The sequence below is a fragment of the Mesorhizobium sp. B2-3-7 genome (genome assembly GCF_006442695.1).
In the GTDB taxonomy this organism is placed as follows: Bacteria; Pseudomonadota; Alphaproteobacteria; order Rhizobiales; family Rhizobiaceae; genus Mesorhizobium.
Genome location: NZ_VFVV01000008.1, coordinates 1 through 54,421, shown reverse-complemented (window position 1 = coordinate 54,421; position 54,421 = coordinate 1). Strand labels below are relative to the sequence as shown.

The 54,421-nt window shown below is 63.7% G+C and carries 59 protein-coding genes (1 of these 59 cut by a window edge); 34 read left to right on the top strand and 25 right to left on the bottom strand.

Annotated features, from left to right (window positions below):
• From FJ940_RS16935 to phnE (FJ940_RS16900), 8 genes are all read left to right on the top strand, one after another.
• Window positions 1–610, top strand: partial view of an alpha-D-ribose 1-methylphosphonate 5-phosphate C-P-lyase PhnJ gene (locus FJ940_RS16935; protein ID WP_246671040.1) — the 3' portion only. Its footprint begins 356 nt before the window's first position; the window shows 610 of its 966 coding nt (coding positions 357–966); its start codon lies beyond the left edge, outside the window; it ends in the stop codon at window positions 608–610.
• Window positions 607–1,383, top strand: a complete 777-nt coding sequence (gene phnK / locus FJ940_RS16930) for a phosphonate C-P lyase system protein PhnK (protein ID WP_056577906.1) — start codon at window positions 607–609, stop codon at window positions 1,381–1,383. Before FJ940_RS16935 ends, phnK begins: the two co-directional genes overlap by 4 nt.
• A gap of 64 nt (window positions 1,384–1,447) precedes the next feature.
• Window positions 1,448–2,155: a phosphonate C-P lyase system protein PhnL gene (phnL, locus tag FJ940_RS16925; RefSeq protein ID WP_140657248.1), complete on the top strand. Its 708-nt coding sequence runs from the start codon at window positions 1,448–1,450 to the stop codon at window positions 2,153–2,155.
• A complete protein-coding gene (locus FJ940_RS16920; protein ID WP_140657246.1) occupies window positions 2,152–2,769 on the top strand; it encodes a DapH/DapD/GlmU-related protein in 618 nt (205 codons plus the stop codon). The genes phnL and FJ940_RS16920 overlap by 4 nt, the downstream gene beginning before the upstream one ends.
• Window positions 2,770–3,030: 261 nt before the next feature.
• The gene (phnC, locus tag FJ940_RS16915; protein WP_140500368.1) at window positions 3,031–3,879 is read left to right on the top strand and encodes a phosphonate ABC transporter ATP-binding protein; all 849 of its coding nucleotides are present in this window, start codon (window positions 3,031–3,033) and stop codon (window positions 3,877–3,879) included.
• A gap of 91 nt (window positions 3,880–3,970) precedes the next feature.
• Entirely contained in the window at window positions 3,971–4,879 is a 909-nt protein-coding gene (gene phnD, locus FJ940_RS16910; protein ID WP_140657244.1) for a phosphonate ABC transporter substrate-binding protein, read from the top strand.
• A 58-nt stretch (window positions 4,880–4,937) separates the two neighbouring features.
• Window positions 4,938–5,894, top strand: coding sequence for a phosphonate ABC transporter, permease protein PhnE (phnE, locus tag FJ940_RS16905; RefSeq protein ID WP_140500371.1), 957 nt, complete (start codon window positions 4,938–4,940; stop codon window positions 5,892–5,894).
• Between the two features lie 2 nt (window positions 5,895–5,896).
• Window positions 5,897–7,255: a phosphonate ABC transporter, permease protein PhnE gene (gene phnE / locus FJ940_RS16900; RefSeq protein ID WP_140657242.1), complete on the top strand. Its 1,359-nt coding sequence runs from the start codon at window positions 5,897–5,899 to the stop codon at window positions 7,253–7,255.
• A gap of 351 nt (window positions 7,256–7,606) precedes the next feature.
• On the opposite strand, the gene FJ940_RS16895 is transcribed toward phnE (FJ940_RS16900), so the two are convergent.
• From FJ940_RS16895 to FJ940_RS16885, 3 genes are read right to left on the bottom strand one after another with little or no spacing between them, the layout of a single operon-like run.
• Complete coding sequence (locus FJ940_RS16895; RefSeq protein WP_140657240.1) at window positions 7,607–8,458, bottom strand: sugar phosphate isomerase/epimerase; 852 nt, start codon at window positions 8,456–8,458, stop codon at window positions 7,607–7,609.
• Between the two features lie 40 nt (window positions 8,459–8,498).
• Window positions 8,499–9,686, bottom strand: a complete 1,188-nt coding sequence (locus FJ940_RS16890; protein ID WP_140560225.1) for a Gfo/Idh/MocA family oxidoreductase — start codon at window positions 9,684–9,686, stop codon at window positions 8,499–8,501.
• Between the two features lie 55 nt (window positions 9,687–9,741).
• The gene (locus tag FJ940_RS16885; protein ID WP_140657238.1) at window positions 9,742–10,797 is read right to left on the bottom strand and encodes a sugar phosphate isomerase/epimerase; all 1,056 of its coding nucleotides are present in this window, start codon (window positions 10,795–10,797) and stop codon (window positions 9,742–9,744) included.
• A 399-nt stretch (window positions 10,798–11,196) separates the two neighbouring features.
• Here FJ940_RS16885 and FJ940_RS16880 point away from each other — a divergent pair, with 399 nt between their 5' ends.
• The 5 genes from FJ940_RS16880 to FJ940_RS16860 are packed head-to-tail and all read left to right on the top strand — an operon-like array spanning window position 11,197 to window position 15,446.
• The gene (locus tag FJ940_RS16880; protein ID WP_140513800.1) at window positions 11,197–12,084 is read left to right on the top strand and encodes a sugar phosphate isomerase/epimerase; all 888 of its coding nucleotides are present in this window, start codon (window positions 11,197–11,199) and stop codon (window positions 12,082–12,084) included.
• Window positions 12,085–12,140: 56 nt separating this feature from the next.
• Window positions 12,141–13,310 carry a mandelate racemase/muconate lactonizing enzyme family protein gene (locus FJ940_RS16875; protein WP_140500381.1) on the top strand — a complete coding sequence of 390 codons (1,170 nt, stop codon included), beginning with the start codon at window positions 12,141–12,143 and terminating at the stop codon, window positions 13,308–13,310.
• A 2-nt stretch (window positions 13,311–13,312) separates the two neighbouring features.
• A complete protein-coding gene (locus FJ940_RS16870) occupies window positions 13,313–14,029 on the top strand; it encodes a FadR/GntR family transcriptional regulator (RefSeq protein WP_140513801.1) in 717 nt (238 codons plus the stop codon).
• Window positions 14,030–14,034: 5 nt separating this feature from the next.
• On the top strand, window positions 14,035–15,015 hold the full coding sequence (locus FJ940_RS16865) for a hydroxyacid dehydrogenase (RefSeq protein WP_140657236.1): 981 nt from the start codon (window positions 14,035–14,037) through the stop codon (window positions 15,013–15,015).
• A gap of 41 nt (window positions 15,016–15,056) precedes the next feature.
• A complete protein-coding gene (locus FJ940_RS16860) occupies window positions 15,057–15,446 on the top strand; it encodes a hypothetical protein (RefSeq protein ID WP_140500387.1) in 390 nt (129 codons plus the stop codon).
• An 18-nt stretch (window positions 15,447–15,464) separates the two neighbouring features.
• Here FJ940_RS16860 and FJ940_RS16855 read toward each other — a convergent pair whose 3' ends face one another.
• The gene (locus FJ940_RS16855; RefSeq protein ID WP_140657234.1) at window positions 15,465–16,760 is read right to left on the bottom strand and encodes an amidase; all 1,296 of its coding nucleotides are present in this window, start codon (window positions 16,758–16,760) and stop codon (window positions 15,465–15,467) included.
• A 120-nt stretch (window positions 16,761–16,880) separates the two neighbouring features.
• Here FJ940_RS16855 and FJ940_RS16850 point away from each other — a divergent pair, with 120 nt between their 5' ends.
• Window positions 16,881–17,228 (top strand): GFA family protein, encoded by a 348-nt coding sequence (locus FJ940_RS16850; RefSeq protein ID WP_140547393.1) that lies wholly within the window; start codon window positions 16,881–16,883, stop codon window positions 17,226–17,228.
• A gap of 120 nt (window positions 17,229–17,348) precedes the next feature.
• Here the strand turns inward: FJ940_RS16850 and FJ940_RS16845 are convergent, their stop codons facing one another.
• Window positions 17,349–18,563, bottom strand: a complete 1,215-nt coding sequence (locus FJ940_RS16845; protein WP_140657232.1) for an MFS transporter — start codon at window positions 18,561–18,563, stop codon at window positions 17,349–17,351.
• 91 nt (window positions 18,564–18,654) lie between these two features.
• Between FJ940_RS16845 and FJ940_RS16840 the strand changes: the two genes are divergently transcribed.
• The 3 genes from FJ940_RS16840 (at window position 18,655) to FJ940_RS16830 (ending at window position 21,297) form a co-directional block, all read left to right on the top strand.
• A complete protein-coding gene (locus FJ940_RS16840) occupies window positions 18,655–19,641 on the top strand; it encodes an AraC family transcriptional regulator (RefSeq protein ID WP_140657230.1) in 987 nt (328 codons plus the stop codon).
• Between the two features lie 106 nt (window positions 19,642–19,747).
• Window positions 19,748–20,719, top strand: coding sequence for an AraC family transcriptional regulator (locus FJ940_RS16835; protein WP_140657227.1), 972 nt, complete (start codon window positions 19,748–19,750; stop codon window positions 20,717–20,719).
• Between the two features lie 146 nt (window positions 20,720–20,865).
• Window positions 20,866–21,297 carry a DUF4437 domain-containing protein gene (locus FJ940_RS16830; RefSeq protein ID WP_140558334.1) on the top strand — a complete coding sequence of 144 codons (432 nt, stop codon included), beginning with the start codon at window positions 20,866–20,868 and terminating at the stop codon, window positions 21,295–21,297.
• Between the two features lie 328 nt (window positions 21,298–21,625).
• On the opposite strand, the gene FJ940_RS16825 is transcribed toward FJ940_RS16830, so the two are convergent.
• From FJ940_RS16825 to FJ940_RS16795, 7 genes are all read right to left on the bottom strand, one after another.
• On the bottom strand, window positions 21,626–22,711 hold the full coding sequence (locus FJ940_RS16825) for an ABC transporter ATP-binding protein (protein WP_140513807.1): 1,086 nt from the start codon (window positions 22,709–22,711) through the stop codon (window positions 21,626–21,628).
• A complete protein-coding gene (locus FJ940_RS16820; protein WP_140500402.1) occupies window positions 22,711–23,814 on the bottom strand; it encodes an ABC transporter ATP-binding protein in 1,104 nt (367 codons plus the stop codon). The genes FJ940_RS16825 and FJ940_RS16820 overlap by 1 nt, the downstream gene beginning before the upstream one ends.
• Window positions 23,811–24,044: a hypothetical protein gene (locus FJ940_RS16815; RefSeq protein WP_140513808.1), complete on the bottom strand. Its 234-nt coding sequence runs from the start codon at window positions 24,042–24,044 to the stop codon at window positions 23,811–23,813. Before FJ940_RS16815 ends, FJ940_RS16820 begins: the two co-directional genes overlap by 4 nt.
• Entirely contained in the window at window positions 24,041–25,000 is a 960-nt protein-coding gene (locus FJ940_RS16810; protein ID WP_140500406.1) for a carbohydrate ABC transporter permease, read from the bottom strand. The genes FJ940_RS16815 and FJ940_RS16810 overlap by 4 nt, the downstream gene beginning before the upstream one ends.
• 1 nt (window position 25,001) lies before the next feature.
• A complete protein-coding gene (locus tag FJ940_RS16805) occupies window positions 25,002–25,907 on the bottom strand; it encodes a sugar ABC transporter permease (RefSeq protein WP_140500408.1) in 906 nt (301 codons plus the stop codon).
• Between the two features lie 69 nt (window positions 25,908–25,976).
• Window positions 25,977–27,293, bottom strand: coding sequence for an ABC transporter substrate-binding protein (locus tag FJ940_RS16800; RefSeq protein WP_140500410.1), 1,317 nt, complete (start codon window positions 27,291–27,293; stop codon window positions 25,977–25,979).
• A 357-nt stretch (window positions 27,294–27,650) separates the two neighbouring features.
• On the bottom strand, window positions 27,651–28,334 hold the full coding sequence (locus FJ940_RS16795) for a TetR/AcrR family transcriptional regulator (protein WP_140657226.1): 684 nt from the start codon (window positions 28,332–28,334) through the stop codon (window positions 27,651–27,653).
• A gap of 121 nt (window positions 28,335–28,455) precedes the next feature.
• Here FJ940_RS16795 and FJ940_RS16790 point away from each other — a divergent pair, with 121 nt between their 5' ends.
• Genes FJ940_RS16790 through FJ940_RS16775 form a run of 4 tightly spaced genes read left to right on the top strand, consistent with a single transcriptional unit; the run spans window position 28,456 to window position 31,494 of the window.
• Window positions 28,456–29,652: a Tm-1-like ATP-binding domain-containing protein gene (locus tag FJ940_RS16790; RefSeq protein ID WP_140657224.1), complete on the top strand. Its 1,197-nt coding sequence runs from the start codon at window positions 28,456–28,458 to the stop codon at window positions 29,650–29,652.
• 10 nt (window positions 29,653–29,662) lie between these two features.
• Complete coding sequence (locus FJ940_RS16785; RefSeq protein ID WP_140500416.1) at window positions 29,663–30,532, top strand: phosphoenolpyruvate hydrolase family protein; 870 nt, start codon at window positions 29,663–29,665, stop codon at window positions 30,530–30,532.
• A gap of 2 nt (window positions 30,533–30,534) precedes the next feature.
• Complete coding sequence (locus FJ940_RS16780) at window positions 30,535–30,969, top strand: cupin domain-containing protein (protein WP_140500417.1); 435 nt, start codon at window positions 30,535–30,537, stop codon at window positions 30,967–30,969.
• A gap of 51 nt (window positions 30,970–31,020) precedes the next feature.
• Complete coding sequence (locus FJ940_RS16775; RefSeq protein ID WP_140500419.1) at window positions 31,021–31,494, top strand: hypothetical protein; 474 nt, start codon at window positions 31,021–31,023, stop codon at window positions 31,492–31,494.
• A gap of 123 nt (window positions 31,495–31,617) precedes the next feature.
• Here FJ940_RS16775 and FJ940_RS16770 read toward each other — a convergent pair whose 3' ends face one another.
• Window positions 31,618–32,805, bottom strand: coding sequence for a Xaa-Pro peptidase family protein (locus tag FJ940_RS16770; RefSeq protein WP_140624439.1), 1,188 nt, complete (start codon window positions 32,803–32,805; stop codon window positions 31,618–31,620).
• A 368-nt stretch (window positions 32,806–33,173) separates the two neighbouring features.
• Here FJ940_RS16770 and FJ940_RS16765 point away from each other — a divergent pair, with 368 nt between their 5' ends.
• The 6 genes from FJ940_RS16765 to FJ940_RS16735 all read left to right on the top strand — a co-directional run bounded on the left by FJ940_RS16765 (window position 33,174) and on the right by FJ940_RS16735 (window position 38,959).
• The gene (locus tag FJ940_RS16765) at window positions 33,174–34,784 is read left to right on the top strand and encodes an ABC transporter substrate-binding protein (protein WP_140657222.1); all 1,611 of its coding nucleotides are present in this window, start codon (window positions 33,174–33,176) and stop codon (window positions 34,782–34,784) included.
• Window positions 34,785–35,042: 258 nt separating this feature from the next.
• Complete coding sequence (locus tag FJ940_RS16755; RefSeq protein WP_140657218.1) at window positions 35,043–36,029, top strand: ABC transporter permease; 987 nt, start codon at window positions 35,043–35,045, stop codon at window positions 36,027–36,029.
• On the top strand, window positions 36,026–36,856 hold the full coding sequence (locus tag FJ940_RS16750; RefSeq protein ID WP_140565977.1) for an ABC transporter permease: 831 nt from the start codon (window positions 36,026–36,028) through the stop codon (window positions 36,854–36,856). Before FJ940_RS16755 ends, FJ940_RS16750 begins: the two co-directional genes overlap by 4 nt.
• Window positions 36,853–37,692, top strand: a complete 840-nt coding sequence (locus tag FJ940_RS16745; protein ID WP_181165361.1) for an ABC transporter ATP-binding protein — start codon at window positions 36,853–36,855, stop codon at window positions 37,690–37,692. Before FJ940_RS16750 ends, FJ940_RS16745 begins: the two co-directional genes overlap by 4 nt.
• A complete protein-coding gene (locus FJ940_RS16740; protein ID WP_140657216.1) occupies window positions 37,689–38,480 on the top strand; it encodes an ATP-binding cassette domain-containing protein in 792 nt (263 codons plus the stop codon). The genes FJ940_RS16745 and FJ940_RS16740 overlap by 4 nt, the downstream gene beginning before the upstream one ends.
• Window positions 38,477–38,959, top strand: a complete 483-nt coding sequence (locus FJ940_RS16735; RefSeq protein WP_246671041.1) for a hypothetical protein — start codon at window positions 38,477–38,479, stop codon at window positions 38,957–38,959. The genes FJ940_RS16740 and FJ940_RS16735 overlap by 4 nt, the downstream gene beginning before the upstream one ends.
• Before the next feature lie 32 nt (window positions 38,960–38,991).
• On the opposite strand, the gene FJ940_RS16730 is transcribed toward FJ940_RS16735, so the two are convergent.
• From FJ940_RS16730 to FJ940_RS16715, 4 genes are all read right to left on the bottom strand, one after another.
• Window positions 38,992–39,738, bottom strand: coding sequence for an ATP-binding cassette domain-containing protein (locus tag FJ940_RS16730; protein WP_140500435.1), 747 nt, complete (start codon window positions 39,736–39,738; stop codon window positions 38,992–38,994).
• Entirely contained in the window at window positions 39,731–40,792 is a 1,062-nt protein-coding gene (locus tag FJ940_RS16725) for a ribose ABC transporter (protein WP_140500436.1), read from the bottom strand. The genes FJ940_RS16730 and FJ940_RS16725 overlap by 8 nt, the downstream gene beginning before the upstream one ends.
• A 99-nt stretch (window positions 40,793–40,891) precedes the next feature.
• Complete coding sequence (locus tag FJ940_RS16720) at window positions 40,892–41,869, bottom strand: ABC transporter substrate-binding protein (RefSeq protein ID WP_140657214.1); 978 nt, start codon at window positions 41,867–41,869, stop codon at window positions 40,892–40,894.
• Window positions 41,870–42,296: 427 nt separating this feature from the next.
• Complete coding sequence (locus tag FJ940_RS16715; RefSeq protein WP_140657212.1) at window positions 42,297–43,202, bottom strand: sugar-binding domain-containing protein; 906 nt, start codon at window positions 43,200–43,202, stop codon at window positions 42,297–42,299.
• A gap of 285 nt (window positions 43,203–43,487) precedes the next feature.
• Between FJ940_RS16715 and FJ940_RS16710 the strand changes: the two genes are divergently transcribed.
• Window positions 43,488–44,396, top strand: coding sequence for a tagatose-bisphosphate aldolase (locus FJ940_RS16710; RefSeq protein ID WP_140657210.1), 909 nt, complete (start codon window positions 43,488–43,490; stop codon window positions 44,394–44,396).
• Window positions 44,397–44,431: 35 nt separating this feature from the next.
• Window positions 44,432–45,886, top strand: coding sequence for an ROK family protein (locus FJ940_RS16705; protein ID WP_140657208.1), 1,455 nt, complete (start codon window positions 44,432–44,434; stop codon window positions 45,884–45,886).
• A gap of 77 nt (window positions 45,887–45,963) precedes the next feature.
• On the opposite strand, the gene FJ940_RS16700 is transcribed toward FJ940_RS16705, so the two are convergent.
• Window positions 45,964–46,575, bottom strand: coding sequence for an NAD(P)-dependent oxidoreductase (locus FJ940_RS16700; protein ID WP_140657206.1), 612 nt, complete (start codon window positions 46,573–46,575; stop codon window positions 45,964–45,966).
• 34 nt (window positions 46,576–46,609) lie between these two features.
• Entirely contained in the window at window positions 46,610–47,248 is a 639-nt protein-coding gene (locus FJ940_RS16695) for a DsbA family protein (RefSeq protein ID WP_140657204.1), read from the bottom strand.
• Window positions 47,249–47,382: 134 nt separating this feature from the next.
• Here FJ940_RS16695 and FJ940_RS16690 point away from each other — a divergent pair, with 134 nt between their 5' ends.
• A complete protein-coding gene (locus FJ940_RS16690; RefSeq protein ID WP_140657202.1) occupies window positions 47,383–48,285 on the top strand; it encodes a LysR family transcriptional regulator in 903 nt (300 codons plus the stop codon).
• An 88-nt stretch (window positions 48,286–48,373) separates the two neighbouring features.
• Here the strand turns inward: FJ940_RS16690 and FJ940_RS16685 are convergent, their stop codons facing one another.
• The 4 genes from FJ940_RS16685 to FJ940_RS16670 all read right to left on the bottom strand — a co-directional run bounded on the left by FJ940_RS16685 (window position 48,374) and on the right by FJ940_RS16670 (window position 51,396).
• Window positions 48,374–48,670, bottom strand: coding sequence for a DUF982 domain-containing protein (locus FJ940_RS16685; protein WP_140657200.1), 297 nt, complete (start codon window positions 48,668–48,670; stop codon window positions 48,374–48,376).
• A 338-nt stretch (window positions 48,671–49,008) separates the two neighbouring features.
• Window positions 49,009–49,320 carry a hypothetical protein gene (locus FJ940_RS16680; protein ID WP_224518917.1) on the bottom strand — a complete coding sequence of 104 codons (312 nt, stop codon included), beginning with the start codon at window positions 49,318–49,320 and terminating at the stop codon, window positions 49,009–49,011.
• 72 nt (window positions 49,321–49,392) lie between these two features.
• Window positions 49,393–51,024, bottom strand: a complete 1,632-nt coding sequence (gene groL, locus FJ940_RS16675; protein WP_140513825.1) for a chaperonin GroEL — start codon at window positions 51,022–51,024, stop codon at window positions 49,393–49,395.
• Between the two features lie 57 nt (window positions 51,025–51,081).
• Window positions 51,082–51,396 (bottom strand): co-chaperone GroES, encoded by a 315-nt coding sequence (locus tag FJ940_RS16670; RefSeq protein ID WP_140513826.1) that lies wholly within the window; start codon window positions 51,394–51,396, stop codon window positions 51,082–51,084.
• Between the two features lie 336 nt (window positions 51,397–51,732).
• Here FJ940_RS16670 and FJ940_RS16665 point away from each other — a divergent pair, with 336 nt between their 5' ends.
• Window positions 51,733–52,074 carry a hypothetical protein gene (locus FJ940_RS16665; protein WP_246671042.1) on the top strand — a complete coding sequence of 114 codons (342 nt, stop codon included), beginning with the start codon at window positions 51,733–51,735 and terminating at the stop codon, window positions 52,072–52,074.
• A gap of 24 nt (window positions 52,075–52,098) precedes the next feature.
• Window positions 52,099–52,377 carry an usg protein gene (locus FJ940_RS16660; RefSeq protein ID WP_140549407.1) on the top strand — a complete coding sequence of 93 codons (279 nt, stop codon included), beginning with the start codon at window positions 52,099–52,101 and terminating at the stop codon, window positions 52,375–52,377.
• Window positions 52,378–52,500: 123 nt separating this feature from the next.
• Here the strand turns inward: FJ940_RS16660 and FJ940_RS16655 are convergent, their stop codons facing one another.
• Window positions 52,501–52,923: a DUF982 domain-containing protein gene (locus FJ940_RS16655; protein ID WP_224619266.1), complete on the bottom strand. Its 423-nt coding sequence runs from the start codon at window positions 52,921–52,923 to the stop codon at window positions 52,501–52,503.
• Complete coding sequence (locus tag FJ940_RS28500) at window positions 52,910–53,059, bottom strand: hypothetical protein (protein ID WP_181165362.1); 150 nt, start codon at window positions 53,057–53,059, stop codon at window positions 52,910–52,912. Before FJ940_RS28500 ends, FJ940_RS16655 begins: the two co-directional genes overlap by 14 nt.
• Window positions 53,060–53,085: 26 nt before the next feature.
• On the opposite strand from FJ940_RS28500, the gene FJ940_RS16650 reads away from it, so the two are divergent.
• A complete protein-coding gene (locus tag FJ940_RS16650; protein WP_140657198.1) occupies window positions 53,086–53,568 on the top strand; it encodes an Hsp20 family protein in 483 nt (160 codons plus the stop codon).
• 78 nt (window positions 53,569–53,646) lie between these two features.
• Window positions 53,647–54,153, top strand: coding sequence for an Hsp20/alpha crystallin family protein (locus tag FJ940_RS16645; RefSeq protein WP_140565959.1), 507 nt, complete (start codon window positions 53,647–53,649; stop codon window positions 54,151–54,153).
• The last annotated feature ends 268 nt before the right edge of the window (window positions 54,154–54,421 follow it).

Sequence of the window (54,421 nt, the reverse complement as noted above, 5' to 3'; positions counted from 1 at the left end):
CGCCGCAGGCCAGGTGCTGGTCTACCAGGTACCGATCCCCGAGCCCCTGCGCTTTCTCGAGCCACGCGAGACCGAAACGCGCAAAATGCATGCGCTGGAGGAATACGGCCTCATGCATGTGAAGCTCTATGAGGACATCGCCAAGCACGGCCGCATCGCCACCACCTATGCCTATCCGGTGAAGGTCGAGGGCCGCTATGTGATGGACCCGTCTCCGACGCCGAAATTCGACAATCCCAAGATGCACCGCTCGCCGGCTTTGCAGCTGTTCGGCGCCGGCCGCGAGAAGCGCATCTACGCGCTGCCGCCCTTCACTGATGTGGTCAGCCTCGACTTCGAGGATCATCCGTTCGAGGTGCAGACCTTCGACCAGCCCTGCGCGTTGTGCGGCGCCGAGAACGTCTATCTCGATGAGGTCATCCTCGACGATCACGGCGGCCACATGTTCGTCTGCTCGGACACCGATCATTGCGAGAAGCGGCGCAGCACGCCTCCCTCCCCCTTGTGGGGAGGTCGCGCCGAAGGTGGCGGTAGCGACCCATCGGCAGCCTCCACCCCGGCGCTGCGCGCCGACCCTCTCCACAAGGGGGAGGGTAAGGAGATACAATGACCGACGAACCCTTGCTGCGCGTTTCGGCGCTCTCCAAATTCTACGGCTCGCGCGTCGGCTGCGACAACGTCACCTTCGATCTGTGGCCGGGCGAAGTCCTGGCTGTCGTGGGCGAATCCGGCTCCGGCAAGACGACATTGCTCAACTGCCTGTCGACGCGGCTGCTGCCCTCCTCCGGCACCGCCAGCTACCGCATGCGTGACGGCCAGTTCCGCGAACTCTACCGCATGAGCGAGGCCGAACGCCGCTTCCTGATGCGCACCGACTGGGGCTTTGTCCACCAGAATCCGGCCGACGGCTTGCGCATGACGGTGTCGGCCGGCGCCAATGTCGGCGAGCGGCTGATGGCGGTGGGCGACCGCCACTACGGCAAGATCCGCGCCACCGCCGTTGACTGGCTGTCGCGCGTCGAGATCGAGGAAGACCGCATCGACGACGAGCCGCGCGCCTTTTCCGGCGGCATGCGCCAGCGCCTGCAGATTGCCCGCAACCTCGTCACCGGCCCGCGGCTGGTGTTCATGGATGAACCGACAGGCGGCCTCGACGTCTCGGTGCAGGCGCGCCTGCTCGATCTCTTGCGCGGCCTCGTCACCGATCTCGGCCTCGCCGCCATCGTCGTCACCCACGACCTCGCGGTGGCGCGGCTTTTGTCCCAGCGCATGATGGTGATGAAAGACGGCCGCGTCGTCGAAAGCGGCCTCACCGACCGTGTGCTCGACGACCCGCGCGCGCCGTACACGCAATTGCTTGTTTCCTCGATTCTGCAGGTTTGACGATGGCGCCAAGTCACCCCCCTCTGTCCTGCCCGCAAACGAATAACGATTGGAGTACCTTCTGATGCCGACGCCTCTCGTTGTCTCCGATCTCGCCAAGAGCTTCACCATGCATCTGCGCGACGGCATCAAACTGCCTGTCGTCGCCGGTGTCTCCTTCTCGATCGGCGCCGGTGAATGCACCGTGCTCGGCGGCCCGTCCGGGGCCGGCAAGAGCTCGATCCTGAAGATGCTCTACGGCAATTACGCCGTCGACGAAGGCCAGATCATCGTCACGCACGAAGACGGGCTCATCGATCTCGCCAGCGCCAGCCCACGCACCGTGCTTGCCGTGCGCCGCCAGACCATCGGCTATGTCAGCCAGTTCCTGCGCACCGTGCCGCGCGTACCGGCGCTCGACGTCGTCGCCGAGCCGCTGGTGGAGCGCGGCGAGGATCGCGAAACAGCAAGAAGCAAGGCGCGCGCCTTGCTGGCGCGGCTCAACCTGCCGGAAAAACTCTGGGCATTGCCGCCGGCGACCTTCTCCGGCGGCGAGCAGCAGCGCGTCAACATCGCGCGCGGCTTCATCACCGGGCACCCGATCCTGCTGCTCGACGAGCCGACCGCTTCGCTCGACGCCAGGAACTGCGATGTGGTGATCGAACTCATCGCCGCCAAGAAGGCGGCAGGCGTCGCCCTGCTCGGCATCTTCCACGACCATGATGTGCGCGAAGCGGTGGCCGACCGCATCATCGACGTCACCGCCTTCGCCCCGGGAAAGCTCGCCGCATGACTAAAAAACTGTCGGAAACGCCGCTGGTCCATCCGACGGCGGATGTGGAGAATTCGACGCTTGGCCGGTGGACCGAAATCGCCGACCGCTGTCGGGTTTCGGAAAGCGAACTCGGCGACTATTCCTACATGATGCAGGACTGCGCCGTCTGGTGTGGGACGATCGGCAAATTCTCCAACATCGCGGCAAGCGTGCGCATCAACGCCACCAACCACCCGACCTGGCGACCGACGCTGCATCACTTCACCTACCGCGCATCGGACTATTGGGACGATGCCGAACACGAGAGCGAATTTTTCGCTGAGCGCCGCGCCAGGCGCGTCACAATCGGCCACGACACATGGCTTGGCCATGGCTCGACAGTCCTGCCCGGCATCACCGTCGGCGATGGCGCCGCCGTCGGCGCCGGAGCGGTGGTATCGAAGGATGTCGCTCCCTACACCATCGTCGCCGGCGTGCCGGCAAAGCCGGTCCGCGAGCGCTTCGACCGCCGCACCGCCGAGCGCTACCAGGCGCTTGCCTGGTGGGATTGGGACCATGCGAGGCTGCGCGCCGCACTCGACGATTTCCGTCAGCTCGAGGCCGAAGCTTTCCTGGAAAAATACGGTGGATGACGGTGGTGAATGGAATAGGGCTGCTCACTATTCGCATCCCTTACACAGAGTTCGGGCAGGGGGCTGTCTTCTCGAGCCGCCTGCCTTCCGCAGCTTCAGGGACATGGAAGCACTTCGAGGAACTGATTGGTCCTGGCCTGATCGCGCACGACACGGCTGTGGGTGGTAACAAAACTGACATCAATCCGACACCGCAGGTTCATGGCGCTGCGCTAGCGAGGGTCAACAGGACCTTCAACCGCGACTGGACGGGAACGCACCATGTCAGCCACGCTCGAAATCCGCGGCGTCACCCGACGATTTGGCAAGAACACCGCCGTTAACGATGTCAGCATCTCGATCCCGCAGGGTCAGATGGTCGGCGTCATCGGCCGTTCCGGCGCCGGCAAGTCGACCCTTCTGCGTATGATCAACCGCCTCATCGATCCCAGCCATGGATCGATTTTCTTCGACGGAGCCGAGGTCTCGCAATTGCGCGGTTCGCCGCTCAGGCGCTGGCAGCGCGACTGCGCCATGATCTTCCAGCAATTCAACCTTGTGCCGCGCCTCGACGTGCTGACCAATGTGCTGCTCGGCCGGCTGAACCATCGTCCGACCCTGTCGAACCTTTTCGGCATGTTCTCGCGAACCGAATGTGCGCAGGCGGTCGCGGCCCTCGAGCGGCTCGACATCGCCCGTACCGCGCTGCAGCCCGCCGGCACCTTGTCGGGCGGCCAGCAGCAGCGTGTCGCCATTGCCCGCGCCATGATGCAGCAGCCCCGGGTGATCCTGGCCGACGAACCGATCGCTTCGCTCGACCCGCTCAACGCCAAGGTGGTGATGGATTCGCTGCAGGACATCAATTTGCGCGAAGGCATCACCGTGGTCACCAACCTGCACACGCTGGACACCGCCCGTACCTATTGCAACCGCATCATCGGCATGGCCGCGGGCAAGGTCGTGTTCGACGGGCCGCCGGAGGAGCTTAACCGCGAGGCCGTCCGTCTCGTCTATGGCGCCGACAGCAATGGCGGCGAAATCTCCGAGGCCATCACCTCGACCAGCGTTGCCTTCAAGCAAAAAATCGCCGCATCCGCCGGACCGCTCGAACCCGCGTTCCCGGGTTACTGAGAGCGACCTGGATCGCCAGCCCGCGTCAGGGCACCCGTCAAAATCACCAACGCCGCCGGCGCGGGGCCGGAACCTACAGGAGAGAAATCAGATGTTCAGGAAAATGGTTTTTGGCGCCGTTTCGGTGCTTGCAATGGCCACCGGCGCGGCGCATGCCGCCGATATGAAGGAATTCCGCGTCGGCATCCTCGGCGGCGAGAACGAAACCGACCGGCTGCGCAACTACCAGTGCCTGGCCGATCACCTGAAGGCCGAATTCGGCTTCGAGAAGGTCTCGCTGTTCCCGGCCGCCGACTATGACGGCGTCATCCAGGGACTTCTCGGCGGCACGCTCGACTTCGCCGAACTCGGCGCTTCCGGCTACGCCAGCGTCGTCCTCAAGGATCCCAAGGCGGTAACCCCGATTCTCACAACCCAGCAGACCGACGGCGCGACCGGCTACTATTCGATCGGCCTGGCGCTGAAGTCCTCCGGCATCACCGACATCAAGTTGGCCAAGGGCAAGAAGCTCGGTTACGCCGATCCGGATTCGACCTCCGGCTACCTGATCCCGCTGACGCAGATTCCGAAGGACACGGGCGCGTCGAACGAGACCTTCTTCGCCTCGACCCAGTTCAATGGCGGCCATGAGAACAATGTGCTCGCCGTGCGTGACGGCAAGGTCGACGTGGCGGTGGACGATTCCTCCGGCATCGGCGACTTCAAGGACGGCTACACCTCCGGCACCTTCCACAAGGAAGTCGCCAAGGGCGCCGTCGACCCCAACGACTTCGTCGAGGTCTGGCGCTCGGGCCTGATCCCGAACGGTCCGCTGGTCGTGCGCACGGCGCTCGGCGACGAGATGACGGCCAAGCTGGCGGCCTTCTTCACCGACCTGCCCAAGAAGGACAAGGCTTGCTTCGAAGGCGTCGAAGGCGGTGATTTTACTGGCTACGTTCCGGTGAAGGCGGATTTCTATAACGTCATCGTCGAAGCCCGTAAGGCAGCCATCGGCGGCTAAAGGCAGAAATCAGGAAGGGCGGCGCCGAGAAAACGCCGCCCTTCTTGCATCTCCGACCATGACCCTTTCCCTGACAGCTCCTTCCGGCGCCACGCACCAGATGGCCGACGCCTGGCGTCGCCAGACCTCCTTGCGCCGGCTCTACACCGCCATCGGCGTCGGCCTGTTGTTGGTCGCACTCGGCGGCACCATGTGGTTTGCCGACGAGGCCAATGCCGGGCACTTCTTCGACCGGCTGCCGCATATTCTGGATTTCCTGAGCTGGCTCGTTCCCAAGGACTGGAACGATGTCTGGCGGGCGCTGTTCGACATCGCCTCCCCGCATGACACCGGCACGCAGGAATTCAACTTTCCGCTCGGCCGCGCCTATGTCTGGGGCGGTTTCTACATCCCGGAATATTTCGAGCTGATGCTGACCACGCTTAACGTGGCGCTGGTCTCGACATCAATTGGTTTCGTCTTCGCCGTGCCGTTCTCCTTCATCGCGGCGCGCAACCTGACGCCGCATCCGCTGCTGCGGCTTGTCGTCAAGCGCTTCATGGAACTGCTGCGGGCCTTTCCCGAGATCGTCATCGCCGGCCTGTTCGCGGCCATCGTTTCGATCGGTCCGATCGCCGCCATCATCGCCATCGGTCTGCATTCGATCGGCGCGTTGGGCAAGCTGTTCTACGAGATCAACGAGAACGTCGACATGCGCACCGAGGAAGGCCTGCGGGCCGTCGGCGCCAACTGGTTCGAGCGGGTACGCTTTGCCGGCCTGCCGCAGGTGCTGCCCAATTTCATGTCCTATACGCTGCTCAGGATCGAGATCAACGTGCGCATCTCCACCATCATGGGCGCGGTCGGCGGCGGCGGCATCGGCGAGGAGCTGAAGCTGTCGATCTCGCGCGGCTTCGGCGCCAAGACGATAGCCTTGGTGCTGCTCCTGTTCACGACCATCTTCATCGTCGACCAGTTCTCCGCCTGGCTGCGCCGCAAGCTGGTCGGCGAACAGGCCTTTGTGATGAGCGCCTGATCATGACCGCCGCCGAAATTCAGTCGATCGAGGAACGCTTCCCGCAAGTGTTCCGCCGGCCGTTCCACAAGCGTTTCGGGCCGCTGCTGCTGCTTGGCGGCATCTTGCTCTACCTGCTCTACGCGCTGTGGTTCTTCAATCTGCCGCAAGTGCTGCGGGAATCGCATTGGGAGCGGCTGCCGCTGTTCCTGACCCAGTGGATCAGTTACGACGTGCAGCCGATCTTCCGCCTCGACGAGCCCGAGATAACGGCCAAATACCCCCGCTTTTCTGTACTCGGCCCCAATCCCCACCCGGATTGGGTCAAGACCAACGCCGACGGTTCGGTGACGGTCCTGATCGACGGCACGGCGAAGTCGGTCACCTTCGACAAGGCACGAGCAACGATCGTCGCCGCTGGGACGAGCGTGGCGGTGGCGCTGGACAGCGGCAAGCCGCTGGTCTCGGGACCTGTTCCCGACTGGGTCACCGTGCATGAGGATGAGGTCGTCGCCGACATGGGCTTCGCCGGCGAGGTCCGCGTCGCCCCCGATCGCGTCAGGATCCGCAAGCGCTTTCTCGGCTGGGCGAACTTCGTCTTCGACACACGCTCGCCCTTCTTCGGAAAATCCGCCGGCGAGGTGGTGTCACTGATCACGTCGGGCCCCGAGCTGAAAGCGGGCACCTCCAATCTGGCGCTCGCCGGCAACAACATCTGGAACAATGCGCAGTGGCAGCATGGCGATGTCTGGACAAAGCTGTTGCAGACCATCGTCATGGCCTTTCTCGGCACCGCGCTCGGCGGCATCGTCGCCTTCCCGCTCGCCTTCTTCGCCGCCCGCAACATCACCCCCAACCGGCTGGTCAACCAACTGCTCAAGCGCTTCTTCGACTTCATGCGCTCCATCGATATGCTGATCTGGGCACTGTTCTTCACGCGCGCCTTCGGACCGGGTCCGCTGGCCGGCAGCGCCGCGATCTTCTTCACCGAGATCGGCACGCTCGGCAAAACCTATTCCGAGGCGCTGGAGAACATCGATGACAAGCCGCGCGAGGGTGTTGTGTCGACAGGCGCCAACCGTCTTCTGGTGCAGCGCTACGGCGTACTACCGGAAGTGGTGCCGGTGTTCATCAGCCAGACGCTCTATCAGTGGGAATCCAACACGAGGGGCGCGACCATTATCGGCGCCGTCGGTGCCGGCGGCATCGGCCTGAAACTGTGGGAAGCGATGCGCACCAATTCCAACTGGGCCAACGTCTTCTACATGGTGCTGCTGACGCTGGTCGTGGTCTTCATCTTCGACAACATTTCCAATTTCCTGCGCCGCAGGCTGAGCCGGACGATTCATGACTACAACAGGTTGCAGGCCCAACTGGGCTAACCTTGTGAGGCATAAGCGCGGGCATCGTATGGTGCCGCGCCAAGGGTCGACCCCCACTCCGTCGAGCTGCGCTCGACACCTCTCCCCCGATCGACGGGGGAGAGGAAAGCGCCAGGGCGTCCTGGCCGATCCTAGGCGGAGGCTCCTTTCTGTCCCGAGCCACCGGGGCCCTTTCCTCTCCCTCCGGAGGGGGGAGAGGTGGCTCGGCGAAGCCGAGACGGAGTGGGGGAACCACCTGGAAACCGCCGCGAACGCAACTGGAAAATGGGCCAGGCGCAATCAACGCCTCGCCTTGCGCCAAAGGTCGCCGACGCAGGTCTTGTTCGCGTCACTATCGCCCGACCAAGGCACCTAGGCGGCCTTCTTCCACCCGTTCTTGATATGCTTATATCCATCCCGATAAACCGCTTCCGGGCTCTCGGAAAAATCGCGCCACACCTTGGTCGCCGCCGCGAGATCCTTCAGCGAACGTCCAAACGCCTCGATCGTCAGCCAGTCGTCGTAGCCGCTCTTGCGGATGGCCGAGAATGTTTCCTTCCAGGGGATGTTGCCGCGCCCCGGCACGCCGCGATCGTTCTCCGATATATGGATATGCACGACATTCCTGCGATGCTTCGTATAGGCGCCGATCGGGTCTGCCTCCTCGATATTGGCGTGGAAGGTGTCGTACATCGCCTTGATGTGCGGCCGGTCGATGGCATCGACATGCTCCGACAGGTCGGCCATGGTGTTGAGGAGATAGCATTCGAAGCGGTTGAGCGCCTCGAGCCCGATGGTGACGTTCCTCTTGCCGGCATGATCGCCTATGGCGCGCTGCGAGGCGACGGAGCGTTTCTTCTCGGCCGCGGTCGGGCCGGATCCGGAAAAGGCGCCGAGCGTCGAATGCAAGGGGCCGCTCAGCGTTCTGGCCCCGAGGGCGTCTGCGCAATCGATCGCCCATTTCATGTAGTCGACACCGGCCTTGCGCGTTGCCGCATCGGCCGAGATCAGGTTCATCGCCGGATCGCCCATCGCTGAAACGGCGGTCCGTTCAAGCCCTATGCGATCGAGCAGCTCGCCCAATTTCCTGTAGTCGTCCGGCATGCCGGCAAAGATCGGTATCTCGACGCCGTCGAAGCCGGTGGCCTTGATGTCGCGAAGCAATGGCTCGTGCTTCTTCGATACGGCCGTCGTCCACAAGAACATGCACATGCCGATTTTCATCGACGCCCCTCCCCCAAATGATCCCCCCGCGAGATCAAATTTAAAGTTTCGTCCACACTCCATTCTTCTTCGACGATTTCACGCAGGCCTCGATGAAGGCCATGCCCTCCACGCCGTCCTGAATGGTCGGGAACACGACGTCCTTGGCAGGTTTGCCGCCCTTGCGCCGCGCGGCGCGGATGGCGCGTGCGGCCTCCTGGTAGATGTTGGCGAAGCCTTCGAGATAGCCTTCGGGATGACCGGAGGGAACGCGGCTGACACGGCCCGCCACCGGCAGCGCGCCGGCGCCGTTGCGGGTGATCAGCTGCTTGGGCTGGCCGAACGGCGTATACCAGAGATAGTTCGGGTCGGCCTGCACCCATTCCAGCCCACCCTTCGAGCCATAGATGCGCAGCTTCAGCCCGTTCTCATGGCCGGGCGCCACCTGGCTTGCCCAGATCATGCCTTTTGCCGCATGCGTCTTGCCGACCGGCTTGAAGCGCAGCATCACGTTGACATTGTCGTCGAGCTGCCGTCCCGGCACGAAGGCGTCGAGATCGGCCGACAGAGTGTCGAGTTCCAGCCCGGAGACAAAGCGCGCAAGATTGTAGGCATGCGTGCCGATGTCGCCGAGCGCGCCGCCGGCGCCGGCCTGCTTGGGGTCGGAACGCCACGCCGCCTGTTTTTGACCGGTGGCGGCAAGGTCCTCCGTCAGCCAGTCCTGCGGATATTCCGACTGCACGATGCGGATGTCGCCGAGCACGCCCTTGGCCACCATCTCGCGCGCTTGGCGGATCATCGGATAGGCGGTGTAATTGTGGGTCAGCACGAACACCTTGCCGGTCTTCTCGACGATCGCCGCGAGCTTCTTTGCCTCGGCCAGCGTCGTCGCCAGCGGCTTGTCGCAGATGACATGGATGCCGGCTTCAAGAAACGCCCTGGCCGCCGGCACATGCACATTGTTCGGAGTGACGATGGCCACCGCCTCGATGCCATCCGGGCGCTTGGCCTCGGCCTTGGCCATCTCGGCATAGGACGTGTAGCTGCGCGAAGGGTCGAGCCCGAGCTCGGCGGCAGAGGCCTTGGCGCGCGCCGGATCGGACGACAGCGCGCCGGCGACCAGCACGAACTCATTGTCCATGCGCGCCGCGATCCGATGCACCGCGCCGATGAAAGCGCCTTGCCCGCCACCGACCATGCCATAGCGGATCGGGCCGCCTCCCGTTTCCGACTTCGATGCACCGACCATGTCGTCTCCCTCGTGTCTGAGATACCCCTCCCTCGAGGGAGAGGGAAAACCCGCGCTAGATTCCCATCATGGCGCGCAGCACCTTCTTATCCGTGGCACCGCCGGCGAAATCGTCGAACGCCTTCTCCGTCACCCGGATGATGTGGTGCTGGATGAAAGGCGCGCCTTCGGCCGCGCCGTCCTCCGGATGCTTCAGGCAGCACTCCCACTCCAGCACCGCCCAGGAATCATAGTTGTACTGCGTCAGCTTGGAGAAAATGCCGCCGAAATCCACTTGTCCGTCGCCGAGCGAGCGGAAGCGGCCGGCGCGGTTCGTCCAGCTCTGGTAGCCGGAATAAACGCCTTGCCGCCCGGTCGGATTGAACTCGGCGTCCTTGACGTGGAAGGCCTTGATGCGCTCGTGGTAGATGTCGATGAATTCGAGATAGTCGAGCTGCTGCAACAGGAAGTGCGACGGATCGTAATTGATGTTGCAGCGCTTGTGGCCGCCGACCGCGTCGAGGAACATCTCGAACGTCGCCCCGTCGAACACATCCTCGCCGGGATGGATTTCGTAGCCCACGTCGACGCCATTGTCCTCATAGACATCGAGGATCGGCTTCCAGCGCTTGCCTAGTTCTGCGAACGCCTCTTCGATCAATCCGGCCGGCCGCTGTGGCCAGGGATAGAGGTAGGGGAAAGCCAGAGCGCCGCTGAAGCTCACCGAGACGTCGAGCCCGAGATTGCGCGACGCCTTGGCCCCGAACTGCATCTGTTCGACCGCCCATTGTTGCCGCGCTTTGGGGTTGTTGTGCACCGAAGCCGGCGCAAAGCCGTCGAACTGCGCGTCATAGGCCGGATGCACCGCCACCAATTGCCCCTGCAGATGCGTCGATAGTTCGGCGATCTCAACGCCGGCGTCGGCACAGATGCCCTTCACCTCGTCGCAATAGGCCTTGGAAGACGCAGCCTTTTGGAGGTCGAACAAGCGCGCGTCCCAGGTCGGGATCTGCACGCCCTTATAGCCGAGGCCGGCCGCCCATTTTGTGATCGATGCAAGCGAATTGAACGGCGCTGCATCGCCCGCGAACTGCGCCAGGAACAGTCCAGGGCCCTTCATCGTCGTAGGCATCGGCATCCTCCCTCATTGTTGTCGCGCCCGAGCATAGCGCCGATTGAAGACAGGGCCAGCCACTTTGGTCTGTTCTCAACGGTCACTTGCATGCATTGTCATTCTGGTATTACCAAACGTGGCGATTTGGTCAAGCCTTGCCACTCACATTCAGAGCCTTCCACTGTGCCACGGGAGGGCAGCATAGTCCAATATAATCAATGGAGTAATCCAGACATCAAGTTGCCATCGCACAGTTCTTGCCGCGCGTGGGAAATTGCTGTAGACCTCGTCTTGGGCCCAATTGGTCGAACCAGTTTGCGAAGAAATGCTGGAACGCCTTGGGGAGGAACCGTCCGTCACATCCGGTGACGGCATGTTGCAGGCGAACCATTAGGGACGATCCGGGAAGGACAGACCATGCATCTTTCGACGCACAACTGGATGCGCGCGGAACCGTTGGAGACGACGCTCAAGCGCATCAAGAAATTCGGCTATGAGTCGATCGAGATTTCCGGCGAGCCCGACCAATACAAGACCAAGGAGACGCGCGCGCTCCTGAAGGAGCACGGCATACGCTGCTGGGGCGCCGTGACCTTGATGCTTGGCGAACGCAACCTTGCCGCCCGGGACCAGGGCCAGCGCGAGCGCTCCGTGCAATACGTCAAGGACGTGTTGACCATGGTCAGCGAACTCGACGGCGAGATCATCACGCTGGTTCCCGCGACCGTCGGCAAGGTCGTGCCGGACGGCACCGAGGAAGAGGAATGGAAGTGGGTGGTCGATGCCACCAGGGAGTGCTTCACCCACGCCAAGAAGGTCGGCGTCAAGATCGCGGTCGAGCCACTCAACCGTTTCGAGACCTACCTGTTCAATCGCGGCGCCCAGGCCTTGGCGCTGGCCGACGCGGTCAGCCCGGAATGTGGCGTCTGCCTGGACGCCTACCACATCCATATGGAGGAATTTAACGTTTACGACGCGATCCGTAAGGTCGGAAAGCGCCTGTTCGACTTCCATGTCGCCGACAACAACCGCTTCGCCGCAGGCCTCGGCCAGATCGACTGGCCGAAGATCGTGGCGACCTTGCGGGAGGTCGGCTATGACGGGGCGCTGACTAACGAGTTCGTCGCGCCTGTCGACCGCACACCGGCCGCGCCCTACCCCGACATGGTCGAACGCCACCCGGTCGACATCTCGCCCGAGCAGCTCAAATTCATCCAGGATCACGGCTCCAGCGTGCTGACGGAAAAGTTCTACACCGACCAGATGCGGATCACTGCCGAAACGTTGCTGCCGCTGATCAAGTAGCCGATCCGATTGGGAATGAGCCCTCCCGCCATCCGGCGGCAGGGCCGGGGAAGACCATGCGCATCAAAAGCGTCCAGGCCTGGTGGATTCGCATACCGATCGAGGCGGCCAAGCAGCACCGCAGCGATTTCGGTCAGGTGACGACCTTCGACGCCGCCATCCTGCGCATCGAAACCGATGACGGGCTGGTCGGCTGGGGCGAAGGCAAGAACGCCGCCGGCAGCGCCGGCAGCTATGGTGCGCTCGTCCATATGCTGAACCGCGAGGTCGGGCCGCAGCTCGTCGGCCGCGATCCGGCCGATATCGGCATCATCTGGGAAATGCTCTACAACGGCGTGCGCCACGACAGCGCGGCGCGCGCCGGCCATGCCATGCCGCAGCTGGCGCGGCGCGGCATGAGCGTGGCCGCCATCAGCGCCGTCGACATCGCGCTCTGGGACATACTGGGCAAATCGCTCGGGCAGCCGGTCTGGCGGCTGATCGGTGGGCGCAAGCTCGATCGCATGCCGGCCTACGCCTCGGGTGGCTGGGCGTCCGCCGACGCGATCGGCGACCAGCTCAAATCCTATGTCGCCAGGGGCGGCTTCAAGGCGCTGAAGATGCGCATCGGCGCCATGGATGGCGCCGCGCATGTGTCGGCCGCTCGCGTTCGCGCCGCCCGTGAGGCGCTCGGCCCCGACGTCGAGTTGATGGTCGACGCCCATGGCACCTATACGGTGGCGGAGGCCAAGCGTTTCATCCATCTCGCCGGCGATCTCGACCTTGCCTGGTTCGAGGAGCCGGTGATCGCCGACGACAAGTCCGGCCTTGCCGAAGTCCGTGCCTCCGGCGCCATACCGATCGCCACCGGCGAAAGCGATGCGACCCGCTATGCCTTCCGCGACCTCGCCGTGCTCAAGGCCGCCGACATCTTCCAGCCCGATCCCGCCTTCTGCGGCGGCATCAGCGAGGCCATGAAGATCGGAACCATCGCCAGCGCCTTCAACCTGCGCTTTGCGCCGCATCTATGGGCCGGCGCGCCCTGCTTCTTCGCCGGGCTGCATGTCTGCGCCGCCTCGCCGTCGAGCTTCACCGTCGAATATTCGCTCGGTGCCAATCCGATGATCCACGACCTTGTCGAAGAGACTGTCGAAGCCAGGGACGGTATGATAGCGATCCCCGAAAAACCCGGATTGGGATTCACCATTTCGGAGCGATTCCTGGAGGCGCACGCGCAACGCAATTGACGATGAAAGAAAACAACCTTCTCGCGGAGCTTGCCGCCTATCTGTTCTCCCATTCCGACAAGGAGACGGGCCGAACCCCTTCGGAACGCGAACTGGCGGAGCATTTCGGCGTCAGCCGCGGCCAGATCCGCGAAGCGCTGGCCATTCTCGAGGCCATGCGCATCGTCGAGCGCAGGGCCAAGTCCGGCATCTATATCGACACCAAGCAGGCCAGCGTTGAGGCGCTGGCGCTGTTCGCGCGCGCCGGACTGCCGCTCGATCCCTTGCAGATCTACGAGACGGTCGAATTGCGCAAGATCCATGAGATCAAGGCGGCCGAACTTGCATGCTCGCGTGCCACCGAGGAGAATTTCGAACGGCTGCGCGAGATCCTGAAGGCCTCGGAAGAACGCATCGCGGCAGGCGAAGGCCTCGCCAAGGAGGACCGCGAATTCCATCTCGAGATCGTGCGCGCCACCAAGAATGGCGTCTTCCACAACATCTGCAGCGTTTACTATTTGATGGGCGAGCAGCGCCTGCCGATCTACTTCAACGATCCGGAGCGCAGCGTGCGCTCGCATGCCGAACACATCCAGATATACGAGGCGCTGCTGCGGCGCGACGGCAATCTCGCCCAGGCGCTGATGAGCGCCCACCTGCAGGGCGCGGAAAGCTACTGGAAGGGGCTGATCGAAGGCCTCGGGGCGGCGCCGCAAAACCCGACGCTCGAACAGGCCTGACGGGGATGACGCGCATCCTGTCGACGCACAGACTGCATCCGCGCGCCGCGGCCATGCTGGCGGGGGCGGGTGAGCTTGTCGTCGCCTCGGCCATCGATCCGGGCACGCTGGCCGCCGAGGCGAGGAATGCCGACATCGTCATTGTGCGCGCGCCCCTGCCGCCACTGTTGTTCGAGGGTGCCACCAGGTTGCGGGCAGCGATCCGCCATGGCGCCGGGCTCGACATGATCCCGATGGAAGCAGCGACCGCGGCAGGTGTGCTGGTCGCCAACGTGCCGGCGGTCAACGCACGCTCGGTGGCCGAGCATGTGATGTTTGCAGCCCTCGCCCTGCTTCGGCAGTTTCGTGTCGTCGACCGCGACCTGCGCGCCAAGGGTTGGCTTGCCGGTCGCGAGCACGCCAATTCCAACATCGAGCTCGCCGGCAAGACGATCGGCATCGTCGGTCTCGGCGCCGTCGGACAGGCCGTTGGCCATATCGCCGCGCATGGATTCGACCTGAAAGTGGTGGCAACGACCCGCAGCATGCAGCCGGCACCGGACAAGGTCGGCTTCCTGTCGATCGACGCGCTGGTCGAGCAGAGCGACATCATCGTCCTGTGCTGTCCGCTGACGCCGGAAACGCGCGGCCTGATCAGCCGCGAACGCATATCGCGCATGAAACCCAACGCGCTGCTGATCAACGTGTCGCGCGGGCCCGTCGTCGATGACGACGCGCTGATCGAGGCCTTGCGGGAGCGCCGCATCGGCGGTGCCGCGCTCGACGTGTTCTCGACGCAGCCGCTGCCACCGGATCATCCCTATTTCGGCTTCGACAACGTCGTCATCACCCCGCACATGGCCGGCATCACCGAGGAATCGATGATGCGCATGGGCGTTGGCGCGGCCGGCGAGGCCCTGCTGGTGCTGGCAGGCAAATTGCCGGTCAATCTGCGCAACCCGGAAGTGGTCGGGCACTATCGGCGACGGTTTCCCGCCGACAGCTAGACCATCGCCGTTTCGCCCCAATTCTTCGCGACGCTGGAGCCATGTCCGTTCTCCGCCTCGCATTCCTTTGCCTTGCCACCACTTCAGCGGGCCTGCTGCCCTCGCTCGCCGCGGCCGAAAGCAGCTATGTCTATTGCGACAACGGGCTGCGCTGCTTCAAGGCTCCCTGCCCATCGAACAGCGTGCTCGACCTCGCCACCGGCAAGATCATCAAGGGCGTGTCGATCGACACCGGCGGATTGCCGACGAAGGACAAGGCGATGGTCGAGGCCTCGGATGCGCTCTCTGCCGGCAAGATTGTCGTCAGGGGATCGATCGAGCGACGCACCCAGACCATCACCGGCAAGCAATACAGCCTGCCGTGGCTGATCGCGACGGCCGTCGAGCGCGCCGCCAAGGACAGCGAACGCAAGCACTGCTCTTCACACTGACATTCGGTTCAGTCCCGATCAGCCGCCCAGCAATCTCTCCACTTCAGCGGCGATGCTCAGCAGACGGCGGTCATGGCCGTGGCGCGCCACCAGCATCAAGCCGGCCGGCAGCGCCATGCCTGGTATCGGCAGCGAGATCGCGCAGAGATCGAACTGGTTGGCCACCTGCGTGTTGCGCAGCAGCAGGCCCTCCGTGCGATCGCGCAGACCGGCATCTTGCGCCAGGGAGACGATGGTCGGCGCCGTCACCGGCGTGGTTGGCAGGGCCAGCACATCGACCGACGTCAGCCGCTCATCCGTGGCGGCGGCCAACGCAGCACGGCGACGCAGTGCCCTGATGTAAACCGGGGTCGGCAGCATTGCCGCCCGCGACAAGGGTCCGCTCACATGCGGGTCAACCGGCACCGGAGCGCCTGCCGCCAACCAGTCTGCATGCACTTCAGCCCCTTCCATCGCGGCGATCGAACCACGTTTTGTGAACGCGCGAAGGTCCGCGATCAGGTCGTCGATCGACAGGTCCGCGACCCGTGCGCCGGCCTGCTCGATCTTGCCGAGGCAGCGCTCGAACGCTGCTGCCACCGCGCCTTCAGTCTCTCCGAAAAGCACGCCGCGCGGGAGACCGATGCGCAGCCCCGCAAGGGCGAGTGGCGCCGGCAGCGCCAAGTCCTCGCCCGCCATCACCGCATCGGCTGCGGCGCATTGCGCCACGGTGCGGGCGAGCGGGCCGACCGAGTCCAGCGTGGCCGACAGCGGAAAGGCGCCTGTGAGCGGCACCCGCCGCGCCGTCGGCTTGAAGCCGACGACGCCATTAAGGGCCGCCGGAATACGGATCGATCCGCCAGTGTCGGAACCCATGGAGATTTCGCTCGTCCCCTCGCCGACCGAAACGCCGGCGCCGGAGGAAGAGCCGCCGGGAATGCGGTCGGCATCGGTCGCGTTGCCAGGCGTGCCATAGTGCTGGTTGTCGCCGATGGCGGTAAAGGCGAACTCGGTCATGTTGGTCTTGCCGATGATCACCGCGCCGGCTTGCCGCAGCCGGCGCACAATCATGGCGTCGCCAATTGCCGGCGCAGCATCCTTGAGCAGCAGTGATCCGGCCGTGGTCGCCTCGCCGCAGACATCGAACAGGTCCTTGATCGAAATGATCGTTCCGTCGAGCGGTCCGAGCCTCACGCCGGCCCTCCGCCGCGCGTCGGCGGCATCGGCTGCGGCTCGTGCGGCTTCGGTATAGAGTTTCGTGAACACACGTTCTTCACCGGCACGGGCGGCGAGACGCGCAAGGATAGTTTCCAGGTGATCGCGGACGGATTGCATCTTCGGTGTCGGACTCCGGACCTCTGGGACGTCTTAAGCTTAGCAGCCAGCGCGTGGCGTGCCGAGACTTAACCCGGCGCGGGCGGTTTTGCACCCCTGGCGGACGCAAGGAAGAGAACGATGCTCTACAAAGGCAGCTGTCATTGCGGCAAGGTCGCCTTCGAGTTCGAGGCGGAACTGACCGAAGCCGTGCGGTGCAATTGCTCGATCTGCTCGCGCAAGGGCGCCTTGCTGTGCGCCGTTCCGCATCAGGCGCTGCGGGTGCTGGCCTGGAGCGACGAGATCGGCACCTACACATTCGGCAACTGCGCCATCGCGCACCGCTTCTGTCGCACCTGCGGCATCCATCCTTTCGCCGAGGATGTGCGCGAGGGGAGTGAACGCAGCGCCTACATTAACGTCAACTGTGTCGCCGATGTCGATCCGTCCGCCTTGTCGATCTTCGACTTCGATGGGCGTTCAGCCTGAATTTCGCCGGCAGCCTGCCGCGTCTGCCTGTCAGCGACGCCGCCATCGCAAAGGCAACGGCCCGAGAACCATGATGGTTCTCGGGCCGTTGCGCAAGTCAGGGATGGTTGTCGGGAGAGCCTACTCGGCGCGTTTTGGGGCGAGCAGAAACACCACGACTGCCGCCAGCAAAGTCGCCACGCCGCAATAGGCGAAGGCACTGGCGACGCCGGCATGATCGACCAGCAGGCCGCCAAAGACGGCGCCGAGCGCAATCGCCACCTGGAAGGTGGAGACCATCAGGCCGCCGGCGCTCTCGGCTTGATCGGGCGCGGCCCGCACCAGCCATGTCTGCAGCCCGACCGGCACCGCGCCGAAGGCAAAGCCCCAGGCCGCCACGGCGGCGGCGGCGATCGCCGGCGAGGCGCCGAAGACCAGCATCAAGGCGGCGGCCACTGCGATCAGCAGGGGTGCCAGCGCGACGGCGGCCTTGAGATTGCGTTCGGCCAGGATGCCGCCGGCGATATTGCCGAAGAAGCCGCCTATGCCATAGGCCAGGAGCACCAGCGAGATTGTCTCGATGCCGAGCATCGGGATCTTCTCGAGGAAGGGGCGCACATAGGTGAAGCCGGCAAAGTGCCCCGAAGCGACCAGCAGCACGACCAGCAGCGCCACCCTGATGGACGGGCGTTCCAGCACCTCGAGCAAAGTGCGGAAACTTGCCACGCCCATCGGCGGCAGTTTCGGAATGGTGGCCACCTGCACCAACAACGCCAGCGCGGCGACGACCGTGGCGATCATGAAAGCCGTGCGCCAGCCCCAGGTATCACCGACATAGGCGCCGACAGGGGCGGCGGTGACGGTGGCCAGCGAAACGCCGGTCAGGATGATCGACATGGCGCGTGGCATCAGCCGCATCGGCACCAGCCGCAACGCCATGGCCGCCGACATAGCCCAGAAGCCGCCGAGTGCAACGCCGAGCACGACGCGGGCAAGCAGAAGCATGGACAGCGACGAGGCAAAGGCGGCCAAAAGGTTCGAGGCGATCAGAAACGCGGTCAGCATCCACATCACCAGCCTGCGGTCCATGCGCCGTGTTATGATCGCCATCGTGGGAGCGGCAATGGCGCCGACGATCGCGGTCGCGGTGACCGCCTGTCCCGCAACGCCTTCGCTGACGCCGAGATCGCTCGCCATCGGCGTCAACAGGCTGGCGGGCAGGAATTCCGCCGTAACGAGACCGAAAACACCAAGCGCCAGCGAGACGACGGCGCCCCATGCCGGCTCTGTTCGTTCCTCCTGATCGACAGTGTTCAATAGGGCGGCGTCGACGACGCCCGTCGCGGGTTCGGCCATGGTCAGTCTCCGATGAAGTTGCAGCGCAACATTTGGCTGCACTGCAACATAGGGAGTGACGGCCTGGAGTTTCCATGCTAGAAACACCATTATGTTTGACCGTTCGTCCAAAGTTCCGACCACTGGCGATCCGCTGACCGACATATTGCGTGGGCTGCGTCTCGACGGCGTCGACTACGCCCGTTGCGAAATGCGGGAGCCTTGGGGCATCCAGTTTCCGGCCCAGGCAGCGGCGCGATTCCACTTCATCGGCCGCAAGGGCTGCTGGCTGATGCAGCCCTCGGGCGAGTGGGTCGAGCTCAAGGCGGGCGACGCGGCGCTGCTGCCGCGTGGCGCAGCGCATGTGCTGGCAAGCGAACCGGGCACCAAGGCTTGGCCGATCCAGGGCTACGCGGCCGAAGAAGTCTGCAAGAACGTCTATTGCATGTCCAATGAAGCCATGTGCCCCGATGGTCGCTGTCCGGGCACGCTGCTGTTTTTTGGCAGCATGTACTTCAACATCGATGGCCTGCATCCCCTGCTCGGCATGATGCCTGATGTCATGCGCGCGCATGAACTCGAAGCTTATGAGCCGGGTATTCCGCATCTCCTGGACTCGATGGCGCGTGAAGTGACGATGGAGCGCGTCGGCTCCGGCGGCATTCTGGCGCGGCTCGCCGACGTCCTTGCCGCCACCGTGATCCGCTCATGGGTCGAGCGCGGCTGCGGCGATTCAAGCGGTTGGATCGCGGCGGTCAGGGATCCCGACATCGGGCGCGTTCTGGCCGCCATCCATCTCGAACCGGACCGCGACTGGACCGTCGAGGCGCTCGCCAGGATGATGGGCGCCTCGCGATCGGGCTTTGCCGAGCGTTTTGCCACCATTGTCGGCGAGACGCCGGCCAGGTACGTCACCCAGGTGCGCATGCACCAGGCCCGACAATGGCTGGTGCGCGATCGCCAGAAGATTTCCGTCGTCGCCACACGCCTGGGTTATGAGTCGGACGCCGCCTTCAGCCGGGCCTTCAAGCGCGTCATCGGCTCGGCTCCCAGCCACCTGCGTGCCGAGGAACATGCTGAGATCCGCCAGGCCGGCTGAAGCGGCAGGCCGTGACTCCAGGCTGGAGCAATTCCGTCCGGAATTGCCCGAAGAGGTACAGCAGTTCAGCGTTTCCGTGGGACGCTGAACTGCTGTAGGAATCGGCATGGACTTGACCTCGCCCAACGACACTGTGCCGGCCCCGGGGGGTGCGTTGACCGAGATGTTGCGCGCGCTGCGCCTCGAGGGCGTCGACTATGGCCGCTGCGAACTGGGCGCGCCTTGGGCCGTGCTCTTTCCGGTGCAGAAGGCGGCGCGGTTTCACTTCATCGGCCGTGCCGGATGCTGGCTGCTTTCGCCACCAGGCGAATGGATGGAACTGAGAGCCGGCGATGCATTGCTGTTGCCGCGCGGCGCCGAGCATATCCTTGCCAGCGCACCCGGTGTACAAGCCGAACCGCTCGAAAGCTACAGCGTCGAGCCCCTGCAGGACAATGTCTACGCCGTCTCGAACGGCGGCCATGGTGCAAAAACGCTGCTGTTCTGCGGCAGCATGCACTTCAACCACGATGGCTCGCATCCACTGCTGGCCATGATGCCGGATATGCTGCGCGCGAAGGAGCTGATGGCCGGCGAGCCAAGCATCCCGCATTTGCTGGAAGCCATGGCCGACGAGGCGACGAGGAACCGGGCCGGCTCCGGCATGATGCTGGCGCGGCTGGCCGATGTATTGGCCGCAGCCATCATCCGCTCCTGGGTGGAGAACAGCGCCGGTGACATCACGGGTTGGATCGCGGCGATCAAGGATCGGGACATCGGCCGCGTGCTGGTCGCCATTCATCGGCAGCCTGACAGGAACTGGACCGTCGAAGCGCTGGCCCGCGAGATGGGCGCCTCACGGTCGGCTTTTGCCGAACGTTTCACGGCCGTCGTCGGAGAGACACCGGCAAAATATGTCGCCGGGGTACGCATGCATCAGGCAAGGCGGTGGCTCGAGGAAGAAGGGATGCGGGTGTCGGTGATCGCCGCCAGATTGGGCTATGATTCGGAAGCGTCGTTCAGCCGGGCCTTCAAGCGCATCGTCGGCAGCGCGCCCAGCCATTTGCGCGCCGCGGGCGGCGCCTCGGGAAAAGGCTAAATCAACGCTGTTTGCAGTGGCGATTTCCGGCCTGGATGAATTGCCAAGTGTTCCGGACAGAATGCCATTCCCGGCTTGGCCATTTGCAATAGCTTGTCATCCAACAGACGAGCGCTGGCGGCAAGTCGGCCCGAAGAGGAGAAGCGATGCCAAATCACTTAAAAATCCTGACGCTGGCCGCAATGCTCACTATCCCCGGCCGTGCCTTCGCCCTTGAGGACAGCTATCTGCCGGCCAGCAAGATTCCCTATGTTTCTGAGGCGCCGGACCAACCGCAGCGTCTCGGACCGCTATGGGGAGAAAGGGCCAAGGGCCCCGCGGGTACCTTGCTGAAAGTCCCGGGCAACTGGCACGCCCCTGTTCATGCGCACACCGCCGATTATCGCGCCGTGGTGATCCAGGGCCTATGGGCGCACTGGCAGATGGACGGCGGCGAGGCGAGCAAGGTCGAGCTGCCTCCCGGATCCTACTGGACCCAGAAGGCCAATGAGATGCATGCCGACGCCTGCCTCTCGGAGACGGAATGCGTGATCCTGCTGATCAACACCGAGCCCTATGAGACCTATCTGCCGAAGTAGAGGTGCGGGACGGCTGTCCGGCCGGCATTGCTGCGGGGGCTCAGAACTCGGGTTCACAAGACCTGACCACAGCCAGTCCCGCTGTGCCAGTTTCCCATGATAGGAATTTTTTCTTGACTGGGTGAAGGCAACTATGGTAGATATTTGGTTATGGTGCTGAGTTGCGCCAGGGACCCGCCGCACAGGCGGGTTTTTCCGTTCAATGCTTCATCAACAGCGCACCGACGAAGGCTCCGGAGGGACCCGTTAACCCGGATTCCTTGCCCTGCCGCAAGTCGGGCTTTTTGTTTAGGGCGCTGTCCGGAACATCGCATTCGCGATATTCGCCTCATCCGGCGTGCCGCAAACTCACGCCGCTGCCCTTGTCGAACAGCACCACCTTGTCCGGATTCCAGGCAAAGCGCACCGGCTGCTCGATCGCGACATCGGTCCGCGCCGGCACCGTGGCGCGCAGCGTGGTCTCGCCCACGCGCAGCGTCAGGATCTTTTCCACGCCATGGTTTTCGACGTCGTGGACGCGCGCCTCGACCGGCGCACCGCTCTCGAGATAGACGTCCTCGGGGCGGATGCCGAAGACGAGCGGGCGACCGTCGGTCGCCGCACTCGCCTTGGCTCCCCCTGAAAGCGGCAATTCGAAATTCAGCGGCGCCATGACCGCACGATCGTTGACCACCCTGCCGTCGATGAGGTTCATCGGCGGCGAGCCCACGAAGCTCGCCACATAGGTGTCGCGCGGATTGTTGTAGATCTCATGCGGCGTGCCGGTCTGGACGATGCGGCCATGGTTGAGCACGCCCACCTTGTCGCCCATCGACATCGCCTCGATCTGGTCGTGGGTGACGAACAGGAAGGTGGCGCCGAGCTGCATCTGCAGGTTCTTCAGTTCCGTGCGCAGCGCCTCGCGCAGCTTGGCGTCGAGCGCCGACAGCGGCTCGTCCATCAGGAACACGCGCGGCTTGCGCACGATGGCCCGGCCGATCGAGACGCGCTGCATCTCGCCGCCCGACAGCCGGTCGGTCTTGCGGTCGAGCAGATGCTCGATCCTGAGCGTCCGCGCCGCGCGGTCGACGCGGTCCTTGATTTCGGCGTCGGGCAGCCGCCGGATCTTCGGCTTCAGCGGGAATTCGAGGTTTTCGCGCACCGTATAGCGCGGGTAGAGCGAATATTGCTGTAGCACCAGCGCCACGTCGCGCTCCGCGGCGCCCCAGTCGGCAACGTCGATCCCGTCGATGAAGACCTGGCCCTCGCTCGGTTTTTCCAGTCCGGCGATCAGCCGCAGCGTCGTTGTCTTGCCCGCGCCCGTCTCGCCGAGCAGGACGAAGAACTCGCCATCGGCGATGTCGAGGTCGAGCCCGGTCAGGGCCGTGTGATTGCCGAACGTCTTGGAGATATTCTTGAGCTGGATATGGGCCATCAGAGTCTCACTCCGAGCGACTTGCCGCTCGCCGCGTCGAAGAAATGCGCCTGTGTCGGATCGATCCTGGCGAACACCCTCTCGCCGGGACCTGAAATGAAGCCGCTCTTGGTGCGGGCGCGCAGCATCTTGGAGCCGACTTTCAGGTCGACGATGTCGAACGAGCCGAGCGGCTCGACGATCTGCGTCTCGACCGCCATGAAGCCCTCCGCCGCCTCACGGCTGATGAGGACGCCTTCCGGCCTGATGCCGAGTGCCAGCCGGCCGCCCGCATGGCCGTTCAGCTTCGACAGGAGCGCGCGCGGGAATTCGAAACCGGTTGGCGCATCGCCCACCGTCACCGAGGCCGACGAGGCTTTTTCGGCCACCGCCGCGTCGGCCACGTTCATCACCGGACTGCCGACGAATTGCGCGACGAACAGGTTGGCCGGGTGCGAATAGACCTCGTCGGGGGAGCCGACCTGCTGGAGAACCCCCTCATGCATGATGACGATGCGATCGGCGAGGCTCATCGCCTCGATCTGGTCATGGGTGACGTAGATGGTGGTCGAGCCTTGCTTGATGTGCAGCCGCTTGATCTCGGCCCGCATCTCCTCGCGCAGCTTGGCGTCGAGCGCGCCGATCGGCTCGTCCATCAGCATCGCTTTCGGCCGCCGCACCAGTGCCCGGCCGATCGCCACGCGCTGCATGTCGCCGCCCGACAGCGCCGACGGTTTCTTGCCGAGCAGGTCCGTGATTTGCAGCGTCTTGGCGACCGAGCGAACTTCCTGGTCGATTTCGCTCTTGCTCTTTCGCGTGGCGCGCAAGGGAAAGGCGATGTTCTCGTAGACGCTCATATGCGGGTACAGCGAGAACGACTGGAAGACCATGGCGATGTCGCGATCGGCGGCCTTCAGATGCTGGATGGGCTTGCCGTCGATGAGGATGTCGCCCTCGTCGATCGTCTCCAGCCCGGCAATGGCGCGCAGCGTCGTCGTCTTGCCGCAGCCCGACTGACCGAGCAGCACGATGAACTCGTTGTCTTCGATCTTGAGGTTGAGGTCCTTGATGACCTGGACGGCGCCGAAGAACTTCTGGACGCCGCGAAGCTCGATCTGGGTCAATGCTGCGCTCCCGGATTTCGCTGCGGATCGCCTGACTGGCCGGTTCCGGCTTCCTCTTGCGGTGCGATCTTGGAGGTGATGTTGAAGCCGATCAGGCCGATCAGGATGATGGTCAGCCCATAGCTGTGCAGCAGCAAGTTCCAGGGCTGGCAGAGCGCAACGATGCCGAGCACCATCAGCACCTGGCTGCCTGGTTCCAGATATTTCTGGTTGATGGCGCGAAAGCTCATTTGCGGATCGCTCCGAAGGACATGCCGCGCAACAGGTGATTACGAAGCAGGAAGGTGAAGATGGCGACAGGAAGCAGGAACAGGAAAGTGCCGGCGGCGATCACCGTCCAGTCCGGCAGCCCGGAGCCGACCTGGCTCGGGATGAACGGCGGTGCGGTCTGGGCGCGGCGATTGGTCATGATCAGCGCGAAGGCATATTCGTTCCATGCCGTGATGAAGCAGAACACGGCCGTCGCGGCGATGCCGGTGGCGGCTTCGGGCAGCACGATCTTGAAGAAGGCTTCCATGCGCGTATAGCCGTCGACGAGCGCCGCTTCCTCGTACTCCTTCGGGATCTCGTCCATAAAACCCTTCATCAGCCAAACCGAGAAGGACAGGTTGAAGGCGGTGTAGAGGATGATCAGCCCGATATGGGAATCGTTGAGGCCGACCGCCCGGTACATCAGGAACATCGGGATCGCCACCACCACGGGCGGCAGCATGCGGGTCGACAGGATGAAGAACAAAAGGTCCGCCTCGCCTTTGACCCTAAAGCGCGAGAAGCCATAGGCGGTGAACGTACCCATGCCGACCGCCAGCACCGTCGAGGTGATCGCGACGATCAGCGAATTCATGAAACGGTTCGGATAGCCCGACCATTGCACCTGGCCTTTGCCGTCGCGCACGATCTTTTCGCCGCCGTCGAAGACGACGCGTTCCCACCAGGGCGCCGCCGCGTATTCTTCGGGCGAAGGCGGGCTGCGCAATTGCGAGCGCTTGGTGAACAGCTTCACGAAGGGCGATATCTCCGGCTGGAACACGACCGTCGGCGGGATGGTGGTGGCAAGGTTGCGCGGCTTGAACGCCGTCGAGGCGATCCAGTAGATCGGCGCCAGGAAGATCACTGTCGCCACCAGCACGGCGACGATTGCGACGCGGTTGAGGGCGATCTCGGAAGAAGTGCGGACGGCGGCCATCTCAGCGCTCCTTCACTTTGTTGAGATATTTGACGTAGATGTTGGTGATGGCCAGCACCATGATCAGCACGATGTAGGCGAGCGCGCAGGAGCGCCCGGTCTGCCATTCCTGGAACGCCATCTTGTAGAGCCGGATCGAGATCAGTTCAGCCGTCGGCTGGGTGGTCAGGATGTAGGCCAGATCGAAGGTCTTGAACGCTTCCATGGTGCGGAAGATGACGGCGATCATGAGGATCGGCGCGACCAGCGGCAAGGTGATGCGGAAGAAGGTGTAGAACGGACCGGCGCGGTCGATAGCGGCGGCTTCGTAGAGGTGCTTCGGCACCGCCGAGAGGCCGGCCAGCGACAGCAGCATGACGAAGGGCGACCACATCCAGATGTCGGTCAGCGCCACCGCGTAGAGTGCCATCTTGGGGTCGGCCAGCCACTCGAAATTGCCAAGCCCGAGCGCATAGTTGATGACGCCCCATGACGGATCGTAGAGCAGTTTCCAGAACAGGCCGACGACGGCCATCGACAGCATCATCGGCAGCAGCAGCAGGGTCGTCAGCAGCCCCTTCAGCGGGATGTCGCGGTTGAGCAGCATCGCCACGCCGAAGCCGACCAGCAACTGTCCGGCGACCGAGATGATCACGTATTTGGCGGTGATGGCGAAGTTGGACCAGACATAGGGGTCGCTGAGCAGGTCGCGGTAGTTCTGCAACCCGACGAAATTCGCCGGCGCGTTGGTCGAGGCGCGGAAATCGGTGAAGGAATAGCCGAGCGAATAGATCAGCGGAAAGATGTTGAAGACGATCAGGAACAGGATCGTCGGGATGATGAAAAGATTGCGGATCGAAATATCGCTAAGGCCACGCGCGGCCGCGCGTGAAGATCTGTCCAGCGTGGTGATCATCGTGGTCGCCAAGACCCTGCTCCCGCTTGAAGAAAAAGAAACGGAGGAGGCATGAGCGCCCCCTCCGTGGGACATGAACGATTATTGGCCGCGGCCGTATTTCTTGAAGGTCGCGTTCCAGTCGGCGGCCAGTGCGTCGAGCGTTTCCTTGGCGGTGCCTTCGCCGCCGATCATGTAGGGATAGACGCGCTGGTTGAGCTGCTGGAGCAGTTCGGCATATTCCGGCACCGCCCAGAAATCCTTCACCTTGAACATGGTCTCGTAGAAGGCCTTGTTGTAGGGCGTCGCATTCTGGAACTCTTCCGACTTGAGCACGGCTGCGCTGCAGGTGTAGCCGCCGAGTGCCGCCCACTTCTTCTGGGTCTCGTCCTTGATGAACCATTCGAGGAACTTCATCGCCTCGTCCTGCTTCTGCGAGTAGGAGACGACGGAGATGCCCTGGCCACCGAGTGCGGCGAACTGGTCGCCGTTCGGCCCGGGAGGATTGGCGAAGAAGCCGGTGTTCTTGGCGTTCGGGTTCGACGCCTCGTTGATCAGCGAGGGGAAGAACGCGAAGTAGTTCATGCTCATCGCGGCCAGGTTTTCGGTGATCGCCTGGTTGTCCTCGACGAAGAACGACTTGGCCCAGCCCGGAGGCGTGAACTTGTAGAGCTCCTTATAGGCGTCGAGCGCGGCGACAGCCTTATCGGAGTTGATGAAACCGTCGACCTTGTAGGTCGAATAGTCACCCAGTTCGCCGCCATAGGAGAACAGCGCGTTCTCGAAGCCCATCGCCATCGCGTCATAGGAATTGTCGGTGTAGATGGCGATGCCGTATCTCTTCTGGTCCGGCCGGTGGAAGAATTCGGCGATGTCGCGCAGCGCCTTGAAATCCTTCGGCACGTCGAGGTCGTAGCCGTATTTGGCCTTGAAGGCTTCCTTCTCCTTGGGATCCTCGAACCAGTCCTTGCGATAGGACCAGCCGACGGCGTCGCCTTCGAGCGGGATGGCCCAGTACTTGCCGCTGTTGCCAGGATATTCGGCGTAGTACTTCACCGTCGCCGGCGCCATCACCTCGCCGAGCTTGTGCTTGTTGAAGAAGTCGGTGAGGTCGACATAGTGGCCACCGGTCGACCCGGCGCCGAGCCACTGCGAGTCGCCGACGACCAGGTCGTAGGCATCGCCATGAGCGTTGAACTCGGTGAAGGCCTTGGTCTGGAAGTCGGCCCAGGGCGTGGTTTCCACCGTGATCTTGACGCCGGTTTCCTTCTCGTACTCGTTGCCGAGTTCCTGGAGGTAGTTGGCAGGATCCCATTCCGCCCAGAAGATGGTGAGCGATTTGTCCTGGGCGTAGACGGATGTTCCGCAGGCAAGTGTCAAGCCGATACCAGCAAGCAAGCTGGTCACTATCTTGCGCATGATGTTTCCTCCCTTGTGCGCATTCTACCGTATCAAGCGAACCGGCAAACTGGGCCGGCCCTGGTAGTTCCTCCCTTGGTCGCGCCTTCCGGTTTGGAGCCTCCTCGCCCGTCCGGAAATGGATCGCAGCCCTCACTTTCGATCCGCTTTTCTCCTTTGATCTGGTATTACCAATTTTGAAGCTCCGTCAAGCCCTTTCTTGAGCAATGGTGACAGCTCGAAGTCTCGAATTCCAGCCTTATCTGCCTGTTTTTCCTAAATTTTCCTACTCATTGATAGACATCGGCCTTGTTCATGCTTCAGCATTGCGGTTAATATCGGCAACCAGTATGCAAATCTGGTAGAACCAGATACCTGCTATTTCGTGACCCTTGTTGGTTCGATCGCTTGTGCTTCGGAGACTGATTCCGCGATCGCCGCGCGCACCAGGGCGACCGCCGCCCACTGGGCAACGGACATCGTCCGGCGACCGTCCAGTCCCCAGATGTCCTTCAGCACGATAAGCACCTCGACGCCGAAGATCAGCGACAGCGCTTGCGCCAGCCGCTTGAGGTCGCGCGGCGGAAGCCGGCCCTTGAGCGGAGCGAGCGCGTCCTGGAGCAACTCGACGCGGTGGCCGCGCTTGAAGGTCGGTTCGCTGCCCAAAGTGCCGGCCTGGCGCCGCGCCCACTGATCGAGCGACAGTTTCAACGCCGCCTTGAATGTGGCCTCGAAAGCCTCGATGCGCGGCATGGCCGTATCGAAGAGCTCGGCGACGCGGCGCTCGGCATCGGCAGAGGTGGATTTCCAGGTGAGGATCGGCCCGAGCCCCTCGTTAACCACTGCCTGCACCAGTGCCGCCTGGCTCGGAAAATACCGGTAGGCGGTGGCGCGGGACACCTGCGCCGCCTCGGCAACCTCGCTGACCGAAGGTGTTGCGCCTGCCTGCATCAGCTTCGTCGCCGTCTCCAGCATCAGCCGTTTCGTGCGCGCGCGCGGTCCACGCTCTGGTCCCCCGGCGGTGTCGTCGCTTGCTGCGGCGTGTTGACGTGAGACATCCATACCAATATGATACGCGCGTCTCAAAAAATTGCAATGACCTCCTCGTTTTCGGAATGGCTAGGTTGACGCTCTGTAGAGCACTGAGCCTCTGGGTGACTTGGACCGGCAGAGGGAGGCATCGATGAAGCGCATTTATGTGGTGGGCACCGCGGACACCAAGGGTGAGGAACTCGCCTTCCTGGCCGACGCGATCGCCGCCACGGGTGCCGCTGTCTGCCGCGTCGACGTCGGAACGCGCGGCGCGAGCGTGCCGGTCGACATTGCCGCTGAGGATGTGGCAGGCCACCATCCCGGCGGGCGAGACGCGGTGCTCGCCGGCGATGACCGCGGCACCGCGGTCGCCGCGATGGGCATTGCCTTCGCTCGCTTTGTCCAATCGCGAAACGACATTGCCGCCATGATCGGCATCGGCGGCGGCGGCGGCACGTCGATCATTAGCGCAGGCATGCGCGCGCTGCCGCTCGGCCTGCCCAAGATCATGGTTTCGACGCTCGCTTCCGGCGACACCGCGCCCTATGTCGACATCTCGGACATCATCATGATGCCATCGGTGACCGACATGGCCGGGCTGAACCAGCTCTCGCGTGTCGTTCTGTACAATGCGGCCCAGGCGATATCGGGCATGGCCGCCAGACCGCCGCCGCCGCCCGAGGGCAAGCCGTCGATCGGCCTCACCATGTTCGGCGTCACCACGCCGTGCGTGACGGCAATCGCGGATCAGCTCCGTTCGACCTATGACTGCATGGTCTTTCACGCCACCGGCACCGGCGGCCGCAGCATGGAGAAACTGGCCGACAGCGGCCTGCTGTCCGGCGTCATCGACATCACCACCACTGAGGTCTGCGATCTCCTGTTCGGCGGCGTGCTGCCGGCGACGGAGGATCGTTTCGGTGCCGTTGCCCGCACCGGCCTGCCTTATGTCGGCTCGGTCGGCGCGCTCGACATGGTCAATTTCTGGGCGCCTGCGACCATTCCGGACCCTTATCGCGGGCGGCTGTTCTACGAGCACAACCCGAACGTCACGCTGATGCGCACGACGGCGCAGGAATGCCGCAAGATCGGCGAATGGATCGGCACAAGGCTCGCCCGCTGCAAGGGGCCCGTGCATTTCCTTGTCCCGGAGAAAGGCGTCTCGGCGCTCGACATCGAAGGCGGCGCCTTCTTCGACCCGCAAGCCGATGCCGCCCTGTTCGAAGCCATTGAGCGCACGATTAAGCCGAACGCGACGCGCCGGCTGACACGCCTGCCGCTGCACATCAATGATCCCCGATTCGCCAAGGCCGCGGTCGCGGCTTTCCTCGAAATCGCCAGACAGTGAGATCCAAGACATGCCGGCAATACCGCGCAAGGACATACTGAAGAAATTCAGGGGGATGATCGACAAGGGCGTGCCGATCGTCGGCGGCGGCGCTGGCACCGGCCTGTCGGCCAAGGCCGAAGAGGCCGGCGGCATCGACCTCATCATCATCTACAATTCCGGCCGCTACCGCATGGCCGGTCGCGGCTCGGCCGCCGGCCTGCTTGCCTATGGCAATGCCAATGAGATCGTCAAGGAGATGGCCTACGAGGTGCTGCCGGTGGTCAGGAAGACGCCGGTGCTGGCTGGTGTCAACGGCACCGATCCGTTCGTCATCATGCCGCTGCTGCTCTCCGAACTGAAGACGATGGGTTTTTCCGGGGTGCAGAATTTCCCCACCATCGGCCTGTTCGACGGCAGCATGCGACAGAGCTTCGAGGAGACCGGCATGGGTTTTGGGCTCGAGGTCGACATGATCGCCGAAGCCCGCAAGCTCGATCTTCTGACCACGCCCTATGTCTTCAACCCGGACGAGGCGCGCGCCATGACCAGGGCCGGCGCCGATATCGTCGTGGCTCATATGGGCGTGACGACGGGGGGCTCGATCGGCGCCACCTCTGCCAAGTCGCTCGACGACTGCGTGGTCGCCATCGACGCGATCGCCGAAGCGGCCCGTTCGGTGCGCAAGGATGTCATCCTGCTTTGCCATGGCGGGCCGATCTCGATGCCGGACGACGCCCGCTACATCCTCGAACGCTGCAAGGGGCTGCACGGCTTCTATGGCGCGAGCTCGATGGAGCGGCTGCCGGCGGAAGCGGCGATCGCCCGGCAGACCGCCGATTTCAAGGCCGTTACGCTTGGCGGCCTGAAGACGACCACGAAGAAAAAGAAGGGATCATGAGAATGACCGACAAGAGCAAGGTGTTCGTCTACCCGAAGGATGTCAGCGCCTTCGGATTCGACTGGGGAAAATTGTCGCTGACGGTCGCTCCGGAAGTGAACGGCGCGACCCGCTTTTCCGGCGGCGTCGTCGACCTGCCTTCCGGCAAGGGCCATACCCGTCATAACCATCCGGGCGCGGAAGAAATCATCTTTGTCATTTCGGGCCATGGCGAGCAGATGGTCGAGGACGAGCAAGGCAATCCGGTGGTCGAGAAGGTCGGCCCCGGCTGCACCATTTACGTGCCCGAGAGCCGCTTCCACTCGACGCTCAACACCGGCGACGGGCCGATGCAGCTGTTCGTCGTCTATTCGCCGGCAGGGCCGGAACTGGGATTGCGCGAACTGCCGGATTTCAGGTTGCTGCCGGCCGGGAACTCCCCTCGCTCGCGACTTTGAGGCGCCCTTCCGATATGCTATCGTCCAGCATGCCTCCTTGAGAGAGAAGCGATGACGCGTTTCAGTCCCCAGGAATTCGTGGAGAAGCTCGCAACGGGCAGCCTGCCGGATGGCAACCCGGCCATGACGGTTGGCGGTATTGTCAAGGCCAACGACGCCGACCCGTCAACGCTTCTCTTTTCGACCGATTTGTCCTGCGAATCCTGGATACCCGTGCCGCTGAGCTTGATCCAGACGGTCGAGCAGGTACGGACGGTCAACTGCAAAGACCATAAGCATCCGCTGGTCAAGATCGCTTTTACACCGCCCTCGCCGGATCAACGTGACATCAATGCCCTGCTTATGATCATGGCCGGGCTTCAGAGCCAACTCTCCTGGTTCCATCGCAACGCCAAATCCGGCAGTCCGTGGGCGTCAACGTTTGCATCCGATTGCGCCGTCGTCTCCGCATCCGAGGGGCTTACCATATGCTGCACCCAGACGATCGACGGAAGATTGGAAGTCGTCTGCACTGGAATGGTTTAGTGCCTGTCGCGCAAAAGTGACTTCTGTTTAGCGGCAACGGCAAAGCGCCGCGCATGAATTCGTTTCGACGCGACGCGCCTTAGAGACAATCGAGACCGGCACGCTCATTTGTAACGTGGCAGGTTACATGCCACCCCGGTTCCATGCCCGACCCCGATCCCCGAACATCACATAGCCGGTATCGGTAACCGCCACCGTATCCTCCAGCTTGATGAAGCCGCGCGTCGGGTGAAGCATGGTCGTCTCCACCGATAGCACCATGTTCCTCTCCAGCGGCTTGCCCGCATAGGTGCCTTCATAGGTCACCGGATGGTTGGTCATCAGGAACGGCGCCTCATGCGTGATCAGCCCCATGCCGTGAGCGAAGAAATCCGTGTAGGGCGCGACCTTGGATTTTTTCAGCACGCCTTCGGCATGGGAAATCATGTCACCACCCAGCGTACCCGCCTTTACCTTCGAGAACGCCGCCTGCTGCACCGCCTCGACCTCCGCCAGCAGGTCCTCCAGCTCGGCATCCGGGTCTCCGAGAACCCCCATGCGGCAGAGGTCGCCGATATAGCCATGATAATTGCCGCCGGAATCGATCGACAGCACTTCACCCTTTTTCCACGCCTGCGGCGACGCCGCGCGGTTGTGGCTGGAGCCCAGCGTCAGCAGGCAATATTCGAAATGCGCGCCGCGATTGGTCTCCTCGCGGCGAAGCTGTTCGATCATCTCGCTCTTGGTCGTGCCTTCGCGCGCCCATTGGATGGTGGCCAGCATGGAATCGGTGATCAGTTCGGAAGCGATACGCAGTTTCTCCAGCTCGGCCTCGGTCTTGATGGCGCGCATGCGCTCCAGCATGCCGGTGGCATCGACCAGCTTGGCGTCGGGGAGCGCTTTGCGGATCAGGGCATAGGCGTCCGACGGCAGGAAACCCGGCTCGATGCCGATGCGAGCGTCGCCCTTGCCGATCTTGCGCACATGCTCGACAGCGAGATTGGCGGCATCGAGCGTGCCCCAGCAGGCGGCATGCAGCGTCGGCGTCCAGAACGGGTGGTTCTGGTGTTCGCCACCCTCCATGCGGTTGCCGATATAGGCGGCGTGGTCCGGTCCGCCTTTTTCGTAGATCACGATCGGCAGGTACCGGCTGTGGCCGATCGCATCCATGGCGGCGAAGAAGATGAACTTGTAGCCGCCGAGCAGATATTGGGTGTTGTGCTTGGATGTCGCGAGCAGGACGTCGATATCAGCCTCTTCCATCAGGCCATCGACCCTGGCGTGGTCGAATGGGATGTCGCCGACGGCACTCTTCCCCGGAGCTATGTTCATTGTCTCTCTCCCTGAATGTCCGCGCGGATCGGCTGGACCGCCGGATGCCCGATCCCGTTAGGTCTTCCGACTTCGGGTCAAATCTGCACCATTTTCGCCCATCTGGTCCAGCCAGAAACAGGCTCGCCCAGCTGAATGGCCGTCGCCGGTGCCGATAATGTGAGGTGCATCGGATGACCTGGTCTTACCAGGTCAGGTTTATCGACCACTCTCCCGTAACTGGTCCAGCGAACAAAAATTTCAAAGCCACGCCACGATGCGCCAATTCCGTCTCTGGCGAAAGCCACGGCAAGGCCCATAATCAAACGTGCATGGAAACGCCCGAAAGGCCTCCGTGCAAGATATGAGATAGAGGGGGGAATAGGATGATGCCGGAGTTCAGGATTTCACGCCGCACGGTGCTTGCGGGCTCTGCCATGCTTCTGGCCTCCACCGCGATGCCGGCCTTGAGCTGGGCGCAGACGCCGAAGAAGGGTGGCCGCCTGGTGCTCGCCGCCGATTCCGAGCCGCGCAACCTCAACCCGGCCATCGTCGCCTCCAACGGCGTCTTCTTCATCTCCAGCAAGATCGTCGAAACGCTGGCCGAAGCCTCCTTCGATGGCAAGGACGGGCTTGCACCACGCCTGGCGGTCAGTTGGGAAGGCGCCGCCGACGGGCTGTCGGCGACCTTCAAACTGCGCGAAGGGGTCAAATGGCATGACGGCACGCCGTTTACCTCGGCCGACGTCGCCTTCTCGGCGCTGCAGATCTGGAGGCCGCTGCAGAATCTCGGCCGCACCGTGTTCAAGGATCTGGCCGCGGTAGATACCCCTGATGAATTGACCGCCGTGTTCAAATTCGCCAAGCCCACGCCCTTCCAGCTGATCCGAAACGCTCTGCCGGCGCTGAGCAGCGTGGTGCCGAAGCACGTTTACGAAGTTGGCAAGATCGAGGACAACCCGGCCAACAACGCGCCCATCGGCACCGGCCCGTTCAAGTTCGCCGAATACAAGGCCGGCCAATACTACCGGCTGACGAAGAACACGGATTATTGGGGCAAGGGCGAGCCCTATCTCGATGAGATCATCTACCAGGTGCTGCCCGACCGCACTTCGGCGGCGAGCGCGCTGGAAGCAGGAGAGATCCAGCTCGCCGCCTTCTCCGCCGTGCCGCTGGCCGATCTTGACCGCATCTCGAAAGTGCCGGGCCTGAAGGTGATCACCAAGGGCTATGAGGGACTGACCTACCAGCTCGTCGTCGAGATCAATCATCGTCGCAAGGAGCTCGCCGACCTGAAGGTGCGCCAGGCGATCGCGCATGCCATCGACGAGGATTTCGTCGTCAAGACGGTGTTCCTCGGCTATGCCGCCACCGCCACCGGCCCGGTGCCGAAGAACGACCCGCAGTTCTATACCGCCGACGTCCCGACCTATGCCTTCGACGTCGCCAAGGCCAATGCGCTGCTCGACGAGGCGGGTTACAAGAAGGGCGCCGACGGCAAGCGCTTTTCGCTGAAACTGTTGCCGGCTCCCTATTTCAACGAAACCAAGCAGTTCGGCGACTATCTGCGCCAGGCGCTCGCCGCGATCGGCATCGACGCCCAGCTCGTCAACAACGATTCCGCCGCGCATATCAAGGCCGTCTACACCGACCACGCTTTCGACCTCGCCGTCGGCCCGCCGGTGTTCCGCGGCGACCCGGCGATCTCGACCACCATCCTGGTGCAAAGCGGCATTCCGGACGGCGTGCCGTTCTCCAACCAGGGCGGCTACAAGAACGATGCGCTGGACGCGCTCATCGCCAAGGCGTCCGAGACGCTCGATACATCGGCCCGCACCAATCTTTACAAGGAGTTCCAGAAAGAGGTGGCCGCCGACCTGCCGCTGATCAACGTCGCCGAATGGAGCTTCATCAGCGTCGCCCGCGACACTGTCGGCAACATCGCCAACAACCCGCGCTGGGCGGTGTCGAACTGGGCGGACACCTATCTGGAATCGTGACAGTATTTCGCGGATGAACGTTCGCGAAAGCATCGTAGGCGTTGAGTTCTACGAGGCCCCCCTCTGTCCTGCCGGACATCTCCCCCTCAAGGGGGGAGATTGGCAACTTGTCTGTCCCGCGAATTTTCCGACGTTGGGGATTGGCGAAGCCAAAAATGACAGCCAATCTCCCCCGTTGCGGGGGAGATGTCCGGCAGGACAGAGGGGGGTGCCCAGGCGCGGTCCTAACCAACGTATCGCCAACCCATCGAGGGCCGCATGAACCGCGCCCTCATACTCCTCCGCCGTCGCCTCGTCGGCAGCATCTTCGTGCTTTTGATAGTCGTCATCGGCACGTTCCTGCTGCTCGAGGCCGCCCCGGGCGACGCGGTCGATGCCTATATCGTCTCGACCGGCGGCGATGCCGGCATGGTCGAGCTGTTGCGCCATCGCTGGGGCCTCGACCAGTCGGAGCTGACGCGGCTCGCCAACTATCTCTGGGCGCTGCTGCATCTCGATCTCGGCCAGTCCGTCACCTTTTCGCGGCCGATCCGCGACGTGATCCTCGAGCGCCTGCCGACCACGCTGTGGTTGATGGGCAGCGCCACCGCGCTTTCCTTCGGCCTCGGCTCGGCGCTGGGCATCTATGCCGGCGCCAGGCCGGGCAGTTTTCGCGACCGTTTTCTCTCCATCGGTTCGCTGGCGCTCTACGCGGTGCCGGGTTTCTGGCTCGGCCTGGTGCTGATCGTCGTCTTCGCTGTCGACCTGCGCTGGCTGCCGATCGGCGGCATCGAGACCATCGCCTCCGGCAAGGCCGGCCTCGACCGCGCCGCCGACATCGCCATCCATCTCGTCCTGCCGGTCTCAGCCCTCGGCTTCATCTACCTGGCGCTCTATTTGCGGATGATGCGTGCCGGCATGACCGAGGTCTGGCGGCAGGATTTTGTGCTGGCCGCCCGCGCCAGGGGCTTGTCGCGCCGCCGCATCGTGCTTGCCCATGTCGCCCGCAATGCGCTGCTGCCATTGGTCACGATGCTCGGCCTGCAGTCGGCGCAGATGCTGGGCGGTAGCGTCGTCATCGAGAGTGTTTTTGCCGTGCCCGGTCTGGGTCGGCTGGCGCAGGAGGCAGTGGCCGCGCGCGACACGCCCTTGCTGCTCGGCATCATTCTCGTCAGCGCCGTCCTGGTCATCGTCATCAATCTTCTCGTCGATGTCGCCTATGCCTTTCTCGACCCGCGCGTCGGCGCCAGCGAGGCCGGCACATGAGCACGCTCCGCCGCTTTCTGCGCACGCCGGAGGCGGTCGCCGGCGCCATACTCCTGGCGGCATTGTGCGCCATGGCCCTGTCGGCGCCGCTGCTGTTTCCGGGCGACCCGCAAGCCATCGCCGGCCCGGCGCTGCTGCCGCCCTTCCAGGACTGGTCGCTGCCGCTCGGCACGGATCGCCTCGGCCGCGACGTGCTGGCCGAGCTTTTCCACGGCGCCCGCACATCGCTTGCCGTCGGCCTTGCGGCAGCCGCCGCCGCACTGGCCATCGGCTCGATGGTGGGCACGGTGGCCGGGTTTGCCGGCGGCCTCACCGACGAGGTGCTGATGCGCGTCACCGATGCCTTCCAGACCGTGCCGGGCTTTTTGCTGGCTCTGGCCTTCGTCAGCGTCGTCGGCCCTTCGCTCGGCGTCGTCGTGGCGGCAATAGCGCTCGGCACCTGGACCGGGCCCGCGCGCGTGGCCCGCGCGGAAGTGCTGTCGATCCGCGAGCGCGACTACGTTGCCGGCGCGCGCGTCATCGGCATGCATCCGCTGGAAATCGCCTTTCGCGAGGTGCTGCCCAATGCCTTGCCGCCGGTGCTGGCGCTGTCCTCGGTGATCGTGGCAGCGGCGATCCTCACCGAGGCGGCTTTGTCCTTCCTCGGCCTTGGCGACCCCAATCGGGTCACCTGGGGCGGCATGATAGCTGAGGGCCGCGCCGTGCTGCGCACCGCGCCCTTCCTGTCGATCGCGCCCGGCATAGCACTGGTCCTGACGGTGCTCGGCGTCTATCTCGCCGGTGAAGGCATCGTTGAAACCACGGCGGTCCGAAGAGGCCTGTCGTGACCGCGCTGGCTTCGATCCGCAACCTCGCGGTGACCTACCGCCGTGACGACGGCGAGGTGGTGGCGCTGAGAGACATCAGCCTCGACATCAAGGCTGGCGAGCGGCTGGCCGTCATCGGCGAAAGCGGTTCGGGCAAAAGTACGCTGGCTTTGGCGATTGCGGGGTTGTTGCCGGCGAGCGCCAGGATTGACGGACGTATCGATTGGGTTTTGCGACCGTCGATGTTGGGTGCCAAGGCAGAACGCCTACCTTCCCGTTTTCTCGAAAAGGCACCCCTCCTCGGCCGCGATATCGGCTTCATCTTTCAAGACCCGTCCGCCAGCCTCGATCCTGTCATGACCGTCGGCAAACAGATCGCCGAAGTCTCCCGAACCCATCTCGGTCTCACATGGCCTCAGGCATACGCCAAGGCGAAGGATCTGCTCGAACGCGTCCGTCTGCCCGACCCGGACTCCGCCCTGCGCGCCTATCCGCATCAGCTGTCCGGCGGCCAGAAGCAGCGTGTGGCGATTGCAGCCGCGATCGCAGCCGGCCCAAGACTTTTGATCGCCGACGAGGCGACCAGCGCGCTCGACACCATCGTGCAGGCCGAGATCGTCGCACTGATCCGGCGGCTGGTGGAAGAAGACGGCATGACGCTGCTGTTCATCAGTCACGACATTGCGCTGGCCGCCGAGCTGGCGGACCGCATTGCCGTGTTCCGGCATGGCGAATTGATCGAACTTGGCGCCACGCAACAGATCGTCAGTGCGCCAACTGAAGCCTACACGCGCGCGCTGCTCGAGGCCCATATCGGCCTCGACGCCGAACCGCTGCACCACGGCATGATCGCATGAGCGTCCCCGTGCTTGCAGTTTCCAACCTTACCAGGCACTACCGCCGTGGCGGCAAGACGGTTACCGCGGCCGACGACGTTTCTTTCGAAATCGGGCCCGGCGAGACGCTGGCGCTGGCCGGACCCTCCGGCAGCGGCAAGTCGACGATCGCCCGGCTGGTGTTGCGGCTGATCGAGCCGGATGCCGGCCGGATCGAGTTTGAAGGCCATGATTTCCTGGCTCTGGGCGGCGCCGGCTTGCGTGCGCGTCGCGCTCGCTTGCAGATGGTGTTTCAGGATCCGCTTGCCGCCTTCAATCCGCGCGCCACGGTGGCGCGCGTGCTTGACGATCCCTTGCGTATCCACGGGCTCGCCTCCCGTTCCGAGCGCCCGCGCCGTATCGCCGCCCTGCTGGAGCGCGTCGGGCTTGCGGCGGAGCTTGCCTCTCGCGCCATCCATCAAATCTCGGGCGGCCAGCGACAGCGGGTGGCGATTGCACGCGCCATGGCCACGAAACCCTCGCTGATCGTGCTCGACGAAGCGGTTTCGGCGCTCGATGTTTCGGTGCGCGGACAGATCCTCGATCTTTTGCTCGACCTGCAACGCCAGGAACGGATCGCTTATCTCTTCATTTCGCATGATCTCGGCGTCGTCAGGGCCGTCGCCCACCGCGTCATCCTTCTCGACGGCGGGCGGATTGCCGAGAGCGGCGATGCCCGCGCCGTCATCGATGCGCCGCGATCGGCTATCGGCAAGGCGCTCGTGGCAGCCGCACCAAAGCTCAGAAGAACCACGCAGGAAGCATCATGATCGACCCCGAAGCCAGAGCCGAGAAACTGTCGCGCGAACTCGATTCCGCATTCCGCAACCGGGCCGACCTCTATCGCCTGTTCCTGGATGAGTTGACCGGAGAGCTGGGCGCCGAAAGAGCCGAGGCGATAATGACCCGGACCATCGAGCAGCGCGGCAAGGAAGTGGCAGCAGCCGCCTTCGCCGCATTCGGTCCCAACGACGCGCGCTCAATCGGCGAAGCTTTCCTGTCGGTCAGCCCGGATGACGGCCGGATGTATCCGACCGATGTCGAACGCGGGCCCGACCGCATCGCCTTCAAGGTGAAACGCTGCTCAAGGATGCTTGGGTCGAGGCCGGCGTCGGCGAGGAAAAACTCGCGACGCTCTGCCGCATCGCCGGCGCCTTCGACCGTGGCCTGTTCGAGGCGACCGGCGTGCGTTTCGACAATGTCACCTGGACGCCCGGTCACGGCAGCGGCTGCTGCCATATCGCGCTGACCAACCGCGATGCCGGCTAGCAATTGACGGCCTTAGCCGCCGACCATCAGCCTGACGACCTCGTCATGGTTGGTCTCGGAAATCTTGCGCTCGCCGGCCTGGATCCCACGCCGCAGCACGACGATGCGATCGGAAACGGCGAAGATGTCCTGCAGATTATGCGAGATGAAGATCACGCCGCGCCCTTGCGCCTTGAGCTGATGGATGAGCGAAATCACCTTGCGCTGCTCCGGCACGCCGAGCGCGGCCGTCGGTTCATCCATGATCAGGATCTGCGCGTCCCAGTAGACGGCGCGGCCGATGGCCACGGCCTGCCGCTGGCCGCCGGAGAAATTGCTGACCGGCGCGTTCAATCGGCTGACGTGGAAGTCCAGCCGCTTCATCGTCTCCCTGGCGGCCTCGGCCATGGCCTTGCGGTCGAGCACCGGCAGGAAGCCGAACGCCTTGCGCATCGGTTCGCGGCCGAGGAAGATGTTGGCACCGATCGACAGATTGTCGGCCAGCGCGAGATCCTGGTAGATCGTCTCGATGCCCTTTTCGCGCGCCTCCTGCGGCGTGGCGAAAGCCACCGGCTGACCTCTGAGCAGGATTTCTCCGCCCGTCGGCTGGAACACGCCCGATATTGCCTTGATCAGGGTCGTCTTGCCGGCGCCATTGTCGCCGGCAAGCGCCACCACTTCGCCCGGCCGCACGGCCATGGAGAAATCGTTGAGCGCCCGTACCGCACCGAAGTGCTTGGAAAGGTTCCGGACTTCGAGGAGGGGCTCGGTGCTATTCATCCTGACGGGCTCCACTGAACCGGCGCTGCGCCTGGTCGATGAGAACGGAAATGATGATGACGACGCCGACGGCGATGAACTGCCAGAACGGCTCCACATTGACGAAGACCAGCCCGTATTGGATGACCGCGATCACCAGCGCGCCGGCGACGGTGCCGAAGATGGTGCCGGAGCCGCCGAACAGGCTGGCGCCGCCGATCACCACCGCCGCGACGCTGTCGAGCAGCAGGGGTTCGCCGGCCTGCGCGGCACCGGCGGTGAAGCGCGCCGCATAGAGCGCGCCGCCAAGCCCGGCGCACATTGCCGACAGCACATAAAGCCGCAGGATATGGCCCCTGATGTCGATGCCGGCGCGGCGCGCGGCCTGCACATTGGCGCCGATAGCGTAATTGTGCTGGCCGAACCGGGTCTGGCTGAGCAGATAGTGCATCACGACGACGAAGACAGCGGCGATCATCACCAGATAAGGCACGCCATGGAACTTGCCGTTGCCGAGCAGTGCGAACCAGGAATTCTGTACCGGCACCGTCGTGCCGCCGGCAAGCAGGAAGGCGACACCGCGGGCGACGCCGAACATGCCGAGCGTGCCGATGAAGGGCGGGACCCTGAGCCGCGAGATCAGCAAGCCGTTGATGACGCCGGGCACGCCGGCCACGATCACCGCGGCAAGGATGCCGGCCAGCATGGCCAACGGCAACGGAATGGCGGCGCCCGCCATGTTGGTGGCATGCGCGGCGATGACCGCCGCAAGGCCCATAATGAAGCCCAGCGACAGGTCGATGCCGCCTGAAATGATGACGAAGGTCTGCCCGGTCGCCAAAAGCAGCGGCGCCACGGCGAAGATCGCGATGGATTGAAGATTGAACGGATTGAGCACGAAAGTGGCGCCGAAGGCGCTCCGCGACCAGATCTCGAAACAGATGATCAGGCCGGCGAGAAACAGCCAGGCGCGCCCCTCGGCGATGCGTGCGATCCAGCTCCTGGCGGGATCGCCGTGGTCAGCCTGGGGGGCGACATGCTTCTCGGCTGGCTGTGCTGGTGATGTCGAGGTCATGAGTACTCCGCGGCGCGGCTGCCTTCAAACAGGTCCCGCCCTGGCGGGACCGGCACAGGCTCCTCCCGGCGCACCGGGAAGAGCCAAGCTGGTCCGGACTTACTCGGAGTAGAGATACTTCGAGATGTTCGGATCGGCGATGTTGGACTTGTCCATGATCGTGAAGCCGGTGCCGATCGTGACCGGGATGGATTGGCCGGTCAGGTGGGCATAGGCCGAGACGACGCCGAAATAGCCGATCTCTGCGGGATGCTGGGCGATCGCCACATCCACAAGGCCGGTGTTGATGTTGTCGACGATGCTGGTCGGAGCATCGAAGGCAACCACTTTGACGGTGCCCGTCTGCCCTGCCTGCTTGACGCCATTGGCGGCGCCCAGCGCCGAGAACAGATTGGCGCCGAACACGCCGACGAGGTCGGGGTTGCGCGCGAACACCGCCTGCAGCTGCGAGGCCGCCTTGTTGGCGTCGTCGTCATTGAACTGGGTCTCGAGAACGGTGATGCCGGGATGGTTGGCCATCTCCTTCTTGAAGCCTTCCTCGCGCTGGTCGGTGGTCGAGATGCCGGGCTTGACGTTGGAGACGTAGACCTTGCCCTTGTCGCCGACGGCCTTGGCAAGCGCCCGCGCCGCGATTTCGCCGCCCAGCACATTGTCCGAAGCGATGTAGGCCAGCGGGAAATCGGCGTCACCCGCTCCGGTCTGATAGGCGCCGGTGCCGATGAACGTATCCACGGTGATGACCGGAATGCCTGCGTCATTGGCCTTGCGCAGCGGCTCGACCAGCTGGACCTTGTCGGTAGGCGCGATCAGGATCGCGTCCGGCTTCTTGGCGATGACCGCGTCGAGCACCGGCACCTGGGTGACCGGATTGAACTCAGGAGCGCCCTGGAAGACCAGGTTCACGCCAAGGGCGTCGGCCGCGGCCTGGGCGCCCTTGCGCATGGTGATGTAGAAACCGTCGGTGGTCAGGCCCGGAACGAGCGCGATGGTGTATTTCCTGTCCTGCGCCTGCGCGGGCGCGATAAGCACCGTCGCGCTGACGGCGAGAGCCGCAAGCGCGGCAACGATCTTCTTCATGACATCCTCCTCATTGTGTTGGCAGATCTGCCGTTGCAAGTGACATCGAATGGCCGTCGTCCGCTTGGGACAAGACGGCCGGGAACGCCTGTTTGCTTTTCGCGGGCAGCTCCTCCCAAGCGCCCTCCAGTCGATATGTCAGCCGGTCCAGCCGACCGGCACGATAGCCACGGTCACTTCCTCGCCTCCGCGAGGTCAGAGAACCACAGCACCCGGCATGCATTGCACGCCAAGTTCACAAACTTGTAACACTTTGCAGAAATAAATTGCAACTCGGTTTTCCGGGTCGCAACGCCGGATTTTTCACGCAACATCCGACTGCTCCACAAAGTCCCGCCGAACTATTGCCTCGACTTCTCGGCGGCACAACCGATTTCGTAAAATCGCCCTCGCGAACTGGAATGCGGCGGCGGGGCGGCGGGCGGCACTATCGCGGCGGCAGGGTAGCGAGGATGGCTTGCGCCGTCTTCGTATCCGTTATCACGGCGTTGATCAGCTGAGCGCGAGCGGCGCCGATGATGGCCGTCGCCTTTTCCGGCGACGCCGCGACACCGATCACCAGCGGCACGGCGCGGAGCTGCGCCGGCGACATAGCGATCATCCGGCCCTCTCCTTCCCAGGCGATCAGCGCGCCATCGGCATCGAAATAATGCCGAAGGACATCGCCGGCCGCATGGACCAGCGCCTGCTCGCTCGGCGTGGCGGCGCTCGCCTCGGGTGCATTGATGGCATGCGGCAGGCCGATGCCGACGATCGCCACATCGGTCCTGTCCCACAGCGCGACGGCATCGCTGATGGCGGCATCACCAAGGAAGACTTCACGCAATTCACTGGAAGGCAGATAGGGCGCATGAATGAAGTGCGGTGTCCCGCCGAACTCCTCGGCGGCGAGGCGGACGAATTCGTTAACCTGAAAATGCGCCGCGTGCTGCTGCATGCCGCCGGTGGCGGCAACGGTCAGCACGCCCGGAATGCGCGGCAGGCCGGCGCGGATCACCTCGCGCACCGCGCGCCCCCAGCCGATGGCGACCACGGAGCCGGCCACCAATTGCGCCTGCTTGAGAAGGCCGCCGAGCGGGCCGGCCAGCGCCGTCAGCGCGCCTGCGGCCGGCGTCTCGAGCACCGCTGCGTCACGCAGGCCTAGCCTATCGATTAGCTGTCCGGTGATCTCCTCAGGTGCCGCCAGATCGAGAACCTCGATACGGACGATCCCTTCCGCCCGCGCCCGCTGCAAGAGGCGCGATATGGTCGCGGTGGAGACGCCAAGCTGCCGCGCGATATCGACCTGCGACATCTCCGCCTCGTAATGCAGTTTGGCGACCGTGTGCAGCATCGTGCGCGATGCGGTCGCATCCTGAATGGGAGGGACAGTCAGCTTGCAATTCCTTTCAGCAACGTGTTACACACGTATACGCCGATGGGAGTTATCGCGCAAATCCGGCGAACTCGCAACTTGAGGCCGTCCTGCCCAGGCGCCGGCAAGGTGTGCTTTTCCGGGCAATGGACGGCGCATCAAGACGGCAATTCTCCCCTGCCGGCAGGCGGGCAAAAACTGAACATTCTTGTTTCCACGGGATCCGCGCCCTCGGCCAGAGAGCGCCAACATCGGACAGAGACCATGACAAAGATGACCACCGCGGAGCTGCGCGGCTATCAGCAGATATGCGGCAAGGACGGGGCCATGCTGGCCATCGCCTGCGACCAGCGCGGCGGCATGCGCACCTTGCTGGCGTCGGATCCGGCCGAACAGGCCAGGATCACCAACGACATGCTCGGCGACACCAAGGCCGACATCACGCGCTACCTTGCAAGTGCCGCGTCCTGCGTGCTGCTCGACCCGCTCTGCGCGGTGCCGCGGGTTGTCGAGGAGGGCGTGCTGAACCGCGATACCGCGCTGCTTATCGGCCTCGACGCCTCGGGTTTCGACGTCTCGCCTGAAGGCTATCGCCTGTCGCGCCTTGTCCCCGGCATCGATGCGCGCCGCGTGCGCGAACTGGGTGGCACGGGCGGCAAGATCATGGTGTATCTGCGGGCCGACAAGCCCGAAGCGAATGAGCACAACATCGCCATCCTGCGCCAATGCATCGCCGATTTTGGGCAGGAAGATTTGTTGCTCGTCGTCGAATTCCTGACCTATCAGCTCGAAGGCGAAAGCCCGGAAGATTATGCGGCGAAGACCCCCTGGCTCGTCGAGGAAGGCACAAGGATCTCGCTGGAGTGCGGGGCGAAGGTGCTGAAGCTTCCGTATCCCGGAACGCCGGAAGCCTGCGCCAACATCACGAGAATGGCCGGCGAGGTGCCGTGGGCGGTGCTTTCGGCCGGCGTCAACCACGCCACCTTCCTCGGCCAGGTCGGGATTGCCATGCAGAACGGCGCCTCCGGCGTCATCGCCGGCCGCTCGCTGTGGAAGGACTGCATCTCGCTCGATCGTGACATTCAGCGCGAAAGGCTTAAGGCCATCGCGGTGCCGCGATTGCGTGAGATCCAGGCGGTGATCGGGTATCACCGGCGCAAGGCCGCCGCCTGATATCTGCGTTGGATCACCGGCACGTGCAGGACGTCATGCCTCTCAGCATAGGGATCGATATAGGCGGCACCAATCTGCGGGCCGCCCGCATTTCGGGCACCGGCGAAATCCTCGAACGTCTGTCCGAAAAGAGCGCGCCAGACCCGCAGCTTGTGCTCTCGCGAATCGCCGGGATGGTGCGCCGGCTCGATACAGCGGAGGTTTCGGCCATTGGCATCGGTGTTCCCGGCCGCGTCGACGCGCATCGCCGCGCGGTCCTGTCCGGCGGCTATGTCAATCTGGCCTCCGTCTCGCTGGCGCAGTGCCTGGAGGACATGGCCGGCAAGCCCGTCGTCATCGACAATGACTGCAACATGGCACTGGTCGCGGAGATGGCGCTCGGCGCCGGCCGGGGCCATGACGACATCGCCATGTTCACCATCGGCACCGGCATCGGCGGCGCCGTCGCTCAAGATCGGCGGATCGTGCGTGGCCGGGCAACGGCCGGGCAGCTCGGCCACATCACCGTCGACGTCAACGGCGAGATATGCGCCTGCGGCCGGCGCGGCTGTGTCGAGACCACCAGTTCGGGCACCGCGCTCGGCCGTCACATCGCGCGGGCCGGCTTGCGTCCCGACCTTTCGGTCGACCAGCTCTTTGCCCGCAATGCCGCCGGAGACGTCCAGGCGCGCGCTATACTCGAAGCCTGGGCAATGCCTTTGCGTGCCGCCATCGATACCAGCGTCGCCATGTTCGACCCCGGTGTCGTCCTGCTCGGCGGCGGTCTTGGCTGGGCGGCACACAAGGCGCTCGGCCGCGCGCCGGTCCTGGCGCCGTGGTACCAGTGCCCGGTCGAGCCGGCGCAGCTCGGCGACGACGCCGGCGTGATCGGGGCGGGATTGCAGGCGCTGGCCGGAACAGACATGGCGACAGCGCCGATTTTTGGCCGGCATTTTGTGCAAGCCGGCGCGGCCAGGCGCGCCGTGCTGGTCAACGGCATCCCGGCCAGCGGCAAGAGCACGGTGTCGCGCGGCATCGCCGACCGCATGGGATGGCCGTTGCTTGCGCTCGACACGATCAAGAATCCGTTTCTCGAGGTGCTCGGCGGCGGCGACCGCGCATTCAACCGCACGCTCGGCCGCGCCAGCTATCAGGCGATCTGGTCAGTCGTCGGCGAAGCCCCAGCGGGCTCCACATTCATCGTCGACGCCTGGTTCGGTTTCCAGCCGCGCGAGCTGCTCGAGGATCATCTCAGGAATGCCGGGGTCGAACAGACCGTCGAAATCTGGTGCCATGCGCCCGGCGAAGTCCTTGCCGAGCGTTACGGCGCCCGGCTCGGCCAGCGTCTCCCCGGCCATCCAGGCGCGGCCTATATCCCCGAACTGATCGAACTCGCCAGGCGCGCCGAACCGCTGCGGCGCGGCCCGCTCTTCGACGTCGACACGACGAAACCGATCGACCTCGATGCCATCACGGCATGGCTGCGAGCGATGATGACGGGCGACGTTTAGAACGTTGGTGGACAAGAAGCAGTTGGGCTCCCCACCTCGAAAGCCGTTTCGCTTTCGAGGTGGGGAGGCCTGCCTAGTCAATAACCAACGGTGAAGCGCTGCTTTATGTGGGCGGGCTTCTCGATCTCGTCGACCATCGCGATGGCGTAATCCTCGAAGGAAATGCTGCTGCCCTTGTCCGAAGCCAGAAGCGTGTCCTTGCCGAGGCGGAATTTGCCAGTCCGCTCGCCCGGGATGAACATGGCGGACGGCGACAGGAACGTCCAATCGAGGTCATCGATGGTCTTCAGCTTGTCGAGGAAGTCGGCGCCCTTCTGCGCCTCGGCCTTGTAGATGTCGGGAAATTCGGGCGTGTCGACCAGCCGCTTGCCGGGCGCGACCTCAAGGCTGCCCGCACCGCCGACGACCAGGTAGCGCTTCACGCCGGAGGCTCGCACCGCGGCGATCAGCGTGTCGGCATCGCTGTCGAGGAAATGCACCGAACTGGTCACCACATCATGGCCGCGGATCAGCTTGGCCAGGCCTTCCATGTCGAAGACATCGCCCTTCCTGGCCGTCACGTCAGGCAGCGCCGCGATTTTTTCAGGATTGCGGGCGATGCCGGTGACCGTGTGGCCACGGCCGGAGAGTTCTTTGAGCAGGCGCGAACCGACTGCGCCCGATGCGCCGATGAGAGCGACTTTTGCCATGTCTTTTTCCATCCTTGTTGGAGTCGGTTGGGGATCACGCGGCCGCGATATGAGCGAGGAGATTGTCGAAACTGCCGAACAGCGCGTTCGAACCGATGAGGCGCGGCGCATCGTTGCTGATGATGGCGAGCGAAGGCACGCCGTTGGAATGCAGGCGCTGGAACAGCGCGCGGCCTCGGCCGACCAGTTCGCGGTGAGCTGTCAGCAATCCTTCGGTTGGCGCCTTCACCAGTTCGCCGGCATCGGCCATGCCGGCGTCGGCGAGCACCTCGGCGACACCGCCGACCGTGACGATATCGCGCCCGTCGACATAGCGCGCGTTCTGGATCGCCTTCAGCGCGGCCAGCCGGCGGCCGGGATTTTCCAGGCCCGCTGCGGTGATCGCGAGGGTCGCGGCATGGGAATCCAGCAACGTGCCGCGAACATTCAGCACGTTGTCCCGATAGGCCTGCGTGAAAACCTGTCCCGTTAACCGCTCGATGCGCTGGTCGTTCGCCCAGGCATGGGCGGCAAAACCGCCATCCATCGGCCGGGCGCCTGCCCCCGAAAACAGGCCGGTCGGCAAGAGCTCGATGCGCACGCCGCTGCCGGACAGTTTTTCGAGCATCGGGCTTGCGCCATAGCACCAGCCGCAGAGCGGATCGAAAAGGTAGGTCACTTCTGGATTGCCCACGATCGTCCGGTCTCCGTTACCGTGGCGTTGGCTGCCCCGTCCGCCAAATGTCTTGGCTTACATGTGGCAGGTGATGGTCTTGCAATAAACGGTGCCCAATAATACAAGCTGTCTGATCTAATCAGACAAAGCATGTGACCGAACTCCTCAATCTCAATCGGCTTGTCTATTTCACCACGGTGATGGAGACAGGCTCGTTCACCACGGCGGCGGACCGGCTTGGCGTGGCCAAGGCCGTGGTCAGCCATCAGATCGGCAGGCTTGAACAGGAATTGGGCGCGACGCTCATGCGGCGCACGACGCGGCGTGTCACGCCGACCGAGGAGGGTCGCCTGTTCTACGACCGCGCGATGATCATCCTGCGCGAAGCCGAAGCGGCCTATGGCGAGATCTCGCACGGGGCGATCGAACCCAAGGGAATGCTGAGGCTGACCGCGCCGCTCGACTATGGCACGAAGATCGTTGCGCCGGTCATGGCCGCCTATCTCCGAACTTATCCGCATATGCGCGTCGAGGCGATTTTCGATGACGCCGTCAGCAATCTGGTGGACGAGCAGATCGACCTCGGCATCCGCGTCGGCTGGCTTGCGGATTCGTCCAATCAGGCGCGGCGCCTGGGCACGATACAGCAGGTCGTGGTGGCGAACCCGACCTTCGCCGCAAGCCTGCCGCCCGATGTCACCCCGCGCCAGGCAAGATCGCTTGCCTGGGTCGGCAACGCCCAGCTGCGCGGCATCGGCCAATGGCTGTTTTCAAGAGAGGGAGAAACGGTGTTGACCGAACTGTGCGACAAGAGCCCGGCGGCTCTTGCCTGCGTGCTCGCCGGTATCGGATTGGGCGTATTTCCCGACTACAGTGTCGGCGACGATATCGCCGAGGGGCGTCTCGTGCCGGTATTTGCCGACTGGATGTTGCCTGCCGGCGGCATCCATGCCGTTTTCCCTCCGGCCCGGTTCCGGCCAGCCAAGGTCCGCGCCTTCGTCGAGTTGCTGGCGGCCGCCGAGAAGAAACGCTCGCGTCTCGTCGAAACGGCCTGAGGCGACGGAGACAGCCCGCCAGCTCAAGGCTGACGGGCCGATCATTTTGGATCGCCGGGGCGCTCACCGATAGGTCGCGTATAGATCCTCAATCCGCTCGCACGGCGCGGCCGCTGGGCGCGGTACTCGCAGGCGAGATCATATTCGGCACCAGAATGTCATTGCGGCGCGCGAAGGCGATCAAGGTCGCCCGCACGGTTTCCGCATCGATCTCGCCGGCAATGCCGGCTTTGCAAGCGTTGAGGGCGACGGCATGGGCGCCGTTTCGGCTGGCAACGGGCCAGTCCTGCAACACGGCATATGCTTCCATCGCAGTCTCGATCGTTACCGGAAGCCCCATTCCGACCAAGATCGTCACGGGTTCTTCAAAGCGCATCTGTGCCATGATTTAAACCTCCATTCGATGGCAAACGAACCGAAGCATGTCGGGCAGCCTGGTGCGCGAAGACAGGTCGGCGCGGATAGGGCGGGTGCGCCGGTGTCGTCGGATTTCCGGCGGCCACGAGCCTGATCTCGGCTGGCTCGACCGGGCTTGGCTTGAGCACCGGCGAGCCTCGGCCAGGCGCCGGTAGCGCCCTATGCGCCCTGGCGAGCGCCTCGAGCCAGGCAAGGACGGAAAGCGGCGGAAGCGCCCGCCCATCGAGCCAGGCGGCGACCTGGCTTTGCGGGCAACCAAGCTCGTCGACGAGGTCTGCCGCTTTCCACCTCAACGTTTTCAGGCATTCACGCAATTGGCCCACGATCATGTCGGTCCTCTTCCCAACCGGACATCGGTCCATCGTTTGCTGTGGGGCTCCGATGATCGCGTCCTCCATCCCTGGTTGAGCCGCCGGAGCCTTCCGAGGCTGCCGACACATGCTGCGCGGCCAGGAACATCAGCGTCGACGCCGCCGTACGGCGGCTCCAGCCTGCGGACTCGGCCATGTCGAGAACGCGCATCAACAATGGCCCCAGCACGCTCCTGCATTCTGCCTCGTAGGCGAGAAATTCGTTTGCCGGATGCGTGGGCGCCGAAACGGAACCGATACCGGTCATAGTGGTCTCTCTCCAAACTTTCCCCGGGAAGCGCCCGCTCCCACTTGTGGGAGCGGGCGGCCTCCCGGCGTCCTAGAAGTCCATGCCCGCGCCGGCGGGCATGGCAGGGGTCGCGGCCTCCTTCTTTGGCTTCTCGGCCACCATCGCCTCGGTGGTGACCAGCAGGCCAGCGACGGAAGCGGCATCCTGAAGCGCGGTGCGCACGACCTTTGCCGGATCGATGACGCCTTGGCCGTAGAGATCGCCGAACTCGTTGGTCTGGGCGTTCCAGCCCCAGCCGAACTCGCTCTTCTCACGCAACTTGCCGACGATGATCGAGCCCTCGGCGCCGGCGTTCTCCGCGATCTGGCGCACCGGGGTCTCGATCGCACGCCGCACGATCTCGACACCGGTCCTCTGGTCGGCATTGTCGATCGGCAAGGCATCGAGCGCCTTGGCGGCCCGGAGCAACGCGACGCCGCCGCCCGGGAGCACGCCTTCCTCGACCGCCGCACGGGTCGCATGCAGCGCGTCGTCGACACGGTCCTTGCGCTCCTTCACCTCGACTTCCGTCGAACCGCCGACACGGATGACGGCGACGCCACCGGCGAGCTTCGCCAGCCGCTCCTGCAGTTTCTCGCGGTCGTAGTCGGAGGTAGTCTCCTCGATCTGCGCTTTGATCTGGGCGATGCGGCCCTGGATCTCTTCCTTGCGGCCAACGCCGTCGACGATGGTGGTGTTTTCTTTTTCGATCACCACTTTCTTGGCGCGGCCCAGCATCTGCAGCGTGACGTTCTCGAGCTTGATGCCGAGATCCTCGCTGATCGCCGTGCCGCCGGTGAGGATGGCAATATCCTCCAGCATCGCCTTGCGGCGATCGCCGAAGCCGGGCGCCTTGACTGCCGCGACCTTCAGGCCGCCGCGCAATTTGTTCACGACCAGCGTGGCGAGCGCCTCGCCCTCGACATCCTCGGCGATGATCAGCAGCGGCTTGCCCGACTGCACGACTGCCTCGAGGACGGGGAGCATGGCTTGCAGGTTGGACAGTTTCTTCTCGTGGATCAGCACATAGGGCTCTTCGAGCTCGACGCGCATCTTGTCCTGGTTGGTGATGAAGTACGGGCTGAGATAGCCGCGGTCGAACTGCATGCCTTCGACCACCTCCAGTTCGGTCTCGGCGGTCTTGGCCTCCTCCACCGTGATGACACCTTCATTGCCGACCTTCTCCATCGCCTCGGCGAGGAACCGGCCGATCTCGGGATCGCCATTGGCCGAAATGGTGCCGACCTGGGCGATCTCATCGTTTTTCGTCACCTTGCGGGCGTTGGCCTTCAGTTCGGCGACGACCGCTTCCACGGCCTTGTCGATGCCGCGTTTCAAATCCATCGGATTCATGCCCGAGGCGACGGCCTTGGCGCCTTCCTTGACGATGGCTTGGGCCAGAACGGTCGCGGTTGTGGTGCCGTCGCCGGCGATGTCGTTGGTCTTCGAAGCGACTTCGCGCACCATCTGCGCGCCCATGTTTTCGAACTTGTCTTCCAGTTCGATCTCCTTGGCCACCGTCACACCATCCTTGGTGATGCGCGGCGCGCCGAAGGATTTATCGATAACGACGTTGCGGCCTTTGGGACCGAGCGTCACCTTCACCGCATTGGCCAGAATGTCGACGCCGCGCAGCATCTTCTCGCGGGCTTCGGTATGGAATTTCACTTCCTTGGCAGCCATTGGATCACTCCTTCAATTTAGGCAGCTTTCGTTGACTGATAACTTGGCAAGAAGCCGTCAGGCGGCCTTCTTCACGGTCGCGGTCTGCTCGATCACGCCCATCACATCGCTTTCCTTCATGATGATCAGGTCTTGGCCGCCGAGCTTGATCTCGGTGCCGGACCATTTGCCGAACAGAATGCGGTCACCCACCTTGACGTCGAGCGGCTGTAGCTGCCCGGCTTCGTTTCGGGCGCCGGGGCCGGCGGCGATCACCTCGCCTTCCTGCGGCTTTTCCTTGGCTGTGTCGGGAATGATAATGCCGCCAGCCGTTTTCTCCTCGGCTTCGATGCGGCGGACCAGGATACGGTCGTGCAATGGGCGGAACGTCATGTCGTTCTCCTTCAAGGACAAACAGTTTTTGAGGTTCCTCCGCGCCGGACCGGCAATATCGGCCCGGCAAGAGGTGCCGCGACCCTTGTTCAGGCATCGCGCGCGCATATCGAGCTAGTTTTGGAATTTTCCGGTTTCAAGAGGTCCGCGCAAAAATTTTGGCACTCGTCGCATGAGAGTGCCAACGCGTTGTTATCATGCAGGGATTCTCGCCAGGTCGACGATTTCACCGCTTGAATTTTGGTGAAGAGCCAACAAGATTATCCTGGCCGGCGCTGCCGAAGCACAGCCGGAAACTGGACGCTATCGAGGAGTTTTTGCAGACGGAGGACAGCGATGGACCGACATAAATTTCCGCCGATCATGCCTTCCCTGACTGACACGCCCGACACCTCGCTTGACCGGCTGCTTTCGCCGGCGAGGCACTTCAAACATCCTGACGAGGTATTGGAAGACGACGCGCTCGACCTCTGGGAAAAGCGGGCGATCCTGTCGTCTTGGGCCTCGGATGCCTGCGCGGTGGAGTCGATGCCGGAACTGCGCCTGCCGCCGGGAGTCGAGCGGCCGGTTTCCTTCGACCACATCATGGAGGCCTTGTGCAAGCTCGACATCGACGTGCCGGCGCCGCGGTCCACGCCGGATGAATTCCGGCACGACTTCGCCAGGATGAATGCATAAGGTCGTAAGCGAAAGGAGAAACATATGGTGACTGCGGTCAGCAGAGAATTCCGCCTGCAGATGGATGGCTACGGCCTGACCACGGCCGAGATTCACTATCATATGCCTGACTACCCCAACCTGCTGCAGCTCTATGTCTGGCAGGAATACGACCTCGCTCCCGATTTCCCGGAGCTGAAGGGCTTCCTTGGCTATTGGGAAAGCGAACTGGACGGCGCGCTGCATTCCGTGCGCGTCGCACATCATCGTCTAATCACACCGTCGGAATGGCGCGCCGTTGACGGCATCGTTGCCATCCATTGAGCGGATCACATTGAGCGGATCAAAAAACCTGAAGCGCGTCGCCTGCAACGCGGCGCGCTCAAAGGCTCGATTGAGCATACCTAAAATCAGAGTTCCCGAGCAGGATGAGTGATGGGATTCGTGTCATCCTGCTCTGACAGCCATCGGCTGGGCCGTCCTTGACATCGCCGCGGAACGGAATTGCTGGGGCGAAGCGGAGCGGCCCCTCGTCAGGCCGGCTCGCTTGGCCGCCTTCAAGAAGGCCTTGTAGGCGGCACGCCCGCTGCGCCAGCCATCCAGCGCATCACGGCATGCACGGCCGGCGGCGCGCCAGCTTGGTCCGCGCGCCCATTTCGGCCATTGTTGATCCAGGCATTCCAGAGCCTCGAAGCTGCTGGCGACCTTGCGTGGGGCGTCCGACAATTCGAGGGTAATCGGCTGGGGAAACCGAATATCGTTCATCACTTCCTCCGTTTTTTGACGTCTTTTTGCGAGTAAGCAATCGGATGGCGTCACCGGCGACCGTCCATCCGTGATCGAGATGGTCAGCCGTTCAGGCCGCGTCAAGGGCCGCCGGAATCTCGACGAGACGTTCGATCAGGCCTCTTGACGCCACGCCCGTCAGTTCCCAGATCGATTCCGCCGGCGCCGGAAGGGCCGGCAGGTCAAGGAGTGCCGCATCCTTGGCACTCCTCGTACCCATGTTGCTCAGCGAAGGAGGATATGGCTATGAGAACCGCTTTCGACTTTTCACCACTCTATCGGTCGAGCATAGGCTTCGACCGTATTTTCGACCTGCTGGAGAATGCCAGCCGCACGGCGAACGTCGACAACTGGCCGCCCTACGATATCTCCAGGACCGGTGACGACGCCTACCGCATCACCATGGCGGTAGCCGGCTTCAGTCAAGACGAATTGAGCATCGTGCATGAACCCAACATGCTCGTCATCGCCGGCGAGCGTGCCGGAGAGGACAATGGCGAATACCTGCATCGCGGCATCGCCGGACGGCCGTTTGAGCGACGCTTCGAACTTGCCGACCATGTGAAGGTGACCGGCGCCGGCCTCGTCAACGGTCTCCTGACCGTCGATCTTCAGCGTGAGATTGCCGAAGAGATGAAACCGCGCAAGATCGAGATCGGCACCAGCATGGCCAAAGCCAAGGAAAAATCCGCGGCAAAGCCCGTGCAAGTGGAAAAACAGGCCGCGTGAGGCAATTCGGGTCAGGGCTTCCACCAACCGGACGCCGGTCGCCCGGTGGTGGAGACGCAAGCAAAGAGGAGAAAGACAATGAGCGTACGTGATCTCATTCCTTTTGGCCGGGAACGCGGACAGGTGCCCAGCCTTTTGCGCGATGGCGAACGTGATCCGTTCATGTCGTTGCACCGCGAGGTCAACCGTCTTTTCGACGATGTTTTCCGTGGTTTCGGTTCGGGGCTGCCATCCTTGTCTGCCGTTGCCGCCGAGGGCGCACGCTGGCCAAGCGTCGAGATCTCCGACACTGGAAAGGAGGTCCGTGTCACGGCCGAAGTGCCCGGCATGGAGGAAAAGGACATCGAGGTCCTGCTCGATGACGACGTGCTGACCCTGAAGGGCGAAAAGCGGTCCGAGACCGAGGACAAGGAGCGCCAGTTCTCCGAGCGCTATTACGGCCGTTTCGAGCGCCGCATTCCGCTCGGCGTCGAGGTAGAGCAAGACAATGTCGAAGCGCGCTTCAGGAACGGCGTCCTGACGGTTACATTGCCGAAGACCGCGAAAGCGCAAGCGCAGGCAAAGCGGATCGAAATCAAGAGTTGAACCACCTATGCCGGCGGTTGGACAAACCCACCCGCCGGTTCAGGTCGAGATGTTGACGGCTTACACTGCGGACGCCATTGCTTTGCCGGCTGGATTATTTTCGGCGACAGGTCTGTCTTTTGTGCGGTGGCCCGGCTTGCCCGCCCCCCTGGTCGCTTTGGCTTGGCTGGGCTTTGGCGGGCGGATTGTGTTTGGTTTTGCGGGCTTTGTTTTTGACCTTGGGCGTCGGCTTTGGGTGTTTGCTGGGCTGTGATGAGGGTTCTCAAAT

What these genes read in the sequence shown, in the direction of transcription:
- FJ940_RS16665 (WP_246671042.1), top strand. Translation starts at nt 51,733, where the DNA reads ATGGACCGACATAAATTTCCGCCGATCATGCCTTCCCTGACTGACACG.
- FJ940_RS16780 (WP_140500417.1), top strand. Translation starts at nt 30,535, where the DNA reads ATGACCGACAAGAGCAAGGTGTTCGTCTACCCGAAGGATGTCAGCGCC.
- FJ940_RS16785 (WP_140500416.1), top strand. Translation starts at nt 29,663, where the DNA reads ATGCCGGCAATACCGCGCAAGGACATACTGAAGAAATTCAGGGGGATG.
- FJ940_RS16920 (WP_140657246.1), top strand. Translation starts at nt 2,152, where the DNA reads ATGACTAAAAAACTGTCGGAAACGCCGCTGGTCCATCCGACGGCGGAT.
- FJ940_RS16870 (WP_140513801.1), top strand. Translation starts at nt 13,313, where the DNA reads ATGAAAGAAAACAACCTTCTCGCGGAGCTTGCCGCCTATCTGTTCTCC.
- FJ940_RS16650 (WP_140657198.1), top strand. Translation starts at nt 53,086, where the DNA reads ATGAGAACCGCTTTCGACTTTTCACCACTCTATCGGTCGAGCATAGGC.
- FJ940_RS16895 (WP_140657240.1), bottom strand. Translation starts at nt 8,458, where the DNA reads ATGAAAATCGGCATGTGCATGTTCTTGTGGACGACGGCCGTATCGAAG.
- FJ940_RS16670 (WP_140513826.1), bottom strand. Translation starts at nt 51,396, where the DNA reads ATGACGTTCCGCCCATTGCACGACCGTATCCTGGTCCGCCGCATCGAA.
- phnK (WP_056577906.1), top strand. Translation starts at nt 607, where the DNA reads ATGACCGACGAACCCTTGCTGCGCGTTTCGGCGCTCTCCAAATTCTAC.
- FJ940_RS16810 (WP_140500406.1), bottom strand. Translation starts at nt 25,000, where the DNA reads ATGGCCGCCGTCCGCACTTCTTCCGAGATCGCCCTCAACCGCGTCGCA.
- FJ940_RS16750 (WP_140565977.1), top strand. Translation starts at nt 36,026, where the DNA reads ATGAGCACGCTCCGCCGCTTTCTGCGCACGCCGGAGGCGGTCGCCGGC.
- phnC (WP_140500368.1), top strand. Translation starts at nt 3,031, where the DNA reads ATGTCAGCCACGCTCGAAATCCGCGGCGTCACCCGACGATTTGGCAAG.
- FJ940_RS16720 (WP_140657214.1), bottom strand. Translation starts at nt 41,869, where the DNA reads ATGAAGAAGATCGTTGCCGCGCTTGCGGCTCTCGCCGTCAGCGCGACG.
- FJ940_RS16725 (WP_140500436.1), bottom strand. Translation starts at nt 40,792, where the DNA reads ATGACCTCGACATCACCAGCACAGCCAGCCGAGAAGCATGTCGCCCCC.
- FJ940_RS16740 (WP_140657216.1), top strand. Translation starts at nt 37,689, where the DNA reads ATGAGCGTCCCCGTGCTTGCAGTTTCCAACCTTACCAGGCACTACCGC.
- FJ940_RS16840 (WP_140657230.1), top strand. Translation starts at nt 18,655, where the DNA reads ATGTTTGACCGTTCGTCCAAAGTTCCGACCACTGGCGATCCGCTGACC.
- phnE (WP_140657242.1), top strand. Translation starts at nt 5,897, where the DNA reads ATGACCGCCGCCGAAATTCAGTCGATCGAGGAACGCTTCCCGCAAGTG.
- phnE (WP_140500371.1), top strand. Translation starts at nt 4,938, where the DNA reads ATGACCCTTTCCCTGACAGCTCCTTCCGGCGCCACGCACCAGATGGCC.
- FJ940_RS16880 (WP_140513800.1), top strand. Translation starts at nt 11,197, where the DNA reads ATGCATCTTTCGACGCACAACTGGATGCGCGCGGAACCGTTGGAGACG.
- FJ940_RS16790 (WP_140657224.1), top strand. Translation starts at nt 28,456, where the DNA reads ATGAAGCGCATTTATGTGGTGGGCACCGCGGACACCAAGGGTGAGGAA.
- FJ940_RS16830 (WP_140558334.1), top strand. Translation starts at nt 20,866, where the DNA reads ATGCCAAATCACTTAAAAATCCTGACGCTGGCCGCAATGCTCACTATC.
- FJ940_RS16850 (WP_140547393.1), top strand. Translation starts at nt 16,881, where the DNA reads ATGCTCTACAAAGGCAGCTGTCATTGCGGCAAGGTCGCCTTCGAGTTC.
- FJ940_RS16680 (WP_224518917.1), bottom strand. Translation starts at nt 49,320, where the DNA reads ATGACCGGTATCGGTTCCGTTTCGGCGCCCACGCATCCGGCAAACGAA.
- FJ940_RS16835 (WP_140657227.1), top strand. Translation starts at nt 19,748, where the DNA reads ATGGACTTGACCTCGCCCAACGACACTGTGCCGGCCCCGGGGGGTGCG.
- FJ940_RS16825 (WP_140513807.1), bottom strand. Translation starts at nt 22,711, where the DNA reads ATGGCCCATATCCAGCTCAAGAATATCTCCAAGACGTTCGGCAATCAC.
- FJ940_RS16735 (WP_246671041.1), top strand. Translation starts at nt 38,477, where the DNA reads ATGATCGACCCCGAAGCCAGAGCCGAGAAACTGTCGCGCGAACTCGAT.
- FJ940_RS16730 (WP_140500435.1), bottom strand. Translation starts at nt 39,738, where the DNA reads ATGAATAGCACCGAGCCCCTCCTCGAAGTCCGGAACCTTTCCAAGCAC.
- FJ940_RS28500 (WP_181165362.1), bottom strand. Translation starts at nt 53,059, where the DNA reads ATGGGTACGAGGAGTGCCAAGGATGCGGCACTCCTTGACCTGCCGGCC.
- FJ940_RS16715 (WP_140657212.1), bottom strand. Translation starts at nt 43,202, where the DNA reads ATGCTGCACACGGTCGCCAAACTGCATTACGAGGCGGAGATGTCGCAG.
- FJ940_RS16645 (WP_140565959.1), top strand. Translation starts at nt 53,647, where the DNA reads ATGAGCGTACGTGATCTCATTCCTTTTGGCCGGGAACGCGGACAGGTG.
- FJ940_RS16855 (WP_140657234.1), bottom strand. Translation starts at nt 16,760, where the DNA reads ATGCAATCCGTCCGCGATCACCTGGAAACTATCCTTGCGCGTCTCGCC.
- FJ940_RS16755 (WP_140657218.1), top strand. Translation starts at nt 35,043, where the DNA reads ATGAACCGCGCCCTCATACTCCTCCGCCGTCGCCTCGTCGGCAGCATC.
- FJ940_RS16865 (WP_140657236.1), top strand. Translation starts at nt 14,035, where the DNA reads ATGACGCGCATCCTGTCGACGCACAGACTGCATCCGCGCGCCGCGGCC.
- FJ940_RS16685 (WP_140657200.1), bottom strand. Translation starts at nt 48,670, where the DNA reads ATGGCACAGATGCGCTTTGAAGAACCCGTGACGATCTTGGTCGGAATG.
- FJ940_RS16700 (WP_140657206.1), bottom strand. Translation starts at nt 46,575, where the DNA reads ATGGCAAAAGTCGCTCTCATCGGCGCATCGGGCGCAGTCGGTTCGCGC.
- phnL (WP_140657248.1), top strand. Translation starts at nt 1,448, where the DNA reads ATGCCGACGCCTCTCGTTGTCTCCGATCTCGCCAAGAGCTTCACCATG.
- FJ940_RS16770 (WP_140624439.1), bottom strand. Translation starts at nt 32,805, where the DNA reads ATGAACATAGCTCCGGGGAAGAGTGCCGTCGGCGACATCCCATTCGAC.
- FJ940_RS16660 (WP_140549407.1), top strand. Translation starts at nt 52,099, where the DNA reads ATGGTGACTGCGGTCAGCAGAGAATTCCGCCTGCAGATGGATGGCTAC.
- FJ940_RS16890 (WP_140560225.1), bottom strand. Translation starts at nt 9,686, where the DNA reads ATGGTCGGTGCATCGAAGTCGGAAACGGGAGGCGGCCCGATCCGCTAT.
- FJ940_RS16710 (WP_140657210.1), top strand. Translation starts at nt 43,488, where the DNA reads ATGACAAAGATGACCACCGCGGAGCTGCGCGGCTATCAGCAGATATGC.
- FJ940_RS16885 (WP_140657238.1), bottom strand. Translation starts at nt 10,797, where the DNA reads ATGCCTACGACGATGAAGGGCCCTGGACTGTTCCTGGCGCAGTTCGCG.
- FJ940_RS16815 (WP_140513808.1), bottom strand. Translation starts at nt 24,044, where the DNA reads ATGAGCTTTCGCGCCATCAACCAGAAATATCTGGAACCAGGCAGCCAG.
- FJ940_RS16795 (WP_140657226.1), bottom strand. Translation starts at nt 28,334, where the DNA reads ATGGATGTCTCACGTCAACACGCCGCAGCAAGCGACGACACCGCCGGG.
- groL (WP_140513825.1), bottom strand. Translation starts at nt 51,024, where the DNA reads ATGGCTGCCAAGGAAGTGAAATTCCATACCGAAGCCCGCGAGAAGATG.
- phnD (WP_140657244.1), top strand. Translation starts at nt 3,971, where the DNA reads ATGTTCAGGAAAATGGTTTTTGGCGCCGTTTCGGTGCTTGCAATGGCC.
- FJ940_RS16875 (WP_140500381.1), top strand. Translation starts at nt 12,141, where the DNA reads ATGCGCATCAAAAGCGTCCAGGCCTGGTGGATTCGCATACCGATCGAG.
- FJ940_RS16800 (WP_140500410.1), bottom strand. Translation starts at nt 27,293, where the DNA reads ATGCGCAAGATAGTGACCAGCTTGCTTGCTGGTATCGGCTTGACACTT.
- FJ940_RS16860 (WP_140500387.1), top strand. Translation starts at nt 15,057, where the DNA reads ATGTCCGTTCTCCGCCTCGCATTCCTTTGCCTTGCCACCACTTCAGCG.
- FJ940_RS16775 (WP_140500419.1), top strand. Translation starts at nt 31,021, where the DNA reads ATGACGCGTTTCAGTCCCCAGGAATTCGTGGAGAAGCTCGCAACGGGC.
- FJ940_RS16845 (WP_140657232.1), bottom strand. Translation starts at nt 18,563, where the DNA reads ATGGCCGAACCCGCGACGGGCGTCGTCGACGCCGCCCTATTGAACACT.
- FJ940_RS16705 (WP_140657208.1), top strand. Translation starts at nt 44,432, where the DNA reads ATGCCTCTCAGCATAGGGATCGATATAGGCGGCACCAATCTGCGGGCC.
- FJ940_RS16765 (WP_140657222.1), top strand. Translation starts at nt 33,174, where the DNA reads ATGCCGGAGTTCAGGATTTCACGCCGCACGGTGCTTGCGGGCTCTGCC.